Genomic DNA, 57,671 nt, shown 5'->3' with positions numbered 1-57,671 from the left:
AGACACTACAGGAAAGAGTATTGAAGAAACAGGACAGGATATAGAAAAAATTGTGGATCACATTTTAAGCGGCAATGAAGAAGAGCTGTCGGAGTACGAACCTGGATCCATTGACTGGATTGATCTGGTTCCTTAATAGTTACGAATTAAAAGTGACAAGAAAAGTGGTAAGGGAGATGGGGATCAGATCCCCGGAAGATAAAAACTTCCTTTTCCCTTAAAAGTGCTTAGTTGCAACAGCTCAGTCTCAACAGGTTGAGCAGCTGGAGCAGCCAGAGCATTTGACTTTAATCGTAACGGTTGCACAATCGGTTTTTCCATCCTTACCTTTTACACAGTATTTGAAACTGTCAGTGCAAGATTTACTGCAACTTTTTGGCTTTGTGTAACAGAATTTGCCGTTACTCTGCATCGTTACTTTGCCACCCTGTGCGGTAGTAATAGTTCCCGTAGTTGTAACTTTAAGGTTGGATCCTTTGTCATTACTCAGCACGTTATAGCAACAAGATTTAGATTTACAGTTACATGTAAATTGATCGTCTCTTGCATCCGTCTTAGACTTACTGCATGCAATGTTATCGACTGCTGCTCCTGTCATTGACATGACAAAGAAGACCAGCGTAAAAACACATATTGTCTTGAATATAGTTCTTTGCATGATATATCCTCCATAGTGTCCACTCAACCGTAATTTTTTCAAAGCTATTGGTTTTTAAATCCAGTACTTAGTGACAATGAAAATATACTCTTCCCGATTAAACCCCCCGATTTAGCAGGAAAAATAAATTTTCATGTGGCTGAGTGATTTTTCTACATTTATTCTCAACAAACAGTTAAAATTTAAACTATTTGTTTTGAAGTTTTGTGTACCTTTTACTTTTCCAAAATATTGGCACCAATTAATGCGTTTCATTATAATATCAATCACAGCAATTAACCTGATGCGTCAAACGAAGGTTAAATGTTGAAACGTATTACATAAAACACAAAAAAATGACCCAATAAGTTTATTAAAAAGTTTTCAAAGTACATCAAATAGAAATAGTATCTTCTGTTATAAAAAATTTTCTCCAAAATATACCCTATCTTGTCTATTTATCTCACTTCTTTAATATTTATAGAGAATACTGACCCTAAAATAACACGAAACAAACAGTCAAATCCAGACACTATTAGAAAATACAAGAACTATTAGCAAATTCTATCTCTTCAAAAGCTCATTGCAAAACAGTTTTGTTCTTAATCAGTAAAAGTTTCAGAAATAATTTTCACGGCCAGAAATCTTGATTGATTATTCAGAATATGGGGTTAAGAGAAGCAATTTTGAGTTTTGGGATCAGTTCCAAAACTTAAGTCTTATGGCTTAAGATTTCAAGAGCTGAAAATGGGTTAAGAGTAAAGATAAAATTAGATAAAAAAGAAACAGAAATAGACTTATTACTTACCTAATTATAAAAAATATTATAAAGAAGAATTATTGTCACTTGCAGAAACGTTCCTGAGGCGAGTTACTCCGTCGATTTCCTTGATTACTTCTACAATTGGTTTTGGAACAAGGTGTTCCCATTTTTCTCCTTCAACCATCCGCCTCCGGATTTCCGTGCCTGAGTACCTTTCCCGGACATAAAGAGGGGATTCTTTTACGCAAAACCCGGCTTCCCGGAAGAGCTGGATAACCAGCGGATTGTTCGAGTACACCACTTCAAAATTCGGGGTTCTGGAAGCGACATGGCGAACCCATATAGAGTTGTACCTGACGTCTTCGATAGGGAGAACATAATGGCGAATAGGAAGATTTTCAAGCGCGTTGTATAGCATCAACACCCTTTCCCCTGCCGTAAACGGGTCAGTGGCTTCATGACTTTTCTGGGCACTTCCTATACCTATGACCAGTTCGTCAACCTCTTCTGCTATCCGCATAATTATGGCATGGTGCCCGAAATGATACGGTTGAAAACGTCCAATGTAGAAAGCTCGTATCATTTCGGATTCCAACCTCCAATTGTGCTTTATTTATCCTGCGAGATATATTTTGATTTCACATCGTTTCATTACGGATTCCTGTCTCAAAGCTAAACTCTTTACAGACTTCCAGAAAATGTTCAGCATTGTTTTTGCGCTTCATATCGATGAGTTTTCCAACAAGTTCGAGACCCGGCTTGGGATCTTCCATGATCTCCATTTCGTCGCGGACCATATCAAAGTATTTCTCCCCGGCCTCTGTCCTTATAAAGACCGAGTTCCACCCGTCAGGAGCCCCAACAGAACCTACCGAAATGTCGGCAAAGACCGAGGTGTAGTCGCAGCAATGGTGGCAGGGGTTCCGGGCGTATTTGGCTACATCTTTGATTGGGACGGAGTGAACCTCGCCGTCATCTGTGTAAACCCAGAATTTACCTTTGGTAAACTCCATCTTTCGGACGTCTTCGATCTTGACTTTGAGGATCTCGGGAATGATCTTTTCAAGCATAACCTCATGATGAAAACTTTCCATACAGAGCAATCCGATAATAAGCACGATCTTTTCGTTTATATTATCCTGGATCAGCCGTGCAGAATGGACCTGACAGGGCACCCCTACAACTGCAATCCGATCATACTTTTCGAAAGCTTGTCTGAGAGCTGCAACGACCGGATCGGAGGTGTACTTGGTTCCCCTTGTCCTCTCGACGTCTTCCGCACTTGTCAGTAAAACTACTTCAGGTTCCCATTTTTCGTTTCGGGTAATTCCAACGGCGCAGTCGATTTTGCCTTGCTTGAAAAGGGATTTAAGGATACCGCTGGTTACTCCCCCGTCCTGGCTGCGGGCACTGTTGCTGGACTTTGCGGCAAAAAACTTGCGCACATTTGCAAGTTCGTTCTCGATGAAGCCGTCTACTACTGGACAGACACGGCTGCAGATTAAGCAACCTTCACAAACCTGATATCCAGCCCCTTTCTCATAAAGGCTCAGATTATTCGGATCTCGAATTTCTGCCGACTTCTTTACAGTGACAGCCCCTATGGGACATACGGCCTCGCATGCTCCACAGGCTGCGCATACGTCATGTTCAATGACTTCTGCAATCTTTGGTGGCAATTAGTTACCTCCAATGCCTTGATGTGCTTGCCTTACAGACAAGATGTTTTTGAAAAATATAATAGTAAGATAAAAATATTATGCAGGATGTAATAAAATTACATCTTTGCAATGATCTCTTTACCTATAAGCTTTATTGCTTTTTCTTTGTCAGGGCCGATCGGAGATCCGGCAACAATCTGGGTAACTCCGATTGCTTCAAGGTCTTTGATCCTCTTCATGCAGTCCTCTGGAGTTCCGCAGATGGCAAAGGCTTCAATCATTTGTGGAGTAACAAGTCCTCCCATAAGGGCTCCGAAGTCTCCCTTAGCAATGGCTGCACCGATCTGGCTCTTAGCTTCGACCGGAACTCCATGACGTTCGAGAACAAGGTCAGGGGAGCCTGCGACAATGAAAGCAACCACTACTTTTGCAGCATTGACTGCCTTTACAGGGTCCTTGTCAATTGAGAAACAGGCATATGCTGTAACATCGACTTCGCTGGGATCACGGCCAATTTTTTCGGCTCCTTTCCTAATTTGTTCGACAGCAACCTCGAAGTCCTTCGGGTGGGAAGCATTAATAAGGACACCGTCTGCAACCTCACCGGCAAGTTCGAGCATCTTGGGGCCCTGGGCACCCATGTAGATCGGGACGTTTCCAGCTTTGAAAGCAAGCTTGGCACCTGCGAACTTCACCATTTCTCCATCCATGGAGACTTTCTGACCTGCGAGGAAACTTCTGATTGCCTGGATTGTTTCTTTGGTAGTTGCAAGAGGTTTTTCCCATGCAATGCCCATAGCATCAAAGGTTGCCTTGTCTCCAGGCCCGAGACCGAGAATTGCTCTGCCACCTGAAATTTCGGCAATTGAAGCAATACTGGAAGCCGTAATTGCAGGGTTCCTGGTATAAGAATTTGTAACTCCGGAACCGATCTTGATACTGTTGGTGTTCAGAGCGAGAACGGCAAGAGTAGAGTATACATCACGGTTGTTGTAGTGATCAGTGATCCAGACATAGTCGAATCCCTGCTGTTCTGAAAGCTTTGCGTAATATGCGATCTTTAAGGCAGGATCGCTAGGCACAAATTCGATTCCGAACTTCATCTCAAATTACTCCTGGTTACTATTTAAAGGTAAAATGGGTCCATTTTTTAGTCCCCAAAAATATATTTATTTTGAATAATAATTAATATCTGTTACAATAGATATTAATTATAACCTTGAACTAAATTCACATAACAGTATTTAAGAATCTATATATAATTAACTATATTAAACGAGTTATATATAACCCGAATGATAAAATAGAATATTTATCTATACTTCATGAATGTTTATCTGTGCTTCATAATGGAGTGCTTTTCAAGCCGGATCCATTCAAAAGAAATAATCAATCTTTAAAAACCTTTTCGAGAAAAATACATTTTAAAAATCCATTATAAATATCGTTTGTCCAGAGCAGGAAAAAGAAAAGGTAACTTTTTTGAAATGAATCTTTTTGCTGAAACAGGGAAAAGATTTATATTGGAAAACGATGGGTGCAGAAAATTTTCAGGTATTTCCGGCAAGAATTACCTGTAGATATGAGCAAAAAGAAAATGGGGATATTAAAAGAAAAGGTGGCTGAACTCAGGCAAAAAATAAACAATAAATTCAAATAGATGTCTTAAGATTAGGAAAAATCATATTGTGTTTGAAAAATCCTTACAATTATATACAAAGAAAGGTTGTTATATAAGTATTAATAAAAACGGAAAGTTAAATCAAAAATGAAGGAAGCCCTTAAACTGCCTGGAGAGCTAAATTCGGTGAAAGGAGGTGAGCTGGCTATGGGTGTATCTGCTAAAGGGGAAAAATACCGCTGCGAGATTTGCGGCAATGAAGTTATCGTAGAAAAAGTAGGAGGCGGAACTCTTGTTTGTTGTGGAGAAGATATGACTCTTATAGAAGAGAAGTGAAATATTAGTTGAGTCTTATTTATGAAATTTACGTACATAGCACTTTCAAACCTGACATGAGGTAAAGAAATACTTTTTTAGAGGTCGAACAATGAAATGTTACGAATGCGCCAGAGAAGGTAAAAATACTGATGCTGTTGCGATTTGCATTGTCTGTGGGAGAGGAGTTTGCAAAGAACACCTTATTCATGAGGAAACACCTGCATGGGAAGGAGACTATCCTATCGAGCTGAAGCCCGACGTTGAACATATCAAACGGATTGTCTGCATTCCCTGCCATGAAGCCCTGAAAGAAAACTGCCTGTTTAATGAAGTTTGTTGAGGTGGTCATATGCTGAAATGTTACGATTGCCTTGAGAAAAGTAAAGAGAATGAAGCCGTAGGCATATGCATTGTTTGCGGGAAAGGCCTCTGCATGGAGCATATCAAGCAGGTGGAGTTTCCCATGAAAGGGGGATACCCGTTGCCCCATCTTAATCTGAAGAAAGATCTTCCAAGGATGATGTGTCGTGAGTGCATTGACTCTATTCTTGGAGAGGATTTCTGCGTCTAATTCCACTGCTTGCATATACATTTAACTGAAGAATATTTTTCTTTGCCCGATGTATGAGCAGTAGGAAGCAAAAGCCAGAACAGCCACAGAATAATATTCCCTATCTGAGGAATATATAATTGAATTAGGAACATGTATTGAATTAGTTAGATGTCCAGTTACAAATATAACAACTAAAGAATAATAATAGTTAAGAATCGGAGGCCAGAAATTTGACAGAGCATAAGGAAGTAGTGGAAAGTATAGGAAAAAAAATGGGATTCAAGCCCCATATCCTGGAAACTCTTGAGGAACTTGATCCTGAATTTCTTGGGAAGTACAGGCGATGCGATGGAAAACTGTTATCTGATGGAGCCCTGCCTGCAAAGACAAAGATCCTTATGGCTCTTGCGGTTGTGGCATCGAAACAGTGTGAGTCCTGTACAGTAGCGCAGATGAAAAGTGCCCTGAACCATGGGGTAACCAAAGAAGAAATTATGGAAACAATGGACGTTATCTTTATCACCTCAGGAGCTCCGGCTGTAGCTGCGTGCAGGGAAGCCCTGAAGCTGCTGAAATAAAATGAGTGTGCTTTGAAAGAATAAGCACGTTTATTTACTTTTGTTTATTTTTTTGCCGCGGCTAGTACACGAGATAGTGCGTCCTCAGGAAACAAGGTTTGGAGTGCCTGCAAGAATACACTCAAAATATTGAAAGTGTAAAAAGCCTAAAGTAAAAACGGAGATCCGAACAACAACTGTTACTTACAATCTGATTTTATTCCTTAAGATGTCTGAACAAACCTGATATCGAATTAAGCAAAATTCCGGTAAAAGCCATACCTATTCCTACGAAGGTTAGCAGGACCATCAAAACAGTCGGCCCGAAATTAAGGCTTTCACCAAGGTAAAAAGTTTGTAAAAAACTGAGACCCATGTATAACCCCGCTGTGCTGAGAACCAAACCCGGCAGGGTAAAACAATACAGAGGCTTATTAAACTCCATATTTTTGAAAGTATTTAACAGAGCAGTCAGGCTGTGTCTGAAAGGATTTTTAGTCGAGCCGTTCACGTAATACATTTGAATTATATTTTGAAGCGTAGAATCACCGTCAAGGTCATTAAAAAATCCTTGTTAACTTATATAACCGGACTAATTTTTTGGGATGAAGTGATTTTAAGATATAAATACCCATCTAAAAGAACACGCATGGATAAAATTATATATAATTACGAAGAAAATTAGTCTTTCATTATTCTTAATAGTGCCGCAAGGGGAAAGTCCTCGCAGCCTGTGAACTCTTTTCGAAGAAATTATCTTACCGGCCTTTTGCTGGAAATCCAGAATAAACCCTTTTTTTGATGACTTAAACTAAGGTCGTGTCCATGAGTCATTGATTAATTCCGAAAAAGCAAGTACACCCTCCACATTTGAATAAATTATAGATAAATCCTTCTGCTTATGGTTTTCAATAACTCACGCCCACTGCCCAAACTAAATACACCTGGAATCTATTGAACAAACCCAAAAAATTTTGTTTTTGAATTTATTGAATGTGTGGACAGTTTCCCCAAGATTCATAGTTTCATATTTTTACCCTTAAAACAGGTATTTTTTTAGTACGGGTTCTAAAAATGTATAAAGTTTAAGATCCATCTGAGCAAATATAGTGTTAATGTAATTATGAAAGTTTTTTATATAGAAACAAAGCAAAATCTGGAATTAAAAGAGAATAATGAGGAAAAGCAAGTCGATAGACAATAATTGAGAATCAGATAATTTAAGTAGCTGCAAAGGGGGATCCACTAAAAATTTAATAAAGTTTGAAAGAACTTCACGGCAAGGACACGGAAAAAATATGACGATTGCAATTGTTCTCGGCACTAGTGTCGCGTCAATCCTCAAATATTTAACGATTGTGAATAGATTCAATCGATTTTATACGACATTTTGCTTTGGACGCTACATTAAGCCAGAGATCATAAAAATGAGCCTATAGACTTTTTAAAATGAAGGGGTAAAGAATTTTGCCTAAAGTTGCATTAATAACAGGAATTACCGGTCAAGACGGTGCCTATCTTGCTGAATTCTTACTTTATAAAGGATATATTGTACATGGAATCAAGCGTCGATCTTCTTCTTTCAACACTGCACTCTTCGACCGCTTCAATAACATTTTTTGTACCGAGAACGTTGGTGTTAATAACCTCTTCAGGAAATTGTTCACCTGTTGGAACATGCTTCAAAGCAGCAGCATGCATTACATAATCTACATCTTTGAAATGCTTTAAAACCCTGCTCTTATCTCGGATGTCGTCTACAACATACTCGATGTTATTATCATTTATTTCAACAAACATATCATGTTGCTTTTTTTCATCCCTGCTGAAAACAACGAATTTTATATCACAATCCTTTGAAAAATCAATAAAAGCATTTCCAAAAGAGGCCTGTACCGCCTGTAATTAATATTCTTTTTCCTTTTATCAGATTCATAAAATCACTTTTTGAAAGATTAAAAGTTTGGGGATAAGAAAATATGAAATAGATATAAAGAGAACATAAAAACCAATTATTAAGTCGATCTCGTGTCCTTCATAATTGCAGAATCTCTTTTCTAAAGCTAATTAGTGAAATTTAAGAGAGGGTTTCACGGATGTGATCTCAAATATTAATAAATTAATTACAAAGATAACATGATAAATAAATTAAAATATACAACATAAATAGTTTAAATATTAGTCCAAAGTTCAATATGCAAATAATTACGCTCAAAAACGAATAAAAGAAGCGTCATAATGCCTTATTCTTTTATCCGAGTTCTTAATAAAGATATAACCGCAGTTGTTTAGTCTGGAAGACTATAGAAGACAATTGTGTATTCTAGCGAATAGACATTTTAAATTATAAAAAGAACTACATTGTATAACTGTATAAAGATAACAGGGTTAAATAGTAAGAAATATTATATAGTAATAATAACACAATTCCATAATCGAGTGATTTTTCTATTTAATTTCATCCTTAAAACCCGAATTTGACAGATTTTACTAATTAATACAGTAATTATTTAGAAAAAACGCATTGTATAGGCACAAAATCAATCGGAAAAATGAAAAAAATGGTTAGAGTATCAAATGAGGTTATATTGTACACATTTTAACTTCTGTAGAGGTCATGGAGGATTAAGGTACAGAGATGAAAGAGGGGTTGAGTGCAAAAATACACCTGCAAGAGAAGCAGGAATTACTGAGTCAAAATGGACTTTTGAGGAACTGATGAAATTTAAGTGTTTTAAAACATCAATCGGATAAAGAGGGACCATCAATCAGTTTAAGCATTATAAAATATACGGTCGTGGGGTGAGTTATTGAAAACAGTAAGCACAAGAATTTCTCTACATTTTTCTCAACCACGGAGAATGTACTCTTTTTTTCAGAGTTGATCAATAACTCACGGACAAGACCAAATATACACATTTATCAAATTCGAGGTAATATATGTTTGATATTTTTTCCAATTTAAATTCTGAAATTAAAAAGATGGAAAAATCTGATTTTATTAGCTTATATAGAAATTCTTTAATGGGAATAGCCATATTATGGATTGTTTTTTATCATTCAGGAATTAATTTTGGAAAAATTGGATTTTTATCATATTTTTGTTCATTTATCAAATATACAGGATATCTTGGGGTTGACATTTTCTTTTTTGTTTCAGGATTTGGCTTGATGGCCAGTTGGTATAAAAAAAGACCTTCAATTCTTTTTTTTTATAAACGTAGATTTTTAAGAATAATGCCTATTTATTGGTTCTTTCTTAGTATATATCTTGTTTTGATTAATTTATTTGGAACGCCGATTACAAACTTGGGTACTGTTTTTATTTATTACACAGGATTTAGTTTTTTTATTAGTAGGACTAATAATATTCATTGGTTCATAAGTGCTATTTTGCTCTGTTATTTAATATTTCCATTTTTTGAAAATTATTTTCAAAAAAATAAGAATAAACTAAGATTTTTGATATTTATTGTTACTTTATGTTTAACTTTGGCAATCATTCTTACTGCATCTGCGTTTATTTTTGCTAATAAGTTTAGTTTTCTTCTTATTGTGATTTTAAGATTGCCTGCTTTTTTTATAGGGTCCTTAATAGGGTACATTTATATTAAAAGAGACAATAATTTTAGTTATTTATTTTCAATATATCTCCATGTTTTTTTCACATTTTTTTGCTTTGTAGCTCTTGCCTTAATTTATTATTTTTGTTCTACAGATGACAGATGGTTATATGGTTTGTATTGGTACCCTTTTATGTTAGGTTCTTTTTCACTTACTTTTTTACTCTCTATTCTTTTAGACACATTACATACACGTCATAATTATTTATTAGACTTTTTAGATAAAATCGGAAGGAGTAGTTTGGAATTGTATTTTATCCATTTATTGGTATTTGCATTTATTGGTAGTAAGCTTATTTTCAACTATTTTGGGATCTTACCTGGAAGTAATTATTTGTGGATTGCCGCAATATTTGTATCAGTTATTCTTTCAAATATATTTAACTCAATTTTGTCACATTTAAATATCCTCTTCAAATAGAGCGGAAAGCCTTCTTTTTTCGACTAGATGAACTTTTTACTCTGATCATTTGATCCAGAAAAGGTATCTCACATTTGTGACCCATTATCCCGAAAATAATGAGCCTATCCCAAAACCAATTTTGTTTTCAATCAGTAAGAGTTTCAAAATCATTTTTCATGATCAGAAACTCGATTGATTATTCAGAATACAAGATTCAAAGAAGCAATTGTGAGTTTTGGGATCAGCTAAATAAAAATACCAGAAATTTCATCCAGTTAATGGGACAAAACTAATTTTCCTAAAAATTAAGATATTAAGATAAAATGGGAGAATTATGCCTAATACAATATATATAATAGATAGCCCAGAATTAGTATGTATAAATAAGTGATTAGCTACGTCAATTGAATATTTAATAGGTATATGTAAAAAAATGATGGGCAGCGAGTTAGTACCAATAGAAGTTAATACAGTTTTCACACTGTATGGTAAATTAAATTGTGTAATATAGACTGTTGATAATATGAAAATAATAGGGATAAATAGGTCTAATAGTATGTTATTATAGATTACATGTTTTAGATCTAGGCTATAGTCAATTATACCATTAATGTTCAATATAATGAACACAACAGAAAGGATAATAGCTGTTATACATACAGCATTCATATTTATTGAAATTGATAATATTTTTATTGATTTTAATCTTTTTAAATCCAATAAATCTTTTGCATAAAAACCAAATGCATAGAAAAGAAGTGCAAACATAGAAACATCAGCATTCCATGGTATTGGAATACTCATAAACCCAGCTTTTATATAATTTGCTTCAATATGTGCAAGGAGATACAGAGCAAAAATAATTAGTAATTGATATTTTATTGATTTTATGCTGGTATGTATAACTGCAAATATTATTTGTGTTATTAATAAACAAGTAAAAAACCAATACACTCCAAACAATCCGCCAACTGCCCTGCCGCCTATAAATAAAACAATTAAAAAATGAGTACATATATGTAAAAAATCGGTGTCTTGCATAACTAAAATTGGAAGCTGGCAAAATGTAAAAACAAGTATAAGGTATGAAAAATAAGGTATTAATAACCGAGATGTGCGTTTTTTTATAAATGACTCTATTTCGTTAGTATATTTTAAAGATTTGAAGAGAAGTCCACTTAGTACAAAAAAGAGAGGCATATGGAACCAATAAATATATTTTGAAAATGTTCCGATTTCTGAATGGCCGATAACAACCAGTACAGTAGTCAATCCTCTTAAAATATCCAACCACTGAACTCTTTTATTAATATCAATACACATATTGAACTTGTCTGTGGAATCTCTATAAATATATATAGATAGTGTGTTTTCATGATATAAAATATTTTTGATTTAAAAATTCCTGAAACGCAGACATTGGAAATAATCTAAGCGAGAATATCTAATTTAGTTATAGTGTCAATATGTATCAAAATCGAAAAAGTTAGATTTTTTTAAGTTAGTGCTTATAAAAATGGTAAACTCTTTTGGAGAATCTCAATACCGAACTATTTATATGTTTATTCGTATTAGTCATTAGACACAACAAAGAAATAACTAAAGTTTATTACAGTGAAGTGATAACATAGTGAAAATTCATCCTGAAGGAATCCGAATATTACATATTGGTAATATCGCTGGTGTGCCTCAAAACATAAGAGATGGGCAGCGTATGTTTGGCTATAAAAGTGAGGTGCTTTCATTTGGCGAAGATCAATTTAAATATGGAGTTGACATCTCTTTTTCATCACATGGTAATATCTCAAGAAAAATAAACATATTGTATAATATTATAAAAATAATTTTTCAATATGACATACTTCATTTCCATGCTTCTTCTTTGCATCGAATGGGTCTAGATTTATTGATTTGGAAAGTCTTAGGTAAAAAAGTAATTATGCACTATCACGGATCTGAAATAAGAAATAAAAAACAACCGCTTATTCAGAAATACTTTGCAGATAAATGCGTTGTATCTACTCCTGATCTCTTAGCTTTCGTTCCTAATTCCATATGGATACCAAACCCAATAGACACAAAAAAATACATTTTTGTGGAACCAAATCTGCAAGTTAATAAATTGAGAATACTTCATGCACCCAGTAACAAAAATATAAAGGGTACTGAACATGTGATACAGGCAATAGATAAATTAAAAAAAGATGGATACGACATTGAGTTTATCCTATTAGAAAAAGTATCTCATGACAAAGTCTTAAAAGAAATCGAATTATCTGATATTATTGTAGACCAACTTATTCTCGGATGGTACGGCGTGTTTTCAATTGAAACGATGTGCATGGGTAAACCAACTTTATGTTATATCCGACAAGATTTGTCAGAGAATTATCCAGAGTTACCAATTTTAAATACAACCCCGAAATCAATATACGTAAATTTGATTGAACTTATCGAAAATCAAGAGCACAGGATTGAACTTGGAGCTCAAGGACGACGATACGTTGAAAAAATACATGACTCAAGAGAGGTAACAAAGAGATTAATTGACATATATACTAAATAAGTGAAACATTTTATTTTTATCATGATTAGAGATAAAATAAACAGAAAATAATGTTAATTCTATAATTTGTAGAATTACTCCTAATAATATATCATTAATTAAGTTTTTAAAACTTAGGAAAAAACATATTAAGAGTCCACTTAGAAATAACACCTTAATATACCAAATGAAATCTACTCTTATATTTATTAAAGTTTTCATAAAAGATATCATCACAACTGTTGAAACAATTAGAGAAATAGTTGTTGCTAATGCAGCCCCATTCATTCCATAAATAGGTATCAGAACAATATTTAAGACGATATTTGAAATTGCTGAAATTAAAGGAATTTTGTAGACAAGAGAAACTTTTCCCACGCTAGCAAAAATAGAACCCACTGATTTAGTAATTCCATATAAAACAGTTCCAATAAGCAGAATAATTAAAGGAAAATATGAGTGCTCAAATTCAGCCCCAAAGATAAGAGATATAACCCTATTTCCAAAAAAGATAAAAAAAGTAGTACCGAAAACTAAAAAAAGGCAACTATATTTCATGCATTTATCAACCAAAATATGTATTGATCCATTCATTTCTTTTGCATGATATTCAGAGATCAGAGGAAAGGTGATTTTCTGAATCGAATCCGGAAGAATCCAGATAAGTTTTGCAAACATAACCGCAACGCTGTAAACCCCAACATCTGTTTTGGTCATAAAATAACCGATCATCAGGATATCTGCCTGATAATTAATAAGATTGATTGCATTGGAAAGTACTGTTTTTGAACCAAAATTAATAAGCTGAAACGCGTTATCAGAAAAATTCGAAAATGTTAGGTTAGGAATCTTCTGGACAAATATCAAAAGCAGTGTAGTCATAACATATGAAAATACAATTCCCACAACTGCACCATTGACACCATAATTGAAAATTAAGAGAAATGTAAAAATCAGCATAGATGCACTTTGAATTATAGAAATCCATGCATTTTTAGTCATTTCTCTTAATCCATTAAGAAGCCCAAAAAGCATGCCAGTAACAACAGAAAATGGAAATGCAAAAGCAAGGATCTTCAGCAGACCTGAAAGTTCGGGCATATGAAAGACAGCCGCGAATAGACTAGCACTCACGTAAATAAAAATAAAAGAAATGAGACCCAATAAAATAGATGTGATCAAACCCCCGGAAACAATTTGCCCTAATTTTTTGTCATTGTCACGAAATTCGGCTACATATTTTATAACAGCTGCAGGAATCCCAATAGTTACAAAAAGCATAACTGTTCCAAAGATAGTGTTTACCATTCGATAAAGGCCCAGATCATCGGCTCCCAAATACCTTCCCAAGACCACAGTTATAGGAAATCCTAAAAGCATACTTACAGCAGAAGCTATAAACGTAAAACCAACATCGGATACAAATTTTTGGAGATCTGACAAAAAATCACATCATTTCTAATAAATCTAAATAGACTAAAAATTTATGAAAATTTCAGCGAGAGTAAGAGATATTTTTTAAGATTTCACAAATAATTTCACATGAGTTTCCAGTTCCAAAAATGTTACTTTTTAATTCAGCACCTTCAAAATTTAAAATAGCATCCTCAATTTTCTCACAATCCGCCCCTACAAGCACATTCCACCCGTCCTCTACAGTCTCAACCCACTCAGTATTCTCTCTCATGGTTATACAGGGTATCCCAAGCATATACGCCTCCTTCTGCACCCCACCTGAGTCTGTGAGAATCTTTCTGGCATGACTCATAATTTTTAGCATATCTAAATATCCAAGGGGGGAAATGACCGTTACTTTTTCGCACAACTTTTCCCAGAGACCATACTTCTTCAGGTACTTTTCAGTTCTCGGGTGTACCGGAAACACAACAGGAATATCAGCTTCACAGAATGCATTAACTATAGATGAAAGATTCTTGAAGCTGTCGGTATTCGAAGCCCGATGTACAGTTACAACCAGATATTCTTTTGAACTGAGCCCTAGGTACTCCAGAACCATGGCTTTATCTTCTGCAATTTTGATGTTGTATTTCAGGGCATCCAGCATCACATCTCCTACATTGTACACCCCAGTTGTGACCCCCTCATTTTTGAGGTTTAAAACCGCCGTTTCAGTGGGGCAGAAGAGGAGATCCGAGATATGGTCTGTGAGTACTCTGTTAATCTCTTCTGGCATAGTTCTGTCAAAGGAACGAAGACCGGCTTCCACATGTGCAACTTTGATGTGTAGTTTGGAGGCAGCAAGGGCTCCTGCGACTGTGGAATTGGTGTCTCCATAAACCAAGACAAGGTCCGGTTTTTCATTTATCAGAATCTTTTCGATTTCAACCAGCATTTTTCCGGTTTGTTCGCCATGGCTACTCGAACCTACTCCAAGGTTGTAATCGGGTTCAGAGATGTCAAGCTCTTTGAAGAAAATCTCTGATAATTCGGGGTCATAGTGCTGACCAGTGTGCACAAGGATTTCTTTGTGTTCTCTGCGGATAGAGCGAGAAAGAGGAGCGCATTTGATGAATTGGGGGCGGGCTCCGATGATAGATAGGATTTTCATGAAAAATGCCTCATCCAGTAATCAAGTTACAATTAATAATCCACTTTTATAGAATTATCAAGAACCTCTGCAAATTTTCTTGCCATTTCTTTTTGGCTGTATTTATCTATTTTAGAGTTATTTCCTTTATATGAAACGTGGCCATTTAATTTATACTCTGCATAATATTTAATAATAATATTTTTTATCTCTTCAATGGAGGAGACAAAATATCCAGCTTCAGTTTCCTCTAATAATTCATTTACAACACCCTTTGAACCCCCGATTGCTAAGATTGGTCTTTTTGATGCAAGATATTCAAAAAGTTTTCCAGTATACACTCCTACTTCTGAGGGATGATCCCAGAGCAAAAGCAGTAACAATTGTGATTCTTTCTGTTTAAATAATGCTATATCTCTGGATACTAAACCATAATCAGATACAATATATTGAAGATTATATTTTTCAATATCTTGATTCATCCAGTCTTCCTGTGGACCATAAAATCTAACTTCAATATCATTTCTGTCGATTTTTTGCTCTTTAATTAGTTCATCAAGCGCCTGAAATAGTTTAGAAGGATCTCTTTTTCCTTGATAAAGACTTCCAGTATAAGTAATTAGAAATTTATCTAAAACTTCTACATTCAAACGGGTCCATTCATCCAAATCAAAACCATTCGGGATCGAATACACATCTATTCCTTTATGAAGCGTTTCAAGTGAGGAGGACAAATTATTAGAGACTGTAGTTATTGCATCCGATGTAGCAAGAGTTTTAATTTCTAAATTGTTCTCAAAGAATTTCCTTATGCAACTATATGAATTGTAGTGATTTTGAGTCCAAAGATCACGTAAGTCTGCAATCCATGGGATATTATGCTTTTCCTTTAAATCATGAGCTATTATATGAGAGATTATAGGTGAGGAACTGCTAATTATTGCATCAATATTTTGATCGATTAATAGCTTATCACCCAATTCGAAAGCATGAGAATACCATATTTTCTGGTTATCCGGATATGTTAAAACTTCTGCCGCAAAATTCAGTAATATGTCTAAAAGCATCTTTTTGTTCTTTAAATTCGATTTTCCGAGTTGTTTATTTACAGTCTCTTTTGGATTAAGTCCTATTTTTTTTTTAAATGAGTGTATACTATTATATTCAAAGCATGACGTTTTTATAATATTATATATCGAGTCAGAATTATCCGGCAAATTTTTTGTTAAGATTATAGGTTCCCAACCAAAGTATGGGAGATATTTTGCCAGCCCTTTAATTCGCAAACCTCCAATTTCAGGATCTGGAGGAAAATAATATGATATGATTAACACCTTTTTCATAACATCAAACGTCTCCTGTACCGATTATATAAAAAATTCAACTTTTTTGCTGGAATATATTTTATATATAGATACATCACAGTTTAAGTTTTCAAAATCTTCGGCGACCCATCTAAATTCAGCCATTTCTGGGAATATATCTTTATACATTAGTTTATCTTCTTTATCAATACCCATATATAAGTCTTTATTATAATTTTCAGGAAGTCATTCACCGAATAAATATTCTCAGTTAAATAATGTAACCAATTCCACTCTCTAACTCTCTTTTCATAATTTCCTTTTTCTCTTCTGTTATTTCGCTCTCCAGTGTCCAATCATTTTCGTATATAGGTCTTAATTCCATTTTCAACTTATGTTTATTCATATATTCAGATGTTGAACCTATAACGATTGCAGGATTGCCTACAGCAATTGAATTGTCAGGTATATTTTTGGTTACAACACTCCCAGCTCCGATGATTACGTTGTTGCCTATTTGAGTCCCCGGTAGTATTATACTTCCTGCACCAATGAAAGTTTTATCTCCAATCGACACTTTTCCAACTTTCGCATAACCCAAGTGTTTTTTAGTACTAGCATCATGGGCCAAGATGATAGTCCTATTCGTTATTGTACATTCATTTCCTATAGATATGAGCCATTGAAATGAGGAATCTAATACAACATTACTTCCAATAAAGCATTTTTTTTCTGAGATTAGCTTCTGCTTGAAAAAATAATCTCTTTTTTTATTGTTAATGAAAGTTGTAAGATTTAATACGTGCTTAAATATGTTGTTCTTAAATATGTTGTTTATAGTGATCATGTTACCAACATCCCGATCTAAAAATTTACTGATATCATAACCAATTAAGTTTATTTTAGGGCTCTTTACGAAATAGCTAGGTAACGCATAATTCTATTGGGATTTAATCGATGGTTTGCTTGTGAAAACGGAGGACTACAGTTTAAAAAGTTGCCAATGTTATTTCGCGGTGAGTTCCTAATGATCGCACAATGCCTTTCTATATTTTCCAACAGCATTCTCAAAGGTGAATTCTCGATTTACATCTGCTTCCGCATTCTTTGAAATTTGTTCCAAGTTAGGATGAGCTAGTGCTCTAATCAAATTATCTGCGATACATTCAGGAGAGTTATTTTCCATAATGAAACCGTTTTTACCATCTGTTATCACATCTGGTATTGTTCCAATTGGAGTAGCTAATATTGGAGTTCCACATGCCATTGATTCTAGCATTAGATTTGGAAGTCCTTCAGTGTAGGAAGGGAGAACAGTTAGTTTTAGTTGATTTAAATAATATGGAAGTTCATCATGGGGCACCCATCCAAAAAGTTTAACATTATTATTTAGCGCATATGTATCCAAATCGAGTTCTATCTTATTTTTTAATGGCCCATCTCCTATAATTAAAAACGTCATATTATTATTCTTACTAATTATATACCCTATTGCTTTGATAAAGTTTAACACTCCTTTTTCTCCACTCAAACGTCCAACATAACCCACCAGATTTTCTCTTTTATGAAATAAATTCGTTAATTTAAAGATATTGAAATTTATAAAATGTTCATGTGCAAATAATATTTTATTGCTATATTTTTTTAAATTCCATTCGTTGACAAGATTTGGAGAGTATACAATAATCTTGTCTGCGATAATCAAATTAATACTTTCTAAGATTTCGACGACTTTGTAGAACCTATCGTTTGCAAATTTTAGCATATTGGATGAGCTAGGAAGGCTCAAGATTACATTCTTTCTCATTATTTTTGAGATTATTGCAGGCAATATTAAATTATTAGAGCCTATAAAAAAAAGATGTGTGTCAAAGCGGCTAGCTTTTTTTATTATATAATATGAGATTTTAAGCTGTAATAACAAATATCTTATAATTTTTGATAAGGCACTGGATCCTAATTTATAATTAATTGAGATCGTATTTATGCGAATATCATTATTAAATAAATTTGAGCCTGCATTTCCAGTAATTAAACATATTTCTCCTGCAATGTGTGTTATTATTTCTGCAAGATTTGAGACCGGAGTTACGCTCGCATCGCCGATCGGAGAAGTAATTAGGCAAATATTAAACTTTTTTTTGCATACCATACTATAAACCTCACAAAAAATATATTATTCGGAGTGAATATATAATTATAATTTTATTTTATATACAGATCCAACATTCCATTATTATAAATTCGAGCCTGAGTACTATTCACCAAGAAATCTTTTGTAATTGGGTCAAGTTTCACTCTGCGACTTGAACCCATGCGACTTGAGTTCATAATATTTTCAGAGATAAAACCCACTTGCACATCAAAATTATTAAAGAGAATATATGAGCCATTATCAACATTTTCGGAGGATATAATTAGTTTTCCATCAATTTTTTTGAGAGGAGATTTTTTAGATAAATTAAAGGCTGTAGGTGCATAACCGGGACTAACCATAATGCTATTTATGAAAATACTATTGTTTTTAAAAGAATAATCTTCGATCCAGACAGCACAATCTCTTTCATAAGGAGTCTCATAAAATTTCCAGTAAGGTTGATTTCCAACAAGTGGGCTTGTTTCAAAGCCTGCTATTGTACTTGATGCAGAAAAAAATTGTAATAATATAATTGTAATTACGATAACTAATTTTATATGTCGTTTGCTACAATTCAATATCCATATAATAGCAGTCGTAGCAAGAAAAATCAAAGAGAATTCTTGCATAAAAGCATAGATTCTGTTTGGCAATAAATACAATACATTAATAATTAAGCCTACACCTAGTAAAATTGCGAAAAGAATACATAAACCAGAAATAATGTCTCCAAAAAGTGAGCGATTTTTGAAAATATAAAAAAAGCCAATAACAGAAAGGGCAATTAGAATACAGCTCCCAACTTCATTTAAAAATATAGATTCTAAGGGTAATGTATCATAGTATGTTTGCGACACGATATTTGTAGCAACATCTCCTTTGAAAGCATTCACATACAAATCTACAATACCTACGAATCCCCCAAATAGATTTGAGATAAATATCCAATGGCTAAAAAGTAACAATATATATATTTCAAATAACCCGAAAGACTTTATTATATATTTGCTATCATCTCTCTTCTTGACAAACTCAACAAATAGAATAAGTAATAAAATAAAAGCCAGAATCATTGCTGAATAATGATGTAAAAAAATAATGTTTAAACATAAAATTATGTAGATAAGTATAAACTCAACTTTCCTCCTTTTAAGAATATATAACATACACATAAATAACAATAAAATTGTTGGATACATGTAAGATAATTGAACTGGGTGAGATCCCCAATATATTAAATAATCAGAGCAACAGTAAAACAAAGCTGATAATAGTCCAAATCTTTTATCAAATAATTTTGTACCAATTAAAAAGGCGAATATTGTCCCTGAGGACATAATTGTCGCACCTAACCAATGGTATGTAATAAAAGGAGGAATATTTGGAATCATTGACGTTATAGCTGTTAATATATGATGAATTGGGAATGATGTATAAGTATATCCTATAGGAATATGTCCAGTATTAATAATAGGTACAGTTATAGAATAGACGTGATAAAAATTATCTGGATTACCAATTCCTAAAGTATACAATATTTGATTACTTAATGACAGATTTAAAAACAATAATACCGATTTAAGGAGATTTTTTTTCCATATAAACTTCGTTTCAAAAAAAAGAATTTCCGCAGCAATGCTACCAGAACAAATTGAAACGAAAATATAGTACCAGATCGTTTTTGTATAAAAGCCATCCAAAAGTGTTAGAAAACTTAACCCATAAGCCAGAAAATATACAATTGAGAGTATCCTATCGGCACTTAAAGAGGTATTATTTAATAAATCATTGTTTTGTTCTGTCAAGTCATTAGGTAAATTCTTATTTAACGCTATGAATAAGATTAATCCTATGTTTGCAGCTAATATTAAAAACAAATAGCTATAATATCTCTGAGAATAAACAAATAAAGCTACAGCTGGAAATAATATGAGAGTTATGTATTCTAATTGAAAATTCAAAAAGAACTTATTATTTAGGATGTTTAGGCCTTTCATTATAGTCATTACTCATGCTAGTTCTTGATATGTTCCATTTAGATTCAAACTAACGTAAATTGAACATTAGTTGCTCTTTGTCATTCTCTAGGGATAAGATGATTTTCAATTCAAGACCGCGTTGGTTTTTATGAGGATACAAGCAAAACAACGAAGAGCCCTATTTAACAATTTTACTAAATTCGTTCAAATAGTTGTCTGAAATTATACCCCAATCTAAATTTTGTACTGCATATTTTCTTGCATTTATAGAACATTCTGAATTGTCTTTTTGAATAAAATTAAGTATCTCTTCCGCAGATTTATTTGTATCTGAAAAATCGACAACAATTCCACTATTTGAGATTTCAACGATTTTAAAATTTGGAATGTTTGAGGCAATACACGGCAGACCACAAGCCATAGCTTCTGATAAAGTTAATGGAGGTTCTCCTCCTTCATACAAAGAAGAAATAATAAAATAATCTGCACAGGCATAGAGATCTGGTTTATTTTCTTCATCCACATAGCCTATAAGCAAAACATTATCTAAATTCTTACTTTTCACATCTTCATCCATATCGCTCTTAAGTTCACCTTTCCCAGAAAACACCAAAGTTAAATTATTTACCTGCGTACTTATTTTTTCAAAAACTTCAATGGTTTTGAGGGGATTTTTTTGAGGGGTCAATCTGCCTATATTCAAAAACACAAGGTCCTTATCTGGAATTCCAAACTTATTTCTAAGGTACTGTTTTTGCTTCGATGGCTTAAACTGATCTATATTTACACCATTTGGAATATATTTAATATTTTGACTTTTAATGCCTATTTCTTCCAACTCCTCACAAATGTTCGTTCCAACACCTGTAAATAAAGAGCTGTCCTTGATTTTGCTCAAACTAAATTTTTCTATTTTTGCACTGATAATCTTATAGATGTGTAACCATAGAGGATATATTCGATTGTTTGCTTGCCCATATGCCGTAGCATTCATTGTAACTAAACAATTATTGAAAGGGCTTTCTTTTAAAAATAAAGGATTGTGCAACCATACTGCATCAAATTCTTGAGTATTGGATTTTTTGAAATGGGTTGCAACTTTATACCAATAAAAAAGTAAACCTAAGATTCCGAAAGGTCTCTGAGTTCCTAACTTTATATCGGGACCCGTGGGAGAGCAAACTACACAATCGACGCCTGTTTTTTTGAGTTGTTCTACAACATTATAAGCAACGTTAGCAATCCCAGAACCATGTGGATAATATTCTGTCGCACAAATCAATATCTTCATGAATTTCACCAACTGATTCTCACATTTGAAACAGCAGCTCTAACTTTCCCAGATTTATCTTTAGGAATTTCATCAACAATTTCAACTTTAACGTTGATTTCTTGCCCCATAACTTTCTTAACATCATGTTCTACTTGAGCAATTGTGTTCTGTGAGAATTCATGGCTTTTAATGACTAATAATCGAACCAGATCCTTTCTTTCTTGTACTGCCTTAAAATGTCCAACACCCGGAATTCTTCTCATAATTGGTTCCCAAATCATTGCAGGGAATATTCTCCCACTTGGAACTTGCATAAAGGAGTCGCTTCTGCCTTCAATCACTTTCATAAGAGGCAAAACCCTTCCGCAGGGGCAAGGTTCATCACTTGGAATTCCAATATCCTCAATTTTATACCTTATTAAGGGCATAGCATAATTATGCAACCCTGTGTATACAATTTCACCTCTTTCACCTGGTGAAACATGTTCTCCATTTTCAATAAATTCCGTTACCACAGAATCTGCATCTATGTGATATCCGGCATGTTCACTGCATTCCCATGCAGTCCTGTTCAACTCGACACAACCAAAATGATCAATCATTTCAACATCAAAAACTGAATTTATGTATTTCCTTGTTTCGGAGTCTAAAAGTTCAGATGTTCCAAATACAACTTTAGGATTAATATCTTTAATATCAGTTTTTTCAATAGCTTCTGCTAATAACCTGATTGACGAGGTATATCCGCCAAGTACCTCTGGTTTAAATTTTGCTAATGTATCGATCTGTTTATCAATTGATTCAAACACAGATATTTGAACAGGATTGAAAACTCTTAATTTCTGAAACCAGAGAGGTTTCTTATAATGATGTGGATCTCCAAAAACTGCCCATTTACTTCGGACTTTCAATCCATTTTCTATGTGAGAACGTAAATTCACAGCTTTGCTATAATCATCAGCTGCCTCATCATACACTATTTTTAATGGAATACCTGTTGAACCACTTGTATCAGTAATTAAACACTTGCTAAGATCCAAGTCTTTTGAGACTCTAGCTTCAAGAGGCTGTATTCTAAGTTCATCTTTTGTGGTAAAAGGTACTTTTTTTAGATCATAAACGTTCTTAATATCATCTGGATGAACTCCTGCATCCCTGAACTTATGATGATAAAACTCAGTATTATCGTAAGCATGCTTTACTATTGCTCTAAGTTTTGTATTCTGTAACTCTTCAAGCTCAGCGGGTTTAAGCCATTGATTTTTGCGAACTTGATGGAGTAACATCAACTTGTTTATTGAACCCAAGAATATCCCCCTCAATTTTAAACCATTCTACGAATTTATTCAAGCCTTTGTTGATATTGAATAATGGTTCGTACCCGATCAGTCCGTTTCCTAAATCAACATCTGCAAGCGTATCCTCAGTATCTCCTTTTTGCTTTCCAGCATTTATCACTTCAGATGTCGAGCCAGTAAGGGATCTTAAGTTTCCAATCAAATCATTCACACGGATCCTATTTCCGCCTCCAATATTCAAAACCTTTCCATCAGTTACTTTGTTATAAAGAAGCCTTTTGTTTGCTTCTACAACATCCTCTATATAAGTAAAATCTCTAGTCTGTTCTCCATCACCAAAGACAGTAATAGGCTCATTTGCAAGCATTTTTCGAGTAAAAATCGAAATTGCAAGATCTGGTCTCATCCTCGGCCCGTATACTGTAAAATAGCGTAATGAAGTGGTCGGAAGCCCGTATACCTCATAAAATACTCTACAGTAATGTTCTGCAGCTAATTTACTGACACCATATGGAGAAACTGGCTCTGTTGGATGCTGCTCATCAAATGGAAGGTACTTTACTTTACCATAAACAGAAGATGAAGAAGCATTAATTACCTTTTTTACATCTGCATCAAGTGAAGCTTTAAGTATGTTCAAAGTGCCTAAAACATTTACATCATTTGGCTTAAATGGATCTTCAACTGAAATGCGGACTCCTGCCTGAGCAGCTTCATGGTAAACATATTCTACTGTACTGTCAATGATCTCTTTCATTCTGGCAAGATCAGTAATATCAGCATTGATAAAAGTGGCATCTCCGCTTTTAAGGACAATATCTAGATTTTTTTTCTTCAGGTCAACAGAATAATAAGGATCAAGATTATCGACAATAACAATTTCATGACCCTCTTTTGCAAGGTTTTCTGCAATATGTGAACCTATGAAACCTGCACCGCCCGTGATAACAATCTTATAACTGGACATATCTTAACCCCCAAGTCATTTATTTAAATTTTCTAAAAATTAGAATCGTTCCATAAGATAAGAAATTAGGTAAATATTTAAAAGGAGTGTTGATTTTATTGATTAATGTATATTCAGGAGATAAAAATGTGATAGTATTTCTATAATCGTATCCTTTATGACTATACTTGACCCTATTAACAGATTTGAGATCACAGAGAATAACTGCACAAAAAAGTTCTTTCAATGAATACTGTTTCGAACCATATACTAGCCATCTGAGAAGTTGCTTAAAAAAAAGAATAAATCCAAATTCTATTGGGGCAGAAATAACTAAGAGTGAACCGTCTTTAGAAATTCTCTTAATTTCTTTTATTGCAGCAACTTCATCGTCAACGTGTTCTAAAGTTTCAAAACATAAAACTAAATCAAAAAAATTATCTATAAAAGGAAGAAATTCTACTACAGATTTAATAATATGAGTATTGTTCCAATTATATTTAGTTATATTTTCTCTTGCAAGGCGTAAGCTGTCTTCCCAATTTGCATCGCATCCAACAAAAGTCTTTTGATTTGGGATTATATTTTGATCAAAAAATAAATCACTACAACCAATATCAATAGCATAGAAACCTACAAAATTAGAACAGCTCTTAGAGATATCAATTAATCTTTTTCTATGAGGAAAACCAATAATACCCTTTGTAATTCTTGTCGAGTAATCATATTTAAATTTGGAAGGAGACATATTATCAAATCCAATTTGAGATTCACGAAATCAATGTTTTATAAAGAGTTGTTGTTTTCTTCACGGTATCTTTCCATGAGTAGTTCTCAACGACATTTTTTCTTCCAGATTTCCTTAATTTTTCTGCAAGAGACGAGTCTGAAAGTACTTTTGAAATCGCATCTTCCAAAGCCTTAGAATCCTTTACAGGCACAAGCAATCCGCTTCCATCGACAATATCGACAAGCTGAGGAAGTCTTGAACATACGACCGGAATCCCACAGGACATTGCTTCGAGAATTGTCCTTGGCACTCCTTCTTTAAGGCTTGGCAGTACGAAAATGCTTGAATTTTGATACATATCTACGATCTCAGAATTTGGGACAAAATCTTTCATTATAATACTTTTTTCCAAATTCATATCGCTTATTTTTTGGACAATGTGATCTTTGTCAGGACCTTTGCCGACCATTGTAAGAGTAGCAGTAGGATGTCTCTTTTTCAAAATACCGAATGCTTCGATGAGATAATCAAGTCCTTTTCCTTTTGCATATCTGCCGACCCAGAGTAATTTCTTTTTATCAAAACAGAACTCTCTAGCAGGAACAAATCGATCGGCATCGATGCCGTTATGGATAACGTCGATCTTTTCGGACTTTATTCCCAGGTCGACAAGTTCTTTTTTTTCGGTTTCAGTGTAACAGAGGATTTTATCTGCTGCCGCAAATGTGAGGCGTGCGCCTGTTGCAAGGTAAAAACTCTGAAACCACTCGGGAGCAGTCTGTGAACCCAATCCATGACTTGTAATTACAAGAGGAGATGAGCCAAGTTTTCTTGCAAGCGCACTAATATTAGTTGAAAAAAACAGATGCGAGTGAGCATGGACTACGTCATAATCTGACTGATCTCTAATAAGATTAAAAAACATAGCAGGAATAATGGGGTTACCAAAGACTTTTAAAAGTGGCTTGAAATTGCGCACATGATAACCATCGACTGTTTTATATATGGATTCGACGCCTTCAGAAGCTGTATATACAGTTACATCGTGTCCCAGTTCTACCTGTGCTTTAGACATTTCATGAATATGGATACCAAACCCACCAACCATATGTGGGTAAATATCAGATGCGACTCGCAATATTTTCAAGAAAAAGTCCCCATTTTACTCTAGATTTCTTTTAACTAATTCTCGCATCCCTCATAATTGCAGATACCAGGCTTATTACTCATCTTTACCCCTTTTCAAATTGCAATAAATTACAAAGTTCAGATAATAAATAAAATGAATATGAATGGAATATATTGTATAGGCATTTTAAACATTAGTTCAAAGTTTGATATGCAAATCATTACACTCAAAAACAAATAAAAGAAGCTCTTTGATGCTGTATTCTTTTAGTCAGCTTCTTGTTATGAGTATAAGAATAGTTGTTTTTGCTGGGAGACTATACAAGATAACTGTGTATTTTAGCGAACTAACATTCTAAAATATTAATAGAACTACATAGTAAAACTATATAAAGATAACGGAGCTACATTGTAATAAATATGATATATGACAACGCAACTCCATAATCTAGTGATTTTCCATTTCATTTCATCCTTAAAACCCGAATTTGACAGATTGAATTAATTAATTAATTAATTAATTAATTAATTAATACAGTAATTAGTTATGAAAAACGCATTGAAGAGGCACAAAATAATTCGGAAAAATGAAAAAAATGTCAACAATCAAAAAAAGCAAGATAGAACTTTGAATCGTAGGAAGAAAAACAGAAGCATGAAGCCCAGTTACACATTGTAAAATGTATTAGTCTGTCAAACTCGAGATAAAATCAGGCTTTGGATACACATGTTAATCGAAAAAGGTTTAGAGATTAACTATACCAATGAATGGATATAGTGTTCCAAAATCGATTGCATAAGAGTAAAAATTCCTCAACCGATAACCAATGAAATAGGTTATGAGGTTTGCTACATATTTGAACAACAAAAGATATCAGGAAATTTTAGAACACCATATGAAGCAGATGCTTTCTGTAGAATTCAAGGTTTTATTTCTACAATGATGAAAAATAACTGAATCAAAATTATGCTGGCGCACCCCATGCAATCAACGGGGTATATTCACGTCACCGCTCCAAATTCCGTAAAAGGAAACAATAACCCTAATACGATTTAGTTCGAGCAGGTTAACAAACAAAAAATGGAATTGATAAATCGTCTTATTAATGGTTCTCGGGGAAGTTTCCATCCCCGCAGCGAACTACGGAGTATTCGACTGAAAAAATCTTTTTTTTAATTTATTGAAGGTGTGAATAGTTTCCCCATTTATAATTCTATATTTTTGCCTTAAAACAGCAATTTCTAGTACGATTCCGGAAAACTTATTAAGTTTAAGATATCTTAGAAGATATATTGTGAAGGTATTTATAAAAATTTTTGATATAGAAACAACGCAAAATCTTGACTCAAAAGAGAATAATGAGAAAAAGCAAGTAGATAAGCAATAATCGCAAATCAGATAATTTAAGTAGCTACAAAGAGCTTTTCATAATCAGAAGCCTTGATTTGTTATTCAGAATACGAAATTCAGAGAAGCAATTTTGAGTTTTGGGATAAGCTCTATTATTATACTCCACACAGACCAGCACTACAGCTACGAAGTGGACAAAATATTTTTTGAATGAAACTTCCTCAAGCAAAATACAACCTTGATGTAGGTCTGGGCAAACAGGGAGAACAGCGCGGGAAAATGCTTGTCAGAATCGAAGAAATTCTGACAAAAGACAAGCCAGATGTTGTCCTCGTTCAGGGAGATTCAAAAATGGAGTACATAAACAATAACTTGAGGGAATTCTATGAAATTAATCAAAACTAAAATAGAAGATCTCTTAATTCTGGAACCAAAAGTGTTCACCGATAGCCGAGGCTATTTTTTTGAAAGCTACAATAAAAAGACGCTGGAAGCTTTAATCGGAAAAGAATACAACTTCATTCAGGACAACGAATCCAAATCTTCATATGGAGTGATCCGTGGCCTCCATTACCAGTTAGCCCCTTACAATCAGGCAAAACTTGTGAGAGTTTTGGAAGGAAAGGTATATGATGCTGCTGTCGATTTGAGAAGGGACTCACCAACCTTCGGAGAATGGGTAGGTGTAGAACTTTCTGCCGAAAACAAAAGACAGTTTTTGATCCCAAAGGGTTTTGCCCACGGTTATTCGGTCCTGAGTGAAACTGCAGTCTTTACTTACAAATGTGATGAATACTATCACCCCGAAGCTGAAGCTGGCATAGTATACAGTGACCCTTCCATAGGAATTGACTGGAAAATCCCTGAAGAAGATGCAAAACTTTCCGAAAAGGATAAGCTCCTGCCAGAATTGAAAAACATCAAAATAAATTTTTGACTACCGGAAGTCCCAAACAAAGTATAAATAACTAACTGTATAAAAAAAAGGTGACTAAATTGAAACTGCTGATAACTGGCGGCTGTGGATTCATAGGCAGCAACTTTATTCGTTATATGCTGGAAAAATACCCGAATTATCAAATTGTAAACCTTGACAAATTAACCTATGCAGGAAACCCCTCCAACCTCAAAGACCTTGAAAACAACCCTAATTATTCTTTTGTCAAAGGCGATATTTGCGATCCTGTAATTGTGAATGAGGTAATGAAGAAAGTAGATCAGGTTGTCCATTTCGCAGCTGAAAGCCATGTTGACCGTTCAATTGAAGACGGTTCAGTCTTCGTAATGACAAACGTGCTCGGGACAAACACCCTTCTCCAGAGCGCCCTTGCAAATAAAATTGAAAAGTTTATCCATATTTCAACTGACGAGGTTTATGGAAGCACCATGGAAGGTTCTTTTACCGAAAAAGATAATCTGAACCCTTCAAGCCCGTATTCCTCAAGCAAAGCAGGTTCCGACCTCCTTGCAATGTCCTACTACACAACATACGACCTGCCAGTATGCATAACCCGCTGCACAAACAACTTCGGGCCTTATCAGTACCCTGAAAAATTAATTCCATTCTTTATCAGCAGATTGATGGAAGGAAAAAAAGTCCCAGTTTACGGGACAGGCCTGAACATCCGGGACTGGATCCACGTCGAAGACCACTGCTCTGCAATAGACTTTGTCCTTCACAACGGAGCCAGCGGAGAAATCTACAACGTCGACGGCGGAAACGAACTTACAAACCTCGAAATAACTCACCGTATTCTTAAAATGCTTGGCAAAGACGAATCTTCAATCGAGTACGTTGAAGATCGAAAAGGCCACGATTTCCGGTATTCCCTTGACGGCAGCAAACTGGAGAAGATGGGCTGGAAACCCAAATATGATTTTGATACAGCTCTTGAACAGACAGTAAAGTGGTACGTCGAAAACAGATGGTGGTGGGAGCCATTAAAACGTTGATCATTGGCTCCAGCGGGATGCTTGGCTCAGACCTTTGTAAAGTGTTTCCGGATTCTGTTAAACTGACACATCGAGACTTTGACATCACAAACAGAGAGCAGGTTATTGAATCAATTCTGAAAATAAAACCTGATGTTGTCATAAATGCAGCTGCCTGCACAAATGTGGATGGTTGTGAAGATAACCAGGAGCTGGCATTCCAAATTAACGGACACGGCCCTGGATATATTGCAGAAGCCTGTTCTATTGCCAGAGCAAAGCTTGTCCATTTCAGCACAGATTATGTTTTTGACGGCTCCAAAAAAGAATATGCAGAATCCGACATATGTGGTGGTTGAAGGAGATGCACCATTACCTAGAATAAATACATAAAAAGAAACGACGGAGAGTATTGAAACCCCCATATTTTATGAAGATGATCTGTTTAAAAAAGAATGTTACATTACAAACTACCAATGTGAAATGACGAAGATCTCTTTTGACTACGTAACTTTTTCCAGGTTTTTTTCCTGTAATAAGACAGATAGGCCAGATTTCCCAACTTCTTTTTTCCAGGATGCTCTTTTTCATTCTTTCTTTTTCAGAGCAGGAAATGCGGCAAGTAGGAATGTTGACAGATGCAGCCTGAAAAGCTCAGGTTTGAGGGAGAACTTCTTGAGCAGGCAGAGTTATCCACGAGACTGAGCGCCAAAAAATATTGAGTTCGTCAGATGCCTTTTTTTGAATTATCTTTTTTTATTTTTTAAAATATACAGTCTTATATTTTAATTTCAGAATAGTTCTTTCAAAATTACAACTCGATTACATAGTTGTGCGTTTGTCACATTATAACGCTAGCTTGAGCATTGTTTGATCTCTCTTAAATTTTTATAAATAAATACAAATTCATTAACTTTATATAGTTGATTCCTATTATCTCATTAATATATTATAATGTGAATTAACTAACATTATATGATTATCCTCTACAGTTCCTAACCGAAATAATTACACTTATACGCTTAAAACAAGCTTGAATGAAAGAATATTGCATTAATGGGGTGCGTTCTTTCAATCTCAGGTGCAATTATTTGTGTATAAATATAAACTAACATATAAAATATTAGTAGTATTCACTTCTGTTTATTTTAAATTTACACTTATTACTCATACTATCATTAAAATTTAGTAACATTCGAGGCAACATCCGCAAAACGTTCTCCCAGCAAGCTTTGAGAATAAAGTATTGATAATTACAGTTCAGAAAAGAGGTCATACAGATGAGTAACGAGCTTAGTATTGGTAAAAGCTCCCAGTACATAACCCTGAATGAAAACCTGCACTCAACAGTTCCCCCGAATATAACCGTGATTCTTCCAGCTTATAATGAAGAGGTTTCCATTGGAAGCGTAGTTCTGCGGACAAAAAAGTATTCTCGCAGAGTTGTCGTTGTGGACGCTGCAAGTTCCGACCATACAGTTGATGTTGCTGAAATGGCAGGGGCAGAAGTAATCCGGAACCATGCAAACAGGGGAAAGGAAATTTCCTTGAAAAACGTGGTTGAGACGGCATCGGATTCTGATATTATTGTAATAATGAATATCGGGGTTTGCCATGATCCAGGCCTGATCCCCAGGATGATTGCTCCTATCAGGGAGGGGACTTTTGACTTCTCAGTAGGAATCTGTTTTTCTAAACTCAAAAAAGGCTCAGAGAACGTGCTTTTACTCAACAACAAAAGTACGGAGTCAAAACCCATTGGTTACCTTGCTTTTTCAAAAGAATGCCTTTCAAAAATTGATTTTTCTCAGATTTCCCTTTTCTCCATGCGTTCCCTCATAAATCTAGCCGAAAAAACAGGAATAAAAGCCCTGCATATCGACATTCAGGAAGAACACGAGGCTTCCCTCTTCAGGGCTTACAAGATAGGGGTTGTGGTGCCTGCCTACAATGAGGAACGCCTCATTCAGGAGACAATTGACGGCATCCCTGCTTATGTGGATAAAATATACGTCATCAACGACGCAAGCACTGACCGCACTGCCGAGATTATCAACAGTACGACCGATCCCCGTGTGATTCCCATCCATCATGAAGTGAACAAAGGTGTAGGAGCAGCCATCATAAACGGCTATAAACGTGCCCTTGCCGATGAAATGGATCTGGTTGCAGTGATGGCTGGGGACAATCAGATGGACCCTGACCAGCTCCCCAAGCTTATCATGCCCATCATTGAAGGCAAAGCTGACTATGCAAAAGGCAACCGGCTACTTTCAAAAGAAATGCGGGAGGGAATGTCCCGCTGGCGCTCTTTTGGCAACGGCTTACTATCCATGATTACCAAAATAGGCAGCGGTTACTGGAATATTGCCGACCCGCAAAACGGCTACACCGTAATCTCAAAGTACGCCTTAGAAACTATTGATCTTGATTCAATTTACACTTACTACGGCTACTGCAATGATCTGCTTCTCAAAATGAACGCCTATGGAATGAGAGTAGTGGATGTCACAATGCCTGCCCGCTACGGCAGTGAAAAATCGAAGATAAGGTATGGTAAGTACATTCGAAAAGTAGCTCCCATGATTTTCAGGGGCTTTTTATGGCGTCTGAGAATGAAGTATATGGTGCTCGACTTTCATCCTCTTGTGCTCTTCTATTTTGCAAGCATGGTGCTTTTCCCCCTGGGTTTAATTTTCGGGTTCTGGATCATCCTGCAAAAGCTGGTCTTCCAGGGACCGGTTTCACCGAACTATCCCCTGTTTGCTGCATTCATTTCCCTGGCAGGCATGCAGCTCCTGTTCTTTGCAATGTTCTTCGACATGCAGGCGAACAAGACAGCCGATTTGAAGACGACCTGAAAGTGTCTTTTTAAGGTCGAGCCGTGAGGAAGCTTGTGATGAAAAAAATCGATGGCAATTTAAATACCACTCTGAAAATATAAAAATATTCGTGTATCCTAAATCTTTCCCCCCGGTGATTTACATGTTCAGTTTGAATGAATTAGATTTCACAATTCCTGAATTCTGGAATCTCTCCAGCTCGCTGGTCAGAAATTATAAGCCAGTCACAATGACCGAATATTTTAGTTCTGAACGCCTGTCGGAAAAATTTGCCCTCATCCGCCACGATGTGGATCGGATGCCTGGGAACTCTCTTGCAACTGCCAGAATAGAATCCGAGCTTGGAATAAAGGCCACCTATTACTTCCGTGCCACAAAAAATGTATTCATCCCCAAAATTATAAAAGAAATTGCAGATCTGGGCCATGAAATCGGCTACCACTATGAAGTCCTGAGCGACGCTGCAGGTGACTACTCAAAAGCCATCAAACTTTTTGAACATCACCTCTTCGAATTCCGCAAGATCTGCGACATCACCACAATTTCCATGCACGGCCGTCCTCTCTCTAAATTCGACAATCGCGACCTTTGGAAAGTCCATGACTTCCGCAAATTCGGTATCCTCGGCGAAGCCTACCTTTCCGCAGGTCATGAGCTGAATTATCTTTCAGATACCGGCAGGAGCTGGGGCACAAAAAATTGCTTAAGGGACTTCATCCCTGGAAAAACCGAAAATTTCTCTGTTGATACCACTTCCGAACTTATTGATCTGGTTGAGAGCAGAAAATTAAACAATTTCTACATCTTGAGCCATCCCGAAAGGTGGTCCAACTCAATATTAGACTGGAGCTTTTATTTCGGCATGGACTTCGCGGTTAATTTTGTCAAAAAAGGGTTAATGACGATCAGGGAATAAGTCTCGCTACTACGGATGTTAATAATTAAAAACTAAATGAATTTCGTGCTTAATTTCGTGAAAAAAGGATTAAAGATGGTAAAATAATGAGTCTCGTTACTATTGATATAAATGACGAAAAATGGGATGAATTTGTATTCAACCATCCCTATGGAAATATTTTTCAGACAACATCAATCTATGATGTATATAAAGCAACTAAAAATTATACGCCTATAAAAATTTGTTCTATTGATGAGGTCACTGGCGAAATTAATGGCATATTACTTGGAGTAATAATCAATGAACTGAACGCAATTTTAGGAAGTGATTTTTTAGGTTCATTTTCTACACACTCTGTTGTCCACAGTGGACCTCTCGTATCAGATAATTCATTCGGGACCTTGTCAAAATTAATAGTTGAATACGATAAAGTTGCTGAAAACAAATCTTTGTACAATGAAATCTGGAATCTCTTTGACAGGGGCTCTTCATTTAACAATCTTGATAATTATATATATGAGGGCCATCTTAATTTCTTGATCAACTTGGATCAATCGGAAGATGAGTTATGGAGAGAAATTCATAAAGCACGGAAAAAAAATATTAATAGGGCAACAAAAGGTGGGGTAATAGTTGAAGAAATAAATAATAAAAAAATGATCCCGATTTTTTATAAACTACTGAAAGAAACGTATGACAATGTAAAAATTCCGCTTGCTGATATTACACTTTTTGAATCGGCATTTGAACAACTGGTTCCTAAAAATATGGCAAAATTCTTCCTTGCAAGACATGAAGACCAATATATTGGAGCGAGGGCTGTTTTGACTTACAAGAATTTTGTTCATGACTGGTACGCTGGTGCTTCAAACAATGCCCTTTCCCTTTATCCTAACGATTTCCTAGTGTGGCATATTTTAAAATGGGGTATCGAAAATAACTACAAAGTATTCGATTTTGGTGGTGCAGGGAAACCAGATGTAGAATATGGGCCCAGAGAGTTTAAAAGAAGATTTGGGGGCGAATTGGTAAATTATGGAAGATATCGATTAACATATTCACCACTAAAAAAGAAATTTACAAATTTTGGATTCAAGATCTATCAAAAATTTACTTAATCCGCTAATCAGCAAGAGAAAATCATGAATCTATTAACAAAATTTTTTAGGAGAATTTGCAGAGCATTAGCTAAAATTGTATTTCCAAGCTCATTAAGGGTATTTTTCCTGCGATTGGCAGGTGTTAATATTGGTCGAGACGTGGCTATTAACGAAGGTTTTACGATTGCTTGTGATGTGGGTCATGAGGAAAATTTGTTAATCGAAGACAGGGTTGCAGTAGGTCCTGGAACTACATTCATACTGACGTCTGACCCAAATTATTCAAGACTAAATAATTTCAAAAGTATTTATTCATTCATAGATATCAAAGGGAAAATAGAGTTAAAACACGATTCTTGGATTGGTGCTGGTGCCATAATTATCCCTAACGTTACAATCGGTGAATTTTCAGTTGTTGGAGCTGGGTCTGTGGTCACAAAGGATGTACCACCTTACACAGTAGTTGCAGGTGTACCCGCAAGAAATATAAAATATCTTGATAAATGTGAGGGGGATTTAACATAAAATTATTGATTAGTGTCGGACATCCCGCTCATGTTCATTTCTTTAAAAATTTGATATGGAATCTCGAAAAGAAAGGACATATTGTTAAAATTGCTGCAAGAGATAAAGACGTTGTTCTGAAACTTTTGGATAGTTACGGCTTTGATTATGAAATTATAAGCTCTAAAGGTAATAATCTCATAGATCTAGGCATTGAATTAATAAAGAGACATTTAAAGTTATTTAAAATAATGAGAGATTTCAATCCGAATTTAGTATTTTCCGGTTTTGATCCATCTGTGGCTCAGGTAGGAAGAATATTGCACGTACCTACAATCGTTTTTGCCGATAATAGACCAGATGTTACCAAGTTTCCCCCCATTGGCCCTATGGTTATTCCGTTTGTTGACACCGTTCTAACATTAAGCACGGTTGAATACGATTTTGGATCAAAAGGAATCAAAATGGATGGATATAAAGAACTCGCATATCTTCATCCAAATTCATTTAAACCTGACCCGATGGTCATTAAAGAAGCTGGTCTGTCAAAAGACACCGAATTTGCTCTGGTAAGGTTTGTAGGACTTGGAGCTTATCATGATATTGCGGGTTCAGGTTTTAATTTTGATACAAAAATGAAGCTTATTAAAGAAATTGAGGCGCAATTGCCTGTCTTTATTTCTTCAGAATCACAATTACCTGCACAATTAGAAAAATATAAACTTCCTGTCTCTCCTGAAAAAATTCATGATTTGATATATTATTCTAAGTTGTTAATTTGTGATTCCCAAACTATGGCAACTGAAGCTGCTGTTCTGGGAACACCTGCTATAAGGTGTAACTCTTTTGTAGGTATTAATGATATGGAAAATTTTAAAGAACTTGAGCAAAAATATGGTTTAATTTTTAATTATAGTGATCCTGAAAAAGCAATTAACAAAGCACTTGAGCTTTTAAGAGTTCCAACTCTCAAAGACGAATGGAATCTAAAAAGAAAAAGAATGTTGCAAGATAAGATTGATGTAACCGCTTTCATGATTTGGCTTGTTGAAAACTATGTAGATAGAGTCTATAATATGAAACTGGATCCAACTATCCAATATCAGTTTAGGTCGGTGGTTGAGTGAAAATAGCAAGTGTTATAGGTGTTAGACCCCAGTTTGTGAAAGCCTCCGTAGTTTCAAGAGAGTTGAGAAAGAAACATGAAGAGATTTTGATTCACACTGGTCAACATTATGATTATCAGATGAATAAGATATTCTTTGATCAATTAAATATTCCTGAGCCAGAATGCCATCTTGATATTGGCTCTGGATCTCACGGATTTCAAACAGGTGAGATGCTAAAGAAAATCGAAGAAGTTTTAATCAAAGAAAAGCCTGATCTCGTCCTTACTTACGGCGATACTAATTCAACACTTGCGGGCGCTCTTGCCGCATCAAAACTACATATTAAAAATGCGCATGTAGAATCTGGCCTTCGAAGCTTCGACAGGTCGATGCCAGAAGAAATCAATAGAATCCTGACAGATCACTGTTCTGATATCTTGTTCTGCCCAACCAAAAATGCTGTTGAAAATTTGAAAAACGAAGGCATAACAGAAAATGCTTATTTAACTGGCGATGTGATGGTTGATTCTCTGTTCTGTAACAGGGAAATCGCAGAAAATAAATCTACTATTCTAAATGATCTAGGCCTAAAGAGTAAAGAGTATCTTGTGGCTACAATTCACAGGGCCAGCAACACAGATAATGAGGAAAATTTAAAGAATATTGTAGATGCTTTCTCGGAGTTAAATGAGACTGTTATATTTCCATTGCATCCACGAACTGAAAAATTATTGAAAACATATGGGCTCTACGATAAATTAAAGTCTTCAGTTATTTTAACAAAACCGATGGGTTTTTTTGAGTTCATAAAGTTGATGGATCATGCAAGGATGATTCTCACAGATTCCGGGGGTATTCAAAAGGAAGCTTATGTGCTTAAAGTTCCCTGCATTACATTGAGAGAGAATACGGAATGGGTTGAGACTATTGAAGATGGATGGAATGTACTGGTTGGAACTGATAAAAACAAAATTATTGAAATGATTTATCGTTTCAACCCTTCTTTGAATACTCACAGTAATAGATTTGGAAATGGTAGTGCTGGCGCTAAAATAGTTTCGGTTTTAGATGATTTTTCATGAGTCTGGAATGTGTACATATGCCAATAAGTCCAAAAAATTTACTAGTTGTTAGTCACAGGTATCGAAGTTTCCAAAAAGATCCTATCGATTTAGTATCCCCATATTTTGATAATGTTTATGTGCTGGTCAGATTCAACAAGTTTGCAGATGTTTCGAAGTATGTTCATATACCGGCTTTACAGCCGTTTATTTCAAGTTCTAAAATTGACTATACAAATAAGCCTTTAAATTTGGAAGTTTATAAGACTTCGATGTTCAACTTGCCTCTTGATTCTCAGTATAAGAAATTAGGAAAGTTGCATTTAAGTGTAGTTGAAAAAATTATTGGTGAAAATAATCTTAATTTTGATTTAATTCATTCGCATTTCATTTGGTCAGCTGGATATGTTGGTGCAAAACTAAAAGAGAAATATAATGTACCATTTATAGTCACCGCGCATGGCTATGATGTTTATGATTTGCCTTTTAAAGATGACGAATGGAGGTCAAAAATTGAGTATGTCCTCAATTCTGCTGATGCCATTATAACAGTGAGTAACAGTAATCGTGAATGCATAAAAAAGCTTGACGTGAAAACACCGGTAACAGTTATTCCAAATGGGTACAGACAAGACCTTTTTTATCCTAGTGATACATTTAAATGCCGAAAATCGTTAGATCTGCCAATTGACAAAAAAATAATCCTCTCAGTAGGTAATCTCGAAGAGCTCAAAGGGCATAAATATCTAATTGAGGCTATGGATTATCTTCTGAGAATACGAAAAGATACAATTTGCTTCATTATAGGCGAAGGAAAATTAGAGAGTCGGCTGAATAAACAGATAAAGTTGGCCGGATTAGAGAAAAACGTAAAACTTGTTGGTGGGAAACCGCATAATGAGATTCCTTTATGGATGAATGCCTGTGATGTTTTTGTGTTACCGAGTCTAAAGGAAAGTTTTGGGGTAGTTCAAGTTGAAGCTATGGCATGCGGCAAACCTGTTGTTGCTACTCGCAATGGAGGTAGTGAAGAAATTATAGTTTCTAAAGATTATGGTTTAATATGCGATCCTGCAAGACCGAAAGAACTAGCTGAGAATATCTCATTGTCGCTAGATAAAAGCTGGGACTCCAAAAAAATTGATTCATATGTATCTCAATTCTCTTTGTCGGTTATTTGTAACCGTATATTGGATATTTATGACTCAGTGCTCTCCAATTAACAGATATTGAAAAGACTATTTGTTTGTAAAAGAGTTGAAAAACATGATTTTGAGTACCTATTTTAAAAAACTGGATTCTTTATTGGCAGCAATTGGAGTTATTCTAGGAGTATTGATTGCTTTACTATATTTAGTATCACCCACAATCCATTTATTTTCGATAGGTATGGCGCTCACTCTAAGTTGTTCTTTGTATCTTATTATTATCTATTCGCAATTTCCTGCATATTCTCTGCAACACATTACTAAAAATGGGAAAAAACTTTTGGACATTACTTTCTTGCTATTATTTTCCTTGTCATTAATCATAACACACAATTTAGAGTATAGGCCGCTCGTTTATTTCTTGCTATATTCCCTTTGTGCTGGATCTATAGCAGTATCCATATATTTTAGTAACACTAAAATTGATTACTTTATTCAGTATCTAAAAATAATTTTACTTTCTTTTAATATAAAATATTCAATTTTCAATTTGGCAGGCTTTATTCCAGGGGTTGATCCATGGACACATGCTAAAATGAATTCCCTTCTTTCTCAAACAGGAAATATTGGAGTGTTATATGATAAAGAAATTTATTTTCCTATAATGCATATCCAAACAGTGATTATGGAACTTCTTACTAATACTTCATTAAGGGATGCCAGCAATTTTGCAATAATTATTCCCTTTGTTTTTGCATCTAGCTTTGTTTATTTGGTGTCAAAAGATCTTCTAGGACATAGAGCTGGGTTATTTGCTATGTTGCTAGTTAATATCAGCGATTATCATATCTATTGGGGTTCTTCCCCTCAAACAACTTCTTATGGGTTAATATTATATTATCTACTTGTTTATATTCTTGTTAAATCTTATTTCCTGAATTGTAATTATAAATGGGTGGCAATATCGATACTTTTGAGTTTTATTCTGATAATTACTCATGCAGTTTCATCTTTTATATTTTTAATCACAACTGCGAGTCTTTTTTTGGGAACTATTTTTTATAATTTTTTGTATAAGGAGTGGAAAATTTCAAAATTAAAAAACATTTCTCTTATCACCGCAATAATGTTACTTCAGCAGTGGTTCATTGCTATTTATTCCACGGATGGAAGACCATTCTTTGATGTAATAGTTTCTACACTTTATTTTTATATCACTGGACATGCAGAATTTTTAAATAGACCTGAAACAATTTCAGCATTTTCTGCAACAATGCCTCCATTTCTTGAAAGATTCGCTGATATCTGTGGTTTTTCTTTGTTTTTGTTTTTTGGTATCATTGGATCTCTTTTCTGTTTATCCGATAAACACAGAAGTCGTGATATTTTTTCATTCATTTTTGTATTAACAGTTCTTTTTAGTATAAATTTTTCTTTTCCTTTATTTGGAATTAGAAATATTATGCCTTCCAGATGGTTTGCTTTTGAATATTTATTTTTAAGTACTCTGGCCAGTTTTTCTATACTTAAACTGTCTACCTACTTTAAAAGCAGAAAACTTAGACCTATTTTTGTTGCGGTAGTTTTTATTAGCATTGCATTTTTCATGTCCACTTCTACAATTTCTAATTTAGATAGCCCTCTATGGCTTAAAACAGAAACTGTGTCTACAACATATACTTTAGGAGAAGTAAGAGGTGCGGAAACCTTGTCTAAATTTGGAAATAATTTCCTCTCTGATTATCGCTTTGGGGAAACTGTGATTTCTTTATACTTTGAAAAAAAATGCATTATATTAGATTCAAATGAAAATTTAGGTCATGGAAATATCTTCATTTGGAGATCTCATATGGAACAAAGGCCTATAGGACGTTATACGCTTTTAAAAGGATATTATAAGCCAATTGTTTCTACTATTGTACTTGGAAAAGATTTCCATTCTAAATTAACTAAATATAATAAAATATATTATAATAAAGATATAAGTGCTTATTACATCCCATAATTCATATTCTTACTTACAATAGAATTACATTCGTATATTTATTATTAATTACTTAATTTTGTGGAGATGAATATAATGTAACCACTTGAGGTACATCAATGGAAACAATAAAAAAATTTCTAGATAGTCATAGGCGATCACCATAGGTTACTTAGTCTAATTCTTAAAAGGAACAATTTAACATGGTATTTTTTGTATAGTTTGTGAAAATATAAGTGATATAATGAAATTTACAACAAAATAGAAGAGTTATTATATATATTTTTTAAAATTTAAGTGAGGATAATGTATGACTAAAATACTTGTATTACATGCAGGAGTTTCAAATAAAGGAAGTCAAGCTTTAGTATTTTCTTTAATTGATACTCTTAGAAAATATATCCCTGATTCTCAATTTACTTTTATGGGAACAGAAATTGGCCAAGAAAATATTCCTATTAAGAAGCAGTTAGCTATAAAACCGTTAAAAAATATATGTCCTTGGATTTATTTATTTGAGTGCTGCATATTTAGAATGCTAAATAATATTGGTATTTCTATTCCGATCTCTAAAAAGTCAAATCTGTTTTGTTATTATGATTCAGATATCGTCATAAACACCGGCGGGGATCATTTAAGTGGAGAAAAATTTGGGTTGACTAGTCTACTAAATATATCATATGCCATTTTGTTGGATAAACCTGTAGTTCTTTATGCAGAGAGCTTAGGTTACTATAAAAATTCTTTTTTTGGTTTCATCGCAAATCAGGTATTAAATAGAACTACATTAATAACCGTCAGAGAAGATTTATCCAAAAAATATCTTGAGCAAAATAAAATCACTAAACCAAAGGTATATTTGACAGCTGATTCTGCTTTTAACCTGGAACCTGTATCCCAATCAACTGTTCTTGAGATTTTACTAAATGAAGGCATAGATGTTAACAAGAAACCGATTATTGGAATTAATTCTAGTGGATTAATAAGTTTATATAGAGAATCAGATTCAGAAAATCCTTCTCAAGAAGTTGTAAGTATATTTGCGAGAGTAATTGACAGTCTAGCCGAGGAATTAGACGCCAATATTATTATGATACCACATGTTTATTCGGAAAAAGTAAGTGACAAAAAATCCATATTAGATATTTATAATATTGTTGAAAATAAATCTAATGTAAAAGTGATACTGAATGAATATAATGCCAAAGAATTAAAGGGAATTATCGGAATGTGTGATCTATTTGTAGGTGCTAGAATGCACGCAACGATAGCATCAACATCCATGTATGTACCTACAGTTGGAATCGCTTACAGCCACAAAATGTATGGAATTATTGGACAAATGTTAAAGCAAGAAAATTATATTATAGATGTTAATGACCTAAATTATGATCTCTTAAAAAGCAAAATTTACAACTGTTGGTCTAACCGTGAAAATATACAAAAAGATTTAAAGTACATAATTCCACAAATAAAAGAAAAATCTTCACTCAATGGAAAATATGTAAAAGATTTGTTGGATTCTTTATAATTTCCCTTCTTTTTTCCATTTTTTTAACATTTTATTTGTATTTATTATACTTATTATGTTATATGGCATGTTATATATTTTTAATATTTTTAATGGAACCTTTGTTAAAATTTTCCTGATTATTCTACTGGATGATAAAAATACATTGAAACAGACATATGTTGAGAGAATATAATCTATTATATCAGGATTTAATGTGTTATTTAATATTGGTGAATCCCCCAAGATCGTTTTTCTAGATTTCAAACTTTTCTTCTTAAAACAAAGCATTCTGGCTTGTGATTGAACTACTTTATCAGAATCTATTTTCTTTATTTCAATTTCATTTTTCATAGTGTCTAGTATATATAGTATTTTTTTATTCCTTATTATAATCATTGATGTACCTTTAATATCACTTGAATATTCTGGAAGCCACGCATCCCCAAAAGATGCATCAGATAATTCACAGAGCCCATCACTGCAGATTAAACAACTTTTTGGATAAAAAAAATAAGAACCTATAAAGGTCCAACTTTTTCCTTGTGGTATTTTTAAGGTTGACTTTGTTGTATTTACAGTCATGAATCCTGGCCATCCTTCTCCTCGATAATTTAAGGTTACAATGTCCTCTTTGTTTATATTATATCTTTGTAAAAAAAGATTAGTTGCAAGGAAATGAGGAGTGTGGTTACAAAAGATGCCTAAACAAAAAATGATACTTTTTCTTAGTTTTTCATTGACCCTTTGTGCTTTTCGAATGCCTCTTATGTGACAGGGCAATCCAACTATCGCAAATTTCTCATTTGTATCTGAGTTCAATATTTCTTTTAATACTATATTCACAGGGACTGGACAATATTTTGATTTTGAAGCTTCAATAATTTCCTCTTTTGTTCGTGCAATAAATGGCTCTGGTTCTAACGGTTTACTTTTGCTCATTCTTGTAACCAGAGCTCCATTTATTATTCCTTTCTCTAATGCAGATATAAGTAATTGAGTGATAAGCCCCCCGGATGATGAATTATACCGGATTTTAGTATCCTTGGAGTATGCTGTGTAACAGTTTTGATAATTTCCAATAAATATGTTTTCCGGCTCTTTTCCAAATATTTCTGGATTTAATTTTTCATCATCAACTTTATATCCGGGACAAATATTATAACAAACTCCGCACTTATTGCAAACGTCTTTGTTTATTTTTGGAGTGTATACGCCTTTTGTTTCATCTATTGAAATTTTTATTGCATTTTTTGGACATAATGCATTACACGTTCCACACCCGGTACATAATTCTCTATTAACAACCAGTTCAATTGTATTATTTATCACGTATTCAATCATCCCTCACATTACGATTTTGTAACATTTTGATTTCTTTTGGTGTTGTCAAGGGCAGTTTTATTCTCCCCAGTTTGGTTGGTTTTTGATACGAATGACCCCAGGAATTGTTAAAATGCTTCAAAATCCATTTTTCTCCAAAGTGTGATTAAGGTGAAGAGCAACTATTATATTCTTCCTTTATTGAAAACCCATCAAATTTGAAGGAAATAACAATTTTTACGATTCATTGATCACGTTTTGCTTCATATGTAATAAGTTCCTTATTTTTAATGGCATAAATGACTCTGCTATTTCCCTTTCTGACTGCTTGAGGCAAAATACCCATAATACATACGCATACAGTGTAGTTAAGATCAGGCCACAAGCTGCTACAGACACAAGCCCTGAGATGTTCAGATAATGTGCCATCATGTAGGATGTTCCCCCAGTTAAGATCATAGCAAACACCCCTGGAATCATAGAGTTCACAAATGTATTTTTGGAGATTCCAAGTACCTTAGTTGCATACCATGGAGTAAAAAATGCATTTTTAAGTGTCAGCATAATTGCTCCTGCGAGTGCAACTCCATAATAATTCCAGCCGGTGAGATAAGGAATTATTACTGCTAGCAAAAAATTTCCTATCCCCATAAAAAACGTGACAATACCCGGAATACGTACTTTATTATACGCTACATTAATTGCAAAGAGAGGCGCCACTGGCAAGTTAATTACAAGATGGAATAACATTAAGACCATCAATAATGAGAGTTTTGCAAACTCCGGGCCTACCCATAGTGTAAGAAGTTGAGGAGCAAATCCGCATATGTAACCAATTGGCAGCGCCATTGCAAGGCCTGTAAACTTTACAGCATTTTTTGATATGTATATCAATTCATCGATTCTTTCCTTTGCATAATATGTTAATATCACCGGTGTGAGGACTCCTACAAGCATTCCTGTGATAGTACGCAGCATCATGCTCCATGTCAATATGACAGAATATTCTCCACCTGCAACAGTGCCGAATAATTTGTTCACAACTATTAAATCTATTTGAAGATATAATAACGAGCCAATCTGGTTAATTATGACCCAACCGCCCATTTCCGTAATTTCATTGACCTTCGATCTATTAAAGTCCTTTATATTTACTTTTAAATGGGGATTTATCCTGCGTGAGAAAAATATAGTTAAAAGAAGAGCAGCTAGGGCCCCTATTAGATAAGCCAATCCAATATAAACCAGATTTGGAGAATACAACTTGAATAATATTACTATCAAGCCTACCTGAACAAGAATATTTACAGAATTCACAAGGTTCTGAAGATCAAGTCTGTTGTAGGCAAACAGGGAAACTCCAAAATTACTTCCCCACGCCCGCAATAAGAATGAACCTATCACTCCAATAAAAAGTATTCTTGCAGCATTTTCCTGGCTGGTGGGAATTTCAAAGAATGAAGGTGAATAATATGAAATTAAGACCACAAAAGGAAGCATTAGTAATATAATTCCAAGCGTTCCAAAAAGAGCAGTATTAAATGTTATATTGGCTTTTCTAAATTCATTTTTCTGTAAATCTATAGTTAAATACCTCGAAACGGACGTATTGAGCGATTGCACAACTAGATTTACATAACTTGTCAGAGAAGTAGCTAAAGGGATAAGTGCATAACTTGCCACACCAAGAGAATCAATAAAATATGGCACCAGAAACAAACCAATTATCACATTGAGTATAAAATACAAAATATTGGCTAGTAAATTCTTAGGCACCTGCTTGCTGAAAGTTTCCTGTTTTCCGGTCAAATTAAACAATGTTTTTCCTCTTAAAAAATATTATATTTACCGTATTATTTTAATCTACTTTTGGTAGTGGGGGATTCATTTATCTAATCCGACAAAATAAGTAACTATTCAGCCTGGAAAATAAAACCTTATAGCCATCTTTCATAAGATTTTATGGACAATTTTTTATAAATTAGTTTCCGTTAATTGTTGGCTATAGATTGTGTTTTTTAGATTTTCAGTGGTTAGTAATCACACTTATCTGTGATGTCAAAATCAATATCAATCAACTGATTTTGTGTAGGCTGAATAGTTACGTGCGTTTTTATTTAATTCCAATTCTATACACAAACCTTACTAACATCTCTCGCTCAATTACATTCTTTCTATCCTCAATAATCGGATTTCTTTTTCTCAGTAATCTCTTTCAACTACTGAGCTTTCTATCAGCTATCTCCGGTAGGCTCATTCTCATTATCTCAGGTGAGGTGTAGAATAAATTAAACTTTTATTTTTTACTACATCCTAGATGGAAGATTTATAAAACTACATGAATTTTTAATGAAATATACTTTGTAATATTTAAGTTAGGTGGTTTATATCTATCAGTCAGAACTTCTGTTTTTTCTGATCTCCCGCGCAAGCAAACAGATTGAACTTCTTTTTTTCAGGTGATCTTTTTAATCTTCAGGATTCATGTACTTGAGGAGCAAAATCAATCAAATGAGAATTTGTGAAGAGTGGAGCCCTCAAAATGAGCTTTGCAGCAGCAGAAGTTGCCGATAATGAGTGAGAGACAATAAGGGGAATATAGAGTAGTATCGATTTCCAGCCAAAATAACTAAAATATTATTTTTTTTGTGAGTGAAAGGTAAAATCTGAAGACCCGAAACTGATAGAAATGCCCCCATTTGGCTTTTGGTCTATGTTCAGATTAAGCAGATCATCGATCCGTACACCAGCCATCATAGCAAGTGCAACAAAATAATAGTAAATGTCACTCAGATTCATTTTTACCTATCTTCCTTACAAAAACCACTAATCAATTTCTCTCTATTATCTCGTTATTTTTACTATGCCAGTGGTAACAACTCTAACCATTTTATTAAGGTTCTCTTAACAGTTTATTAGCTTTTTCACAGTTGAACATTTCATATAATTTGTTAGTAGATCTTGGCAGTGAATTTAAATAAGTTTTAACCTTATATATATGTCGATTTAGTTTCAATCCTTGTTAGTGGGTCTTAAATATTATTGGAAGGTTTTTCAGTAAAAAAATGGTTAGAGACGTGTTGAAAAGGATAGAGTAAAAAGTAAAATCAAAAAACGAATTAAGAGAAAGAATCAGTCAATACATAAATTAGATTAACGACACTTCAATCATATTCTCAAGGAAATTAATTAGTATCAACCGAAAAAGTAAATCACTTACAGCCGGGAAAACGCATCTTAGAGAAAATCTCAGATTTCCTGTGATCCCGAAATGGAACAAGGGTTTTCAAAAAAATTAAGAGTTAGATAATAGTTGCAACCTTGAAGACAACAATTCCCGCAAAACAGCAAAGCAAAGGTAAAATTGCCTGATTAAAAGCATTGTTAAGAGCTTTAGTCCATCGTTCGGAGCCTGAGATAATTTCCTTTAAAGAAAGAAGGGTTATGAGTCCGGCAACGATTAAAGCCCCATACTGAGGAAGACCGGGGGTTGTAATCATAGAAACTGCAGTCGAGGATGCGCTCGACGAAATAAGACTCGATGACGAAATAAGACTCGATGAGATACTACTTAGCAACATAGGGACACCTTCTGAACTATAACCTAGAGACAAATATTGGGGGTATTCGAATAATGATATACTATTGAAATAATTATATATCATTGGTACAACAAGACAACAAAGTATAAAATGTTTTCCGCTTTAGTCAAAATATCGTCAAGTTATACTTATTCATGCCAACTTTCAGAGTCTCTTCAGAAAAATAGGGTTTTCAAAAAAAGAGCTGTTCAGGCGATTGAGCCTTATTTACAGGATTTCGGGAACTTTACATGAGCCATTTTTTGAAATCAGGTCGTTTTACAGGAAAGGAATCTACAAAGTGCCTGTAACTGATATGGCAAGTGTACCCCGAAGAGAAGAAACTTAACTGCGGGCTTTGGGAATGAGTTCTTATCGTTCTCTGTGGATAGCATTTACAGCAAGCTTAAGAAGTAAAAGACAAGAAATAAAAGACAAGATTAAAAACTGGAGAGTAGAAATAATATTAAGGCGTAAAAGTATGTGTCCGAAAGGCATCAGGATACAGATATATTCGAGTATATACATAATTTTTTACAGATAATTCGGAGGGGACATGCAAGAAGCCGAAACCAAACCGCTAAAGATTCTTGGAATATCCGGAAGTCCCAGGAAGATGGCGACTGATTTTCTGGTTCAGGAAGCGCTGAAAATTGCAAGAGACAAATATGGCGCAGAAACTGACTACTTTTCTGCCAGAGGAAAGAAACTGAACTTTTGTATCCACTGCGACTTCTGTATAAGAAAAAAGGAAGGCTGCGTCCATAAAGACGATATTGCGGCCGAACTGTACGATAAAATGATCTGGGCAGACGCCTGGATTATAGGTACTCCTGTATATCAGGGAACATTAAGTGCTCAGACAAAAACGATCATGGACCGCTGCAGAGCTGTCGTTGCCAGAGACCCGAAGGTTTTTTTGAATAAAGTAGGGATGGGAATTGCAGACGGAGGCGATCGGATAGGCGGGCAGGAACCGGCAATCCAGACTATTCTGAACTTTTATGTGATCAATGAAATGATCCCTGTTGGAGGAGGCTCTTTCGGGGCAAATCTGGGAGGAACAATCTGGTCAAAGGATAAGGGAGCAGAAGGAGCATCCGAGGACTCCGAAGGCATGAGAAGCCTCAGAAAAACCCTGAAAAGGCTTATCCAAACAACTCAGCTTGTAAAAAGAGCTTCATTCGAAACGGAGCCTGAATCTCCTACACCCGGAACCCCGAAAGAAGAAGACAAATAACCGATAAATCGAAATCGAAAAGGTTGAAAACAGAGATTAGAAGTTCAGAAATCCGATTAAAAGCCAGAAATAATCAGGATAGAGATAATCAGGATAATAAGTATCACAGATTAGATTGAAATTAAGGAGTGAATTGTTTTGGTAAAAGCCTTAAACAAGAAAATTAAACGCATAGCATGGGGAATTACAGGTTCTGGAGACCAGATGATTGAGACCTACAGCATTCTGGTGGACATTAAGAACCAAACAGGTGTTGACACAATGGTTTTCCTGTCCAAAGAGGGCGAGACCGTAATGAAATGGTATCACCTGTGGGACAAAATCCAGAACGATTTTCCTAACTTCAAGGTAGACGCAGGCCCCAACTCCCCCTTCATTGCAGGCCCACTGCAGATGGGATACTATGATTTCCTGTTAATAGCCCCGACAACTGCCAATACCGTGGCAAAGATCGTAAACGGGATTGCAGATACCCTGGTTACGAATACGGTTTCTCAGACTGCAAAAGGAAAAACACCAATTTTCATTCTGCCTGTAGACCAGAAAAGGGGATCTGTAAAAACTGCTGCACCCAGCGGAAGAGCCTTTGAGCTCACTATGCGTGAAATAGATGTCACAAACTCGGAAAAACTTGCGCAGATGGAAAATATCACAGTGCTTGCCAGTCCCTATGATATCTATGATATATTTGGACTTGAGCGGCCTGCTGAAGATATAACCTTGAAAGTGAAAGAACAAAAGAAGCCCAAAACTAAGAAAAAAACCGGAAACTAAAATAAAAACCGGAAATCTGAAGAGATAAGGTAAGATAAGACAAGATAAAACAAGAAAAGATAAGACAAGATGTCAAAGGGGGATAAAAGGTATGAAAAGCGCATATAAGGATGTAGTAGAGGAAGTTAAAAATCTTAAAGGCGTCGAAGAAGCCGTAGCTCTGGCAATCGAGAGAGAGAAAGAAGCAAGGGACTTCTACCTGAATAAATCAACTTTAATGGATAACCCGAAATTAAAGGAACTCTATGAGCATCTGGCACATGAAGAAGTCGAACATCTCGGCTATCTTGAAAGATACCGTGATCAGAAAGAGCTGCCCGTAATCAGTACGGAAATTCCTAGCGGTCAGTCTTTCACTCCTGAGTTCGACATAGCTCGGACAAAAGGAGGGGAGATCACTCTTGGAGATGCAGGCATCCTTGTTGCAGCCCTCAGGCACGAGAGAAAAAGCGAAGATTTCTATTTGGAAATGGCAAAAAGAGCCGAAGACGAAACCCAGAAAAAATTCTTCGAAATGCTGGCAAGATACGAAAGAGGCCATTATGAGATGATTGACAGCTACCTTGAAGATATCACCAGCTTCCGAATGCAGACCTGAAAAATTGAGGGATTGTGAGGGTATGAGCACAGAAGAAACGGATGGAGCCATCGAACTTTCCAGCGGAGTATACTGGGTAGGAGCAATTGATTGGAACGGAAGGGATTTTCACGGGTTTACTACGCCTGGAGGGACAACCTATAACTCATACCTGATAGTTGGGGAAAAGACTGCACTTATAGATACTGTAAAGTCACCCTTTGCAGGAGAGATGCTCAGGCGCATCAGTCAGATTATAGACCCTTCAAAACTCGACTACATTGTAGTAAACCATATGGAACTTGACCACTCCGGTTCCCTGGCAGAGCTTAAAAAACAAACCGATGCTAAAATACTAATCACAAAAAGGGGCGTCGATATCCTTAATGGCTACTTCAGGGATTCGGGCAGTGAGAACTGGGACCTGGAGGTAGTGAAGACAGGCGACCAGCTGGATCTCGGGAAAAAGACCCTCATGTTCCTGGAAGCTACAATGCTGCACTGGCCTGACAGTATGGAGACTTTCCTGAAAGAAGACAGAATACTCTTTTCAAACGATGGTTTCGGTCAGCATATAGCAACCTCAAAGAGGTATGATTTTGAAGTCGGGGATGTTCTTCCGGACGCAGCCGAATATTACGCAAATATACTCATGCCTTTTCATATGCCGCTTCTCCGCTATCTGGGAGTACTGAACGAACTGGGAATAGAGCCCGTGCAGATAGCTCCTTCTCATGGGATTATATGGAAAAGGGACCTGCAGAAGATCCTTAAGGCATACGGATCATGGGCCAACGGCGAAGTAAGAGAAAAAGTGCTTGTGATATATGACACAATGTGGGGCAGCACAGAAGCAATGGCAAACGAAATTGTTGAAGCTGTCCGGGCTGCCGGTGTGGAGGTAAAACTGCTTCATCTCCGGAAAAACACCAGAAGTCACATCATGAAAGAGATGCTCGATGCAGCCGCCTTTGCAGTGGGCTCCCCGACTCTTAACAACGGGATCTTTCCAACAGTTGGGGACTTCCTAGTATACCTCAAAGGCCTGCGCCCCCAGAAAAAGACAGCTGTAGCATTCGGGTCCTACGGCTGGGGAGGAGGAGCGGTAAAAATCGTAGAACAGGAACTGAAAAGCTCAGGAATTGAAGTGATTGAACCCGGCCTGCAAGTAAGGTACAGACCATATGAAAAAGAACTGGAGATGTGCAGAAAACTTGGAGAACAGCTTGCAGCCGTTGCAAAAAAGAAGTAAAATTAATATTATTTTTTTTCCTTTAACACAGTTCTCCTCCTAACGTTCTTTTCCTTCTAACGTTCTTTTCCTTTTAACATTTTTTTGCATTCAATAGACTTTATTTCTTAAAATGTTTCAGGAAAAATTTTCAGCCTCGATAGCCTTGGACATCCGAAACCTGTAACTGAAACTCTTCAAAAAATACTTTCACCCCGCTAGGCTGAGATTAATAAGCACTGAAGTAGTTTTTGGGAATAGAGGTGAATACAATGGAAGAGATCTTCAGAGGATTGGTTGAACGTGCCCGGTACTATGAACAGTTTGAGAGTTTCAGAAACATGAACCTTTCCGGACGTTTTGGGGATATGCCGACACTCAAGATGAAAGCTTCAACAATGAGTACCTGAGGCTGGATTTTTAACTGCCAGCCTGAAAAAGAAGTGAAACAAGACAATTAAAAGCTGCAAACTAAAAAGCTGCAAAATCTCTGAAAAAGCGGAACGTTGAGAAGTAAGTTTCAAGATAGATTGGAAGTAAGAAAAAATAAAGGCGGAAGAAAAACTCACTTTTCAACCGGTTCCATTTCAGCCTGTAAATCCTATCCCGATTCTACACGGTAAATATTCAAGGAATTTTAGACATTCAAGGGTTGAGTTTCTGTTCTAAAAACACTATCTCCCCAGGGCTTATTTTAAACTCTTCAAGCCCCACTGTGGATTTCTTTTTTCAGATTGGTCAGATCGAAAACCCTGCATTTCCCGCAAAAACTTTCAAGTGGCAGGGACTCAAACTCCTTCTTTTCCTTCCCGGAGATGTAATCCGGAATCTACGTGAGTACCTGTGTGACTTCCCAGAGTCAGGATAGACTCGTTTACCTTATCCTTCGGAACAGAGGTTTACTTTCGGATGAAGGCCTCGGGTTTCCAGGATATATAACCATTTCTTCCTTAATAGGCAGCAAGACATCGAAAAACTGAGACAGAATGAAGTCCCAGTTCATTCGTTAGCAATGCATTAAAAAGTTTAGTGCGGTTATTTATTTGTAAAAGTGTAACTGCGCCTTATTATCAAAATGGGATTAAAATATTAAAATCATCTCCCCGGGCAGTAACAGGGTCCATTCTGTGCAGTTGCACTTTTTTACAGATGCCTCGCAACAAATTCCGCAACCGCATTTCCGACTTCTAGTGTGCTGGCCTTACCCCCCAGGTCAGGAGTAATTATCTTTTTTAGAAGCACATGGGCTATTGCTTCATCGATAACAGGATATCGCTGTTCACCCATCCATTCCAGCAGCATCTTTACACAGAGAATCGCAGCAAGTGGATTTGCAATGCCCTTTCCTGCAATGTCGGGTGCGCTTCCGTGCACTGGCTCGAAAAAAGCATACTTCTCCCCGATATTGGCGCTCGGGACAAGACCAAGGCTTCCGACAAGGGCTGCACACATGTCGCTCAAAATGTCTCCGAAAAGGTTAGTTGTAACCACAACGTCATACTTTTCAGGGTGCATCATAAGACTGTAAGCCATTGAATCAACCAGCATATCCTCATATTCCACGCCGTTAGCGGTGGCAGTCTGCCTGCAGATATTAAGGAAAAACTTGTCGGATTTCAGGACATTGGACTTATGGACAATTGTCAGTTTATTCCTTCTTTTTTTTGCAAGTTTGCAGGCGTATTCTGCAATCCGCTCAGAACCTTTCCGGGTAACGACTCTTTTTGTCCAGCAAAGGTCAGGCCCTATTTCCTCAATCCCCGAGTACAACCCTTCAGTGTTTTCCCTGACAAGAATAAAATCGAAATCGCTTCTTCCGGTAACCCCGATTATGCCTGGAAGAGGTTTTACAGGCCTTATATTGGCATACAGGTCCAGTTCCTTCCGGATGGTGAGGAGCACACTTTTGTAATTCGGGTCCTGTACAGTGGTGACTGCTCCGAAAAGGATCGCATCGCACCCTTTTATGGTCTCAATATCGCTATTGGAAATTGCAGTTCCTGTTCTCTCCCATCTGGTATAGCCAAGTTCCAGGGGCACTTTCTCAAAATCAAGCCCGAAAGCATCAAGGACTTTGACAGCCGCAGGAATTACTTCCCTACCGATCCCATCACCTTCGATTACAGCCAGTTTCATGCTAACTGCATCTATAGTTTGAGGTATATGAATCTGGCGTAACTTTTTCAGGCTCTGAGGCGATTATTCAGATCCAGAGCAGGTGTTCGGCAAGGATCTTACAGCCAAGCCCGATAAGAATCAGGCCTCCCAGAATTTCGACTTCGTGCTCGAAGAAGTGCCCCATTCTATATCCCAGGATAGCTCCACAGAAAGACATAAAAAAGGTCACACAGCCTATAATTATTACAGGCTCAAGAATAGGCGTACTGAGAAATGCAAAGCTCATTCCCACTGCAAGGGCGTCTATACTTGTTGCAATTGCAAGTACGAAAAGCACCGAATAACTAAGGGAACTTACCTTTCCTTCCGGGCTTCCGTAAAGAGCCTCATAAATCATTTTGCCTCCGATAAAGCCCAGAAGCAAAAAGGCAATCCAGGGAGCATAGTCCGAGACGAATTCGCTTACTGCGCTTCCTCCAAGCCAGCCCAAAACAGGCATAAAAGCCTGAAACCCTCCGAAAAAGAAAGCCAGCTTCAGGGCATCATTCAGCCGGAAAGGCCGTATTGTGGTTCCACTGGACATGGAAACTGCAAATGCATCCATTGAAAGCCCGAGCGCTAAAAGAAAATCAGTTAGAAAAGACATTAAGTGATTACTCCAGTTTCGTTTTATAGATGAGATTTGTGGGATAATAAGGTATTAGCAAATAAAGGTTCCTTAAATGAGCTTAAAAATTTTGCAATTAAGAAGCCGCCTTTCAGTCAGATTGGCTGAGACCTTCAGAAAGCCTCATATGCCTGTTTACAAGGCTTCTGACAGCTTGAACAACCTGGTATTCCGATGCTCCCCAGTGAACAACAGCTCCTTCAAAACCCGAGATATTTACAAGCCCTGAGTTTTCAGACCTGCAGCAGCGAGTAATGAAGGGTTTTGAGGGCACAACTATTTCGGAGTGGAAAGGACAGATGTTTACGAAGGAGTACTCAAGTTCAGGAAAACGCATTTCAAAAAGAGTTTTCGAAATTTCGCACCCTACAAGCAAATGTCCATTTTCTGTAAGCACGTCCGAATCCAGGCATTTTCCCTCAAGCCCCGATGCACTGCATGGAAAAACGGTATTTTTCCCTTCGAAACGCCTGAGATCGATCACCTTTTCAGTAAATCTGACCTGCAGATCGCCGAAAATTCCGCTGGCTTCAAGCCTTCTCACAACCAGGGAAAGCCAGGAAGGATCAGGGGGAGCAACGTCAAGTATCTCTATTTCAAGAATGCTTGAAGGATCAGGGTCATGAACAAGTGTAACGTGCCTGTCTGCACCTGTAAAAATTACAGTATTTACTCTACCGATACAGAGTTTTGCTGCGGTTTCGATAAGGAGTGTACGGTCTTTTATGTTCAGTTCTCTGTCATATTTGACCACCTCTTCTCCTGCGGCGATAAGTTCGAGGGCTTCAACCCTTCTAAGCAGCCCTTCTCCACCTTTTCTCACGTAATAAACAGCATACTCTGAGCTGCCGGTCTGAGGATTTTCCCTTTCGGCAATCAGGTATTCAGTCAAGAAATAGATCGGCTCTTCAGCGCCCGGACAGAGGGACTTTGTCACGCCCACATGCTTATATTCATCAGGAAAAATCATAGGTATCGATTGCTTTGAATGGTTATTGGATTTTGAGTAATCTATCGTATCTACAGGATCATGTTATTTTTTCTGCTCACTCTGAATTTTCTTCCTGTGCGCTACAAGCCCGCCATCAGTAAGCATCTCGAGCAGGAAATCCGGCAGTTTGTTTCCCCTGAACGTGCCTTTTCCGGAAACTCTAACCTCGCCTTTGAGCAGATCGACTTCAACCTCATCTCCTTCCTGGCACTCGACATCAGATTCCATAAGAGGCAGGCCGACATTAATTGCGTTTCTGAAAAAGATCCTTGCAAAGGACTTTGCGACAACACAGGCTACACCTGCATATTTTAAAGCGAGTGGGGCCTGTTCCCTTGAAGAGCCGCAGCCAAAATTGGTGCCTGCTACAATGATATCTCCCGGTTTCACCTTTTTTGCAAATTCAGGATCAATGCCTTCCATTGCATGAGCTGCAAAGACCTGCATATCCTTCGTCCGCAAGTGTTTTCCGGGAATAATCACGTCTGTATCGATATCGTCTCCGAATTTCCAGACTCGGCCTATGATAGGGTATTCCATCTTACTTCACCTGCGAAATAGGTTTTTTTAATAGTATATCTAAATAGCGGAAAAAGCAAATATTCTGCAAATCCCGTCTCAAACAAAAGGCTCGGAAAGACTGAACCAAAAAATAAGAAAATAAGGAAGAAATAAACAACAAGGAGAGTGAAACATTAAGGAGAGTGGAAAAATAGCACGCTCCGGTTGTCTTAGACTTTTATTTCCTCTCCTTTTAACACTGCTTCTTCACTTATTCTCACTTCTTTTGTCGTGCTTCCGTAACTCAATACATAAGGGCCCGAAGGTGCAGTATCGAACTGGGTCTGGCCTGCAATCGGACCGTCTGTTGAATAGGGCACTGTAAATTGGTACCTGCCTTCAGAGTCCGAAGTTGTTGACTGCGAATAGTTAAAGGTCCTTCCCTGGCCTGTAAGGATTGTAGCGCTTATTTTAACGGTCTCATTAGAGGAGGCGGTTCCGGTTATTTTTGCACCTTTTACATATTCGAAGATCTTAATATAACCTGTATCCACCTCAGGGAGATTACCATTAAAAATGAAATTATAGACCTGTTTATACCCGACTTCCTGGGTTTGATAGGCCTCTGTCTCATAGACCATACGATACTGTTTCAGGCCGTTTCCGTCAAGAATATGCAGCCTTGACTCCATGGAATTATAGTATCTTGTAGAAGGCAGGTTCTGATACCCGCTTCCTGTCCAGTAAGGTTGAGTGTACCCTTCGGTATCAAGGGTCCACGCCGGCATTGCCCCGAAAATTTCTGTAGCCATTCTCGCATCAGACATGATGTAACGTGACCCGGCTTTATCAGGAGCAGGGTCTATAGCCTCTAGCACCGAACTTGCTTCGGCTTCGGATTGGGCCGTAAAGAAGGTTGCAGCCCCTGGCTGGTTCTCTTCGTTAATACTTCCTCTGCGCCCTCCTATCCCGGCCTGGAAGGGATTAGCATTGGGCATCCTGTGCCCAATTACCTCGATCCAGTGTCCGTAATCCCACCAGGACATAACACCATACGCAGCATCAGGATACTTGAAAAGTTCTCCGTTCTTGGGAGCTTCATAAACAGCGTTGTAGTCCATTCCCGGGTCAGGGGTATTTGAGCGCAGCCACATACTGGCTTCTAACCACGGCCCATTGGGATCGTTTGAACCGACTGCTTGCTGCATTGCATATCCGTATACCGGATAAATCAGGAATATTACTATAGCTAGAACTGCAATGACCTGCTCTACTTTGACGGACTTAAAGAGAGATGGAATATCTGCAGGCGACTTTACAGTACTTTTAAACTTTTCGTCCAGTTCGTTCCATTTTACTTTGTCAAGCAACAGGCTTCCCACATAGGCACTCAGGACTGAGACATTTATGGAATAGTAATATGCAAAACGGTTCTGCCCGTAAATAGCCAGGAAAATAAAAACACTCCAGACGAGAACCAGTACTTCCTGAGGTCTCGGTTTTCTGAACATGTTTGCAGCCAGAATAAACATTCCAAACAAAGAAGCAAAGAATCCTGTAGCAGTAAAATTACTAAAGGCTTTCGACAGGGTAAAGGTGTTTCCACTGTAAAACATGGAAGCAACTTCACCAATTGTAGAAGGCCCTCCTGTTTGAATTCCAAATACTGTGTTAGGAGTATTTATGATCAGCGTATAAAGGGACGGAGATACAACTTTTGCTGCGAGCAGTCCAAGAACGCAAATTCCGAATATCACCAGAGGATAATAATAAGCCTTTATCTGCTTCCTTTTGAACTCCCTTTCAATGAAACTCAAAGCCGCAAAACCTGCCATTGCACCAAGAGCGGTAACGACATGGAACCATGAGTAGTAATAAAGTGAAAAACCCATATCAGGATGGACAAAAGGAAGTATAAGTATTGTACTTACTAAAAATGTGATTATACCTGTGAACCCGAGGTAATCACTTGATTCGTTACGGAAATTGTCAAGGATATACTGTAATATGGCGTAAGCAAGGACAATTAACTCGAAAAGAGAAGCTCCTGGCCAGGAAAGCTGGTAGGCGGAATACATGACACCGGCCATAATGGAATAAAGTAAGGGCTCTTTTACAACATTAAATCTTTTATTAAATACGTCTTCAAAACGCAGACCTTTTTTCTTTGCGGAAATCAAGGCCAGCATGAAAAACATAATGAAGAAAGTACTGAATAGAGACTCTGCAACATGATGGTCTGTGAAGCCGATGATCGAACGAGCCAAAAACTGTCCCGGAGCAAACGCGATTAAAATCGCAGCCAGGATCCCGGCTTTATGGCCTCCGAGGTATTTTCCTATATAATAAACAGGAATAACAGTAAGAGCTCCAAGCACTGCCGGGAAATAAGCTCCTACAGTGTTAACCAGTGCAGCACTGGGATTGCCCAGGCCGAGAACAAGGGAACTGATAGCCATCATCTGATCGAATAATGGACCAAAATGGATGTAACTCCCGTAAGGATAGTTAGTCATTGGATTGAAAAACATCCTGTGGGGGTAATTTTCAAGAAGGACGTTTAAAGTACGTATATGGTACCAGGCGTCATTGCTCGTAAATTTTACAAACCCATTGGATAAGAATACAGTGTCCGAGGGAAGTGTTCTGACCCATAGAGATACAAAACCGATTATCGCAACTGCCAGAGTATAAGGCAAGCTGGATTTCATTTTATCTTTGAATGATGATACAGGACGATCCTGAGAACTCATAATAATCCCCTTTAAGAGGTAAATTTTTGCAATGAAATATATGATTTGTGGAACGATAAAATCAAATAGATAATATTAGTTTGAAGTAGCAATTCAGTATAATGATTTATAACCCTATCCCACCCCTGGTCAGGAGCTTCACATCTTTTCCATTTATCCTGAGCCGGTCAGGACAGTTTTCCGGGCGGACTCGATTCTCCTGGAGGAAAAAAGTTCCTCATACCTGGCCACAGGCTCTTTCAAGCCGCATACCCCGGAAACGATAACAGGTTTTCTAAAAGGCGTGTCAATATTTCAATTCCGTTCTGAGAAAGCCTAAGACGTATGAAATAATTTTTTTAATAGTATATAATAGTATATGTAAGTAGCGAATGCGTAAAAAAATAAGTAAATGTGCTGCAAAGGTCACAGGCCCCTATAAAGGCCTCAAAATAAGCTGCACAAAAAGTAG

Annotated in this window: 52 protein-coding genes and 3 pseudogenes (1 of these 55 running past the window's edge); 28 read left to right on the top strand and 27 right to left on the bottom strand. The window is 36.2% G+C overall.

Translation table 11 applies throughout. The features are described from left to right. Nucleotides 1-136, top strand: partial view of an adenylate kinase family protein gene (locus tag RG963_RS04780; protein WP_310575141.1) — the 3' end only. The gene continues 413 nt to the left of window position 1, outside the view; 136 of the gene's 549 nt are visible here — the last part of the coding sequence; the start codon falls outside the window, past its left edge; its stop codon occupies nucleotides 134-136. Nucleotides 137-247: 111 nt separating this feature from the next. Here RG963_RS04780 and RG963_RS04775 read toward each other — a convergent pair whose 3' ends face one another. The 4 genes from RG963_RS04775 to mer all read right to left on the bottom strand — a co-directional run bounded on the left by RG963_RS04775 (nucleotide 248) and on the right by mer (nucleotide 4,164). Further along, a complete protein-coding gene (locus RG963_RS04775) occupies nucleotides 248-658 on the bottom strand; it encodes an Ig-like domain-containing protein (RefSeq protein ID WP_310575140.1) in 411 nt (136 codons plus the stop codon). Between the two features lie 803 nt (nucleotides 659-1,461). Continuing rightward, complete coding sequence (locus RG963_RS04770) at nucleotides 1,462-1,983, bottom strand: nicotinamide-nucleotide adenylyltransferase (RefSeq protein ID WP_310575139.1); 522 nt, start codon at nucleotides 1,981-1,983, stop codon at nucleotides 1,462-1,464. A 55-nt stretch (nucleotides 1,984-2,038) separates the two neighbouring features. After that, nucleotides 2,039-3,079: a F420H2 dehydrogenase subunit FpoF gene (fpoF, locus tag RG963_RS04765; protein ID WP_310575138.1), complete on the bottom strand. Its 1,041-nt coding sequence runs from the start codon at nucleotides 3,077-3,079 to the stop codon at nucleotides 2,039-2,041. Between the two features lie 98 nt (nucleotides 3,080-3,177). Next, nucleotides 3,178-4,164 carry a 5,10-methylenetetrahydromethanopterin reductase gene (gene mer / locus RG963_RS04760; protein WP_310575137.1) on the bottom strand — a complete coding sequence of 329 codons (987 nt, stop codon included), beginning with the start codon at nucleotides 4,162-4,164 and terminating at the stop codon, nucleotides 3,178-3,180. Nucleotides 4,165-4,558: 394 nt separating this feature from the next. Between mer and RG963_RS04755 the strand changes: the two genes are divergently transcribed. The 5 genes from RG963_RS04755 to RG963_RS04735 all read left to right on the top strand — a co-directional run bounded on the left by RG963_RS04755 (nucleotide 4,559) and on the right by RG963_RS04735 (nucleotide 6,131). Next, complete coding sequence (locus RG963_RS04755; protein ID WP_310575136.1) at nucleotides 4,559-4,687, top strand: hypothetical protein; 129 nt, start codon at nucleotides 4,559-4,561, stop codon at nucleotides 4,685-4,687. A gap of 142 nt (nucleotides 4,688-4,829) precedes the next feature. After that, a complete protein-coding gene (locus tag RG963_RS04750) occupies nucleotides 4,830-5,018 on the top strand; it encodes a desulfoferrodoxin FeS4 iron-binding domain-containing protein (RefSeq protein ID WP_310575135.1) in 189 nt (62 codons plus the stop codon). 91 nt (nucleotides 5,019-5,109) lie between these two features. After that, nucleotides 5,110-5,340 carry a DUF2180 family protein gene (locus RG963_RS04745; RefSeq protein ID WP_310575134.1) on the top strand — a complete coding sequence of 77 codons (231 nt, stop codon included), beginning with the start codon at nucleotides 5,110-5,112 and terminating at the stop codon, nucleotides 5,338-5,340. Between the two features lie 9 nt (nucleotides 5,341-5,349). Further along, entirely contained in the window at nucleotides 5,350-5,571 is a 222-nt protein-coding gene (locus RG963_RS04740; RefSeq protein WP_310575133.1) for a DUF2180 family protein, read from the top strand. 212 nt (nucleotides 5,572-5,783) lie between these two features. Next, on the top strand, nucleotides 5,784-6,131 hold the full coding sequence (locus RG963_RS04735; protein ID WP_310575132.1) for a carboxymuconolactone decarboxylase family protein: 348 nt from the start codon (nucleotides 5,784-5,786) through the stop codon (nucleotides 6,129-6,131). Between the two features lie 196 nt (nucleotides 6,132-6,327). Here RG963_RS04735 and RG963_RS04730 read toward each other — a convergent pair whose 3' ends face one another. Further along, nucleotides 6,328-6,486 carry a hypothetical protein gene (locus RG963_RS04730; RefSeq protein ID WP_310575131.1) on the bottom strand — a complete coding sequence of 53 codons (159 nt, stop codon included), beginning with the start codon at nucleotides 6,484-6,486 and terminating at the stop codon, nucleotides 6,328-6,330. A 1,091-nt stretch (nucleotides 6,487-7,577) separates the two neighbouring features. On the opposite strand from RG963_RS04730, the pseudogene RG963_RS04725 reads away from it, so the two are divergent. Beyond that, a pseudogene (locus RG963_RS04725) lies at nucleotides 7,578-7,712 on the top strand (GDP-mannose 4,6-dehydratase); the annotation flags it as partial. A gap of 36 nt (nucleotides 7,713-7,748) precedes the next feature. On the opposite strand, the pseudogene RG963_RS04720 reads toward RG963_RS04725, so the two are convergent. After that, a pseudogene (locus RG963_RS04720) lies at nucleotides 7,749-7,955 on the bottom strand (polysaccharide biosynthesis protein); the annotation flags it as partial. Between the two features lie 711 nt (nucleotides 7,956-8,666). On the opposite strand from RG963_RS04720, the pseudogene RG963_RS04715 reads away from it, so the two are divergent. Both RG963_RS04715 and RG963_RS04710 read left to right on the top strand, forming a co-directional pair. Then, nucleotides 8,667-8,864, top strand: a pseudogene (locus RG963_RS04715) (IS1-like element ISMac25 family transposase); the annotation flags it as partial. A 186-nt stretch (nucleotides 8,865-9,050) separates the two neighbouring features. Continuing rightward, a complete protein-coding gene (locus RG963_RS04710) occupies nucleotides 9,051-10,154 on the top strand; it encodes an acyltransferase family protein (RefSeq protein ID WP_310575130.1) in 1,104 nt (367 codons plus the stop codon). 249 nt (nucleotides 10,155-10,403) lie between these two features. On the opposite strand, the gene RG963_RS04705 is transcribed toward RG963_RS04710, so the two are convergent. Then, a complete protein-coding gene (locus RG963_RS04705) occupies nucleotides 10,404-11,459 on the bottom strand; it encodes an acyltransferase family protein (protein ID WP_310575129.1) in 1,056 nt (351 codons plus the stop codon). Between the two features lie 307 nt (nucleotides 11,460-11,766). Between RG963_RS04705 and RG963_RS04700 the strand changes: the two genes are divergently transcribed. Beyond that, entirely contained in the window at nucleotides 11,767-12,702 is a 936-nt protein-coding gene (locus RG963_RS04700) for a glycosyltransferase family 4 protein (RefSeq protein WP_310575128.1), read from the top strand. Here RG963_RS04700 and RG963_RS04695 read toward each other — a convergent pair. The 12 genes from RG963_RS04695 to RG963_RS04640 form a co-directional block, all read right to left on the bottom strand. Continuing rightward, nucleotides 12,679-14,124: a flippase gene (locus RG963_RS04695; protein ID WP_310575127.1), complete on the bottom strand. Its 1,446-nt coding sequence runs from the start codon at nucleotides 14,122-14,124 to the stop codon at nucleotides 12,679-12,681. The two genes, RG963_RS04700 and RG963_RS04695, sit on opposite strands and share 24 nt — an antisense overlap. Before the next feature lie 52 nt (nucleotides 14,125-14,176). Further along, nucleotides 14,177-15,250: a non-hydrolyzing UDP-N-acetylglucosamine 2-epimerase gene (gene wecB, locus RG963_RS04690; protein WP_310575126.1), complete on the bottom strand. Its 1,074-nt coding sequence runs from the start codon at nucleotides 15,248-15,250 to the stop codon at nucleotides 14,177-14,179. Between the two features lie 32 nt (nucleotides 15,251-15,282). After that, entirely contained in the window at nucleotides 15,283-16,572 is a 1,290-nt protein-coding gene (locus RG963_RS04685; protein ID WP_310575125.1) for a glycosyltransferase family protein, read from the bottom strand. 24 nt (nucleotides 16,573-16,596) lie between these two features. Beyond that, nucleotides 16,597-16,749, bottom strand: a complete 153-nt coding sequence (locus tag RG963_RS04680) for a hypothetical protein (RefSeq protein ID WP_310575124.1) — start codon at nucleotides 16,747-16,749, stop codon at nucleotides 16,597-16,599. Nucleotides 16,750-16,804: 55 nt separating this feature from the next. After that, nucleotides 16,805-17,380 carry an acyltransferase gene (locus RG963_RS04675; RefSeq protein WP_310575123.1) on the bottom strand — a complete coding sequence of 192 codons (576 nt, stop codon included), beginning with the start codon at nucleotides 17,378-17,380 and terminating at the stop codon, nucleotides 16,805-16,807. Nucleotides 17,381-17,557: 177 nt separating this feature from the next. Then, nucleotides 17,558-18,685, bottom strand: a complete 1,128-nt coding sequence (locus RG963_RS04670; RefSeq protein ID WP_310575122.1) for a glycosyltransferase family 4 protein — start codon at nucleotides 18,683-18,685, stop codon at nucleotides 17,558-17,560. A gap of 53 nt (nucleotides 18,686-18,738) precedes the next feature. Continuing rightward, the gene (locus tag RG963_RS04665; RefSeq protein ID WP_310575121.1) at nucleotides 18,739-20,667 is read right to left on the bottom strand and encodes a glycosyltransferase family protein; all 1,929 of its coding nucleotides are present in this window, start codon (nucleotides 20,665-20,667) and stop codon (nucleotides 18,739-18,741) included. A gap of 160 nt (nucleotides 20,668-20,827) precedes the next feature. Next, nucleotides 20,828-21,940 (bottom strand): glycosyltransferase family 4 protein, encoded by a 1,113-nt coding sequence (locus RG963_RS04660; protein WP_310575120.1) that lies wholly within the window; start codon nucleotides 21,938-21,940, stop codon nucleotides 20,828-20,830. A 5-nt stretch (nucleotides 21,941-21,945) separates the two neighbouring features. Then, nucleotides 21,946-23,229 (bottom strand): phenylacetate--CoA ligase family protein, encoded by a 1,284-nt coding sequence (locus RG963_RS04655; protein WP_310575119.1) that lies wholly within the window; start codon nucleotides 23,227-23,229, stop codon nucleotides 21,946-21,948. Beyond that, nucleotides 23,171-24,187: an SDR family NAD(P)-dependent oxidoreductase gene (locus RG963_RS04650; RefSeq protein ID WP_310575118.1), complete on the bottom strand. Its 1,017-nt coding sequence runs from the start codon at nucleotides 24,185-24,187 to the stop codon at nucleotides 23,171-23,173. The genes RG963_RS04655 and RG963_RS04650 overlap by 59 nt, the downstream gene beginning before the upstream one ends. A gap of 19 nt (nucleotides 24,188-24,206) precedes the next feature. After that, nucleotides 24,207-24,914 (bottom strand): class I SAM-dependent methyltransferase, encoded by a 708-nt coding sequence (locus RG963_RS04645; protein ID WP_310575117.1) that lies wholly within the window; start codon nucleotides 24,912-24,914, stop codon nucleotides 24,207-24,209. Nucleotides 24,915-24,936: 22 nt separating this feature from the next. Then, nucleotides 24,937-26,043 carry a glycosyltransferase family 4 protein gene (locus tag RG963_RS04640; protein ID WP_310575116.1) on the bottom strand — a complete coding sequence of 369 codons (1,107 nt, stop codon included), beginning with the start codon at nucleotides 26,041-26,043 and terminating at the stop codon, nucleotides 24,937-24,939. A gap of 1,542 nt (nucleotides 26,044-27,585) precedes the next feature. Here RG963_RS04640 and RG963_RS04635 point away from each other — a divergent pair. The 13 genes from RG963_RS04635 to RG963_RS04575 all read left to right on the top strand — a co-directional run bounded on the left by RG963_RS04635 (nucleotide 27,586) and on the right by RG963_RS04575 (nucleotide 41,485). Beyond that, nucleotides 27,586-27,780, top strand: a complete 195-nt coding sequence (locus RG963_RS04635; RefSeq protein WP_310575115.1) for a UDP-N-acetylglucosamine 2-epimerase — start codon at nucleotides 27,586-27,588, stop codon at nucleotides 27,778-27,780. Beyond that, a complete protein-coding gene (gene rfbC / locus RG963_RS04630) occupies nucleotides 27,761-28,312 on the top strand; it encodes a dTDP-4-dehydrorhamnose 3,5-epimerase (RefSeq protein ID WP_310575114.1) in 552 nt (183 codons plus the stop codon). Before RG963_RS04635 ends, rfbC begins: the two co-directional genes overlap by 20 nt. Before the next feature lie 59 nt (nucleotides 28,313-28,371). Further along, the gene (gene rfbB / locus RG963_RS04625; RefSeq protein ID WP_310575147.1) at nucleotides 28,372-29,328 is read left to right on the top strand and encodes a dTDP-glucose 4,6-dehydratase; all 957 of its coding nucleotides are present in this window, start codon (nucleotides 28,372-28,374) and stop codon (nucleotides 29,326-29,328) included. Continuing rightward, complete coding sequence (locus RG963_RS04620) at nucleotides 29,307-29,666, top strand: SDR family oxidoreductase (RefSeq protein ID WP_310575113.1); 360 nt, start codon at nucleotides 29,307-29,309, stop codon at nucleotides 29,664-29,666. The genes rfbB and RG963_RS04620 overlap by 22 nt, the downstream gene beginning before the upstream one ends. A gap of 921 nt (nucleotides 29,667-30,587) precedes the next feature. After that, nucleotides 30,588-32,168 (top strand): glycosyltransferase family 2 protein, encoded by a 1,581-nt coding sequence (locus RG963_RS04615; protein WP_310575112.1) that lies wholly within the window; start codon nucleotides 30,588-30,590, stop codon nucleotides 32,166-32,168. Between the two features lie 124 nt (nucleotides 32,169-32,292). Continuing rightward, nucleotides 32,293-33,066, top strand: coding sequence for a polysaccharide deacetylase family protein (locus RG963_RS04610; RefSeq protein ID WP_310575111.1), 774 nt, complete (start codon nucleotides 32,293-32,295; stop codon nucleotides 33,064-33,066). A gap of 86 nt (nucleotides 33,067-33,152) precedes the next feature. Then, nucleotides 33,153-34,166, top strand: a complete 1,014-nt coding sequence (locus tag RG963_RS04605) for a lipid II:glycine glycyltransferase FemX (protein ID WP_310575110.1) — start codon at nucleotides 33,153-33,155, stop codon at nucleotides 34,164-34,166. 24 nt (nucleotides 34,167-34,190) lie between these two features. Beyond that, nucleotides 34,191-34,673: an acyltransferase gene (locus RG963_RS04600; protein ID WP_310575109.1), complete on the top strand. Its 483-nt coding sequence runs from the start codon at nucleotides 34,191-34,193 to the stop codon at nucleotides 34,671-34,673. A 5-nt stretch (nucleotides 34,674-34,678) separates the two neighbouring features. Continuing rightward, nucleotides 34,679-35,779, top strand: coding sequence for a DUF354 domain-containing protein (locus RG963_RS04595; RefSeq protein WP_310575108.1), 1,101 nt, complete (start codon nucleotides 34,679-34,681; stop codon nucleotides 35,777-35,779). After that, a complete protein-coding gene (gene wecB / locus RG963_RS04590) occupies nucleotides 35,776-36,843 on the top strand; it encodes a non-hydrolyzing UDP-N-acetylglucosamine 2-epimerase (RefSeq protein ID WP_310575107.1) in 1,068 nt (355 codons plus the stop codon). The genes RG963_RS04595 and wecB (RG963_RS04590) overlap by 4 nt, the downstream gene beginning before the upstream one ends. Further along, nucleotides 36,840-38,045 (top strand): glycosyltransferase family 4 protein, encoded by a 1,206-nt coding sequence (locus tag RG963_RS04585; protein ID WP_310575106.1) that lies wholly within the window; start codon nucleotides 36,840-36,842, stop codon nucleotides 38,043-38,045. The genes wecB (RG963_RS04590) and RG963_RS04585 overlap by 4 nt, the downstream gene beginning before the upstream one ends. Before the next feature lie 43 nt (nucleotides 38,046-38,088). Continuing rightward, nucleotides 38,089-39,975, top strand: coding sequence for a hypothetical protein (locus tag RG963_RS04580; protein ID WP_310575105.1), 1,887 nt, complete (start codon nucleotides 38,089-38,091; stop codon nucleotides 39,973-39,975). 289 nt (nucleotides 39,976-40,264) lie between these two features. After that, a complete protein-coding gene (locus RG963_RS04575; RefSeq protein WP_310575104.1) occupies nucleotides 40,265-41,485 on the top strand; it encodes a polysaccharide pyruvyl transferase family protein in 1,221 nt (406 codons plus the stop codon). On the opposite strand, the gene RG963_RS04570 is transcribed toward RG963_RS04575, so the two are convergent. The 3 genes from RG963_RS04570 to RG963_RS04560 all read right to left on the bottom strand — a co-directional run bounded on the left by RG963_RS04570 (nucleotide 41,480) and on the right by RG963_RS04560 (nucleotide 46,287). After that, entirely contained in the window at nucleotides 41,480-42,808 is a 1,329-nt protein-coding gene (locus tag RG963_RS04570; RefSeq protein WP_310575103.1) for a Coenzyme F420 hydrogenase/dehydrogenase, beta subunit C-terminal domain, read from the bottom strand. The genes RG963_RS04575 and RG963_RS04570 overlap by 6 nt on opposite strands. 216 nt (nucleotides 42,809-43,024) lie before the next feature. Beyond that, nucleotides 43,025-44,605 carry a lipopolysaccharide biosynthesis protein gene (locus RG963_RS04565; protein WP_310575102.1) on the bottom strand — a complete coding sequence of 527 codons (1,581 nt, stop codon included), beginning with the start codon at nucleotides 44,603-44,605 and terminating at the stop codon, nucleotides 43,025-43,027. Between the two features lie 1,484 nt (nucleotides 44,606-46,089). Further along, on the bottom strand, nucleotides 46,090-46,287 hold the full coding sequence (locus RG963_RS04560; protein ID WP_310575101.1) for a hypothetical protein: 198 nt from the start codon (nucleotides 46,285-46,287) through the stop codon (nucleotides 46,090-46,092). A 637-nt stretch (nucleotides 46,288-46,924) separates the two neighbouring features. On the opposite strand from RG963_RS04560, the gene RG963_RS04555 reads away from it, so the two are divergent. From RG963_RS04555 to RG963_RS04535, 5 genes are all read left to right on the top strand, one after another. Beyond that, nucleotides 46,925-47,608: a flavodoxin family protein gene (locus RG963_RS04555; RefSeq protein WP_310575100.1), complete on the top strand. Its 684-nt coding sequence runs from the start codon at nucleotides 46,925-46,927 to the stop codon at nucleotides 47,606-47,608. Between the two features lie 138 nt (nucleotides 47,609-47,746). After that, complete coding sequence (gene afpA / locus RG963_RS04550) at nucleotides 47,747-48,382, top strand: archaeoflavoprotein AfpA (RefSeq protein WP_310575099.1); 636 nt, start codon at nucleotides 47,747-47,749, stop codon at nucleotides 48,380-48,382. A gap of 91 nt (nucleotides 48,383-48,473) precedes the next feature. Continuing rightward, the gene (locus tag RG963_RS04545) at nucleotides 48,474-48,980 is read left to right on the top strand and encodes a ferritin-like domain-containing protein (RefSeq protein WP_310575098.1); all 507 of its coding nucleotides are present in this window, start codon (nucleotides 48,474-48,476) and stop codon (nucleotides 48,978-48,980) included. 22 nt (nucleotides 48,981-49,002) lie between these two features. Further along, nucleotides 49,003-50,211, top strand: a complete 1,209-nt coding sequence (locus RG963_RS04540) for an FprA family A-type flavoprotein (protein ID WP_310575097.1) — start codon at nucleotides 49,003-49,005, stop codon at nucleotides 50,209-50,211. A gap of 242 nt (nucleotides 50,212-50,453) precedes the next feature. Further along, nucleotides 50,454-50,600: a hypothetical protein gene (locus RG963_RS04535; protein ID WP_310575096.1), complete on the top strand. Its 147-nt coding sequence runs from the start codon at nucleotides 50,454-50,456 to the stop codon at nucleotides 50,598-50,600. 733 nt (nucleotides 50,601-51,333) lie between these two features. Here the strand turns inward: RG963_RS04535 and RG963_RS04530 are convergent. From RG963_RS04530 to RG963_RS04510, 5 genes are all read right to left on the bottom strand, one after another. Further along, nucleotides 51,334-52,326 carry an isocitrate/isopropylmalate dehydrogenase family protein gene (locus RG963_RS04530; RefSeq protein WP_310575095.1) on the bottom strand — a complete coding sequence of 331 codons (993 nt, stop codon included), beginning with the start codon at nucleotides 52,324-52,326 and terminating at the stop codon, nucleotides 51,334-51,336. A gap of 67 nt (nucleotides 52,327-52,393) precedes the next feature. Then, the gene (locus RG963_RS04525) at nucleotides 52,394-52,954 is read right to left on the bottom strand and encodes a manganese efflux pump MntP (protein ID WP_310575094.1); all 561 of its coding nucleotides are present in this window, start codon (nucleotides 52,952-52,954) and stop codon (nucleotides 52,394-52,396) included. Nucleotides 52,955-53,066: 112 nt separating this feature from the next. Beyond that, nucleotides 53,067-53,945 (bottom strand): DUF7714 family protein, encoded by an 879-nt coding sequence (locus RG963_RS04520; RefSeq protein WP_310575093.1) that lies wholly within the window; start codon nucleotides 53,943-53,945, stop codon nucleotides 53,067-53,069. 63 nt (nucleotides 53,946-54,008) lie between these two features. Next, nucleotides 54,009-54,506, bottom strand: coding sequence for a homoaconitase small subunit (hacB, locus tag RG963_RS04515; protein WP_310575092.1), 498 nt, complete (start codon nucleotides 54,504-54,506; stop codon nucleotides 54,009-54,011). A gap of 191 nt (nucleotides 54,507-54,697) precedes the next feature. Continuing rightward, nucleotides 54,698-57,220 carry an oligosaccharyl transferase, archaeosortase A system-associated gene (locus tag RG963_RS04510; RefSeq protein ID WP_310575091.1) on the bottom strand — a complete coding sequence of 841 codons (2,523 nt, stop codon included), beginning with the start codon at nucleotides 57,218-57,220 and terminating at the stop codon, nucleotides 54,698-54,700. Nucleotides 57,221-57,671: the final 451 nt, after the last annotated feature.

Origin of the sequence: Methanosarcina baikalica (assembly GCF_031461075.1) — an archaeon.
GTDB classification, from domain to species: Archaea; Halobacteriota; Methanosarcinia; order Methanosarcinales; family Methanosarcinaceae; genus Methanosarcina; species Methanosarcina baikalica.
This window is presented reverse-complemented; position numbering and strand designations above follow the sequence as displayed.

Bases quoted from the DNA above. Each gene is read 5' to 3' on its own strand.
- RG963_RS04775 (WP_310575140.1), bottom strand. From the start codon at position 658: ATGCAAAGAACTATATTCAAGACAATATGTGTTTTTACGCTGGTCTTC.
- RG963_RS04770 (WP_310575139.1), bottom strand. From the start codon at position 1,983: ATGATACGAGCTTTCTACATTGGACGTTTTCAACCGTATCATTTCGGG.
- mer (WP_310575137.1), bottom strand. From the start codon at position 4,164: ATGAAGTTCGGAATCGAATTTGTGCCTAGCGATCCTGCCTTAAAGATC.
- RG963_RS04750 (WP_310575135.1), top strand. From the start codon at position 4,830: ATGAAGGAAGCCCTTAAACTGCCTGGAGAGCTAAATTCGGTGAAAGGA.
- RG963_RS04745 (WP_310575134.1), top strand. From the start codon at position 5,110: ATGAAATGTTACGAATGCGCCAGAGAAGGTAAAAATACTGATGCTGTT.
- RG963_RS04740 (WP_310575133.1), top strand. From the start codon at position 5,350: ATGCTGAAATGTTACGATTGCCTTGAGAAAAGTAAAGAGAATGAAGCC.
- RG963_RS04730 (WP_310575131.1), bottom strand. From the start codon at position 6,486: ATGGGTCTCAGTTTTTTACAAACTTTTTACCTTGGTGAAAGCCTTAAT.
- RG963_RS04710 (WP_310575130.1), top strand. From the start codon at position 9,051: ATGTTTGATATTTTTTCCAATTTAAATTCTGAAATTAAAAAGATGGAA.
- RG963_RS04705 (WP_310575129.1), bottom strand. From the start codon at position 11,459: ATGTGTATTGATATTAATAAAAGAGTTCAGTGGTTGGATATTTTAAGA.
- wecB (WP_310575126.1), bottom strand. From the start codon at position 15,250: ATGAAAATCCTATCTATCATCGGAGCCCGCCCCCAATTCATCAAATGC.
- RG963_RS04685 (WP_310575125.1), bottom strand. From the start codon at position 16,572: ATGAAAAAGGTGTTAATCATATCATATTATTTTCCTCCAGATCCTGAA.
- RG963_RS04680 (WP_310575124.1), bottom strand. From the start codon at position 16,749: ATGGGTATTGATAAAGAAGATAAACTAATGTATAAAGATATATTCCCA.
- RG963_RS04675 (WP_310575123.1), bottom strand. From the start codon at position 17,380: ATGATCACTATAAACAACATATTTAAGAACAACATATTTAAGCACGTA.
- RG963_RS04670 (WP_310575122.1), bottom strand. From the start codon at position 18,685: ATGGTATGCAAAAAAAAGTTTAATATTTGCCTAATTACTTCTCCGATC.
- RG963_RS04665 (WP_310575121.1), bottom strand. From the start codon at position 20,667: ATGAAAGGCCTAAACATCCTAAATAATAAGTTCTTTTTGAATTTTCAA.
- RG963_RS04660 (WP_310575120.1), bottom strand. From the start codon at position 21,940: ATGAAGATATTGATTTGTGCGACAGAATATTATCCACATGGTTCTGGG.
- RG963_RS04650 (WP_310575118.1), bottom strand. From the start codon at position 24,187: ATGTCCAGTTATAAGATTGTTATCACGGGCGGTGCAGGTTTCATAGGT.
- RG963_RS04645 (WP_310575117.1), bottom strand. From the start codon at position 24,914: ATGTCTCCTTCCAAATTTAAATATGATTACTCGACAAGAATTACAAAG.
- RG963_RS04635 (WP_310575115.1), top strand. From the start codon at position 27,586: ATGAAACTTCCTCAAGCAAAATACAACCTTGATGTAGGTCTGGGCAAA.
- rfbC (WP_310575114.1), top strand. From the start codon at position 27,761: ATGAAATTAATCAAAACTAAAATAGAAGATCTCTTAATTCTGGAACCA.
- RG963_RS04615 (WP_310575112.1), top strand. From the start codon at position 30,588: ATGAGTAACGAGCTTAGTATTGGTAAAAGCTCCCAGTACATAACCCTG.
- RG963_RS04610 (WP_310575111.1), top strand. From the start codon at position 32,293: ATGTTCAGTTTGAATGAATTAGATTTCACAATTCCTGAATTCTGGAAT.
- RG963_RS04605 (WP_310575110.1), top strand. From the start codon at position 33,153: ATGAGTCTCGTTACTATTGATATAAATGACGAAAAATGGGATGAATTT.
- RG963_RS04600 (WP_310575109.1), top strand. From the start codon at position 34,191: ATGAATCTATTAACAAAATTTTTTAGGAGAATTTGCAGAGCATTAGCT.
- RG963_RS04585 (WP_310575106.1), top strand. From the start codon at position 36,840: ATGAGTCTGGAATGTGTACATATGCCAATAAGTCCAAAAAATTTACTA.
- RG963_RS04580 (WP_310575105.1), top strand. From the start codon at position 38,089: ATGATTTTGAGTACCTATTTTAAAAAACTGGATTCTTTATTGGCAGCA.
- RG963_RS04575 (WP_310575104.1), top strand. From the start codon at position 40,265: ATGACTAAAATACTTGTATTACATGCAGGAGTTTCAAATAAAGGAAGT.
- RG963_RS04570 (WP_310575103.1), bottom strand. From the start codon at position 42,808: ATGATTGAATACGTGATAAATAATACAATTGAACTGGTTGTTAATAGA.
- RG963_RS04560 (WP_310575101.1), bottom strand. From the start codon at position 46,287: ATGATTACAACCCCCGGTCTTCCTCAGTATGGGGCTTTAATCGTTGCC.
- RG963_RS04555 (WP_310575100.1), top strand. From the start codon at position 46,925: ATGCAAGAAGCCGAAACCAAACCGCTAAAGATTCTTGGAATATCCGGA.
- RG963_RS04545 (WP_310575098.1), top strand. From the start codon at position 48,474: ATGAAAAGCGCATATAAGGATGTAGTAGAGGAAGTTAAAAATCTTAAA.
- RG963_RS04540 (WP_310575097.1), top strand. From the start codon at position 49,003: ATGAGCACAGAAGAAACGGATGGAGCCATCGAACTTTCCAGCGGAGTA.
- RG963_RS04530 (WP_310575095.1), bottom strand. From the start codon at position 52,326: ATGAAACTGGCTGTAATCGAAGGTGATGGGATCGGTAGGGAAGTAATT.
- RG963_RS04525 (WP_310575094.1), bottom strand. From the start codon at position 52,954: ATGTCTTTTCTAACTGATTTTCTTTTAGCGCTCGGGCTTTCAATGGAT.
- RG963_RS04520 (WP_310575093.1), bottom strand. From the start codon at position 53,945: ATGATTTTTCCTGATGAATATAAGCATGTGGGCGTGACAAAGTCCCTC.
- hacB (WP_310575092.1), bottom strand. From the start codon at position 54,506: ATGGAATACCCTATCATAGGCCGAGTCTGGAAATTCGGAGACGATATC.
- RG963_RS04510 (WP_310575091.1), bottom strand. From the start codon at position 57,220: ATGAGTTCTCAGGATCGTCCTGTATCATCATTCAAAGATAAAATGAAA.